Raw genomic sequence first — 56291 nt, 5'->3', positions numbered from 1 at the left:
CGGTGCTTGGCCGCCTCGATCTGCCGCCAGCGGGTCAGGTTCCAGCCCTGCGACAGGTCCGGCACCACGCGGTTGTGGCGGCAGGCGGTGCAGTAGATGTCGGGGCTGTCCTCCGGCACCAGCCAGTTGCAGGCCTCCGACAGGGCGTTGTTGCAGCGCCGGTAGCGCCGGCCGGGATCCGCGTAGGCGTGGAAGACCTGGGCGCCGCCCATGAGCGGATGGGCCGAGAAACCCTGCGGCTCCAGGGCCGAGACCTCGTGGACCGCGCAGGTATAGCCCAGTGGCCGCGCGCAGCTCTCGCAGGCGGTCGCCTCGAAGGTGACCGGCTGGTCGCAGGCCTGGCACTGGAAGATCTTCATCGTGCGGTCCCGGACCGGCCGGCGGTCCACCAGCCGGTCAAGCGGGGCCGGCCGGCAAAGTTCCTGCCAAAAGCTGCGGGGAGCCGCCGTCACCGCACGAAAATTGCTTGTGCCCCGATCTGTGTCGCATAACCGCGCGGTGGGGGCCGACGCTCGACCTGCCGCGATGTCCGGTACCGGCTACGAGGCCGTATTCATCCTTCAAACGGAGCCATCGTGTCGATCAAAGCCGCCCTGCACCACGTCACGCATTACCGCTACGACCGGCCGATCAGCCTCGGTCCCCAGGTGATCCGCCTGCGCCCGGCCCCGCACGCGCGCACCAAGGTCCCGGCCTACGCGCTGACGGTGACGCCCGCCAACCACTTCCTGAACTGGCAGCAGGACCCGAGCGGCAACTGGCTCGCCCGCCTCGTCTTCCCGGAGAAGACCGACGAGTTGAAGATCGAGGTCGACCTCACCGCCGACATGGCGGTGATCAACCCGTTCGACTTCTTCGTGGAGGACTACGCCCAGGCCCATCCCTTCCCGTACCACGCCGACCTCGCGGAGGAACTGGCGCCCTACCGCGCCGCCGTGGATGCCGAGTGCCCCGAGATGGAGGCGCTGCTGGCCTGCCTTCCTGAAGAGCCCAACACCGTCCAGTTCCTGGTGGCGCTGAACGGCCTGATCGCCCGGGAGACCGCCTACGGCGTCCGGATGGAGCCCGGCGTCCAGACCCCCGCCGAGACCCTGCGGCTCAGGAGCGGGTCGTGCCGGGATTCCGCGTGGCTCCTCGTGCAGGTGCTGCGCCGGATCGGCTTCGCCGCCCGGTTCGTCTCCGGCTACCTGATCCAGCTCGTCCCCGACACCACCGCGGTGGACGGCCCCACGGGCGCGTCGGCCGACTTCACCGACCTGCACGCCTGGGCCGAGGTCTACCTGCCGGGCGCCGGCTGGGTCGGCCTGGACGCGACCTCGGGCCTGCTCACCGGCGAGGGCCACATCCCGCTCGCCGCGACGCCGCACTACCACTCGGCCGCGCCGATCTCGGGGGCGATGGAACCCGCCGAGACGACCTTCGACTTCGGGATGAGCATCACCCGCGTCGCCGAGACGCCGCGGATCACCAAGCCGTTCTCGGACGCGGTCTGGGCGTCCATGGACGCGCTGGGCGAGAGGGTCGACGCCGACCTCGCCGCGCAGGACGTGCGGCTCACCATGGGCGGCGAGCCGACCTTCGTGTCGGTGGACGATTTCGAATCGCCCGAGTGGAACATCGCGGCCGTCGGACCCACGAAGCGGGGGCTCGCCGACCAGCTGATCCGGCGCCTGCGCGACCGGTTCGGGCCGGGCGGCCTGCTCCATTACGGCCAGGGCAAGTGGTATCCCGGCGAGAGCCTGCCCCGCTGGGCCTTCGCGCTCTACTGGCGCAAGGACGGCAAGCCGATCTGGCGGAACCCGGAGCTGATCGCGCCCGAGACGGTCGCGGGTGAGGGAGGCCGAGCCACCATCGCGCAGGCCAAGGCGCTCGCCGACGCGCTGGCCCGCCGCCTCGGCCTGTCGGATTACGTCATGCCGGCCTTCGAGGACGGCGAGGTCTGGGAGAAGAAGGCCGCGGAGCTGCCGGACAACGTCACGCCGGCCGCGGCCCGGTCCGGCTCGGCGGAGTTCGACGCGCGGATCAAGCGCGTCTACGATCGGGGGCTGGCCGAGGCGGCGGGCTACGTCCTGCCGCTCGCGAGCCTGCCCACGGGCAAGGACGGCGAGGCCGACCGCGTCTGGATCTCGGAAGCCTGGGCGTTCCGGCGCGGCGCCGCCTTCCTGGTGCCTGGAGATTCACCGGTGGGCTTCCGCCTGCCTCTGTCGTCCCTCCCCTACGTGCCGCCCGAGCACTACCCCTACTACCAGCCGCAGGACCCGCTGGAACCCCGCGCGGCGCTGCCCGACGGCCATCCCGGGGAGAAGACCGCCAACGGCTCCGGCATCACCGGCGTCGCGGTGCGCACGGCCCTGTCGATCGAGCCCCGGGACGGGGTGGTGCGGGTGTTCATGCCGCCGGTGCAGCGCGTCGACGAGTACCTCGAGCTCGCCGCCCACCTGGAGGCGGCGGCCGCGGAGCTGAACCTGCCGATCCAGATCGAGGGCTACGAGCCGCCCTACGACCCGCGGATCGGCGTCATCAAGGTCACCCCCGATCCCGGCGTGATCGAGGTGAACGTCCACCCGGCCGCCTCCTGGCGGGAGGCGGTTTCCATCACCACCGACCTCTACGGCGAGGCGCGCCAGACCCGGCTCGGCGCCGAGAAGTTCATGACCGACGGGCGCCACACCGGCACCGGCGGCGGCAACCACGTGGTCATGGGCGGCGTCACGCCGGACGATTCCCCGTTCCTGCGCCGGCCCGACCTGCTCAAGAGCCTCGTCCTCTACTGGCAGCGCCACCCGGCGCTCTCGTACCTGTTCTCGGGCCTCTATATCGGCCCGACCAGCCAGGCCCCGCGCATGGACGAGGCCCGCCACGACGGACTCTACGAGCTGGAGATCGCGCTCGCCCAGATCCCCGCCCCCGACGCGCCGAACATCCCGCGCTGGCTGGTCGACCGGGTGTTCCGCAACATCCTCGTGGACGTCACCGGCAACACCCACCGGGCCGAGATCTGCATCGACAAGCTCTACTCGCCGGACGGGCCGACCGGGCGCCTCGGCCTCCTGGAATTCCGCGCCTTCGAGATGCCGCCGGACGCCCGGATGAGCCTCGCCCAGCAACTGCTGCTCCGCGCCCTCGTGGCCTGGCTGTGGCGCGAGCCGCAGGCCGGAGGCTGTGTCCGCTGGGGCACGAACCTCCACGATCGGTTCATGCTGCCGCATTTCCTCTGGTCCGACTTCCTCGGGGTGCTGGAGGATCTCCGGGCGGCGGGGTACGATTTCGATCCGGTCGCCTTCGAGGCGCAGGCCCTGTTCCGCTTCCCGGTCTTCGGCACGGTCGAGCAGGGCGGGGTCCGGATGGAATTGCGCCAGGCGCTGGAGCCCTGGCACGTGATGGGCGAGGAAGGGACCAGCGGGGGTACCGTGCGCTTCGTCGACAGCTCGGTCGAGCGGCTGCAGGTCAAGGTCGAGGGCTTCGTGCCGGAGCGGCACGTCATCGCCTGCAACGGCCGCCGCCTGCCCATGACCTCCACCGGCCGCGGCGGCGAGGCCGTGGCGGGCCTGCGCTTCAAGGCGTGGCAGCCGGCCTCCTCGCTGCACCCGACCATTCCCGCCCACGCGCCGCTCACCTTCGACATCCTCGACGCCTGGAGCGGGCGCTCTCTGGGCGGCTGCCGCTACCACGTGGCCCATCCGGGCGGGCGCAACTACGAGACCCATCCGGTCAACGCCTACGAGGCGGAGGGGCGGCGCCTCGCCCGGTTCCAGCCGCACGGCCACACGCCGGGCCGGGTGGAGATGCCCCGAGCGGAAGCGAGCGCGGAGTTCCCGCTCACCCTCGACCTGCGGACACCGGCCCCGCAATGACCGGGAGACGGTGATGGAGGCGGCGCTCGCGGCGAGCCCCGCCCGGGCCGAGCCGGCGGAGGATCCGCGGGCGCGCGTCGCCCGCTGGGCCGCGGGGTACCGCCCCGCCCCCGGCCGGCCGGACGAGTTCCTGGGCCCGGACGGACAGCCCCGCGGAGCCTGGCCGCGCCTGCTCGACGCACTCGGCAGCCTCACCGAGCCGGAGATCATGGCCCGGTTCGTCGCGGCGGAGCGGCACATCCGGGACGCGGGCATCTCGTTCCGCATCGCCGGCGACCAGCGCGAGCATCCCTGGCCGCTCGGCTGCCTGCCCCTGGTGATCGAGGGGTCTGAGTGGGAGGCGCTCTCTGCCGGGATCGTCCAGCGCGCGGAGCTGATGGAGGCGATCCTCGCCGACGTCTACGGCCCGGGCCGGCTGGTCGCCGACGGGCTCCTGCCCGCCGCGATCGTGGCCGGCACGCCCGAATTCCTGCACCCGCTCCACGGCGTCACGCCCCCCGGCGGCCACTACCTGAAGCTCTACGCCGCCGATCTCGGCCGTGGCCCGGACGGCCGCTGGCAGGTGCTGGCCGACCGGACCCAGGCGCCTTCGGGCCTCGGCTGGGCGCTGGAGAACCGGATGGTCCTGGCCCGGACGTTTCCGGACTTCGTCCAGGATCTCCACGTCGAGCGCCTGCCGGCCTTCTTCCAGGCGTTCCGCGACGGCCTGGCCCTGGGCGCCGAGCGGTCGGACCCGCGGATCTGCCTGCTGACCTCGGGGCCCTACAGCAGCACCTATGTCGAGCAGGCGGCGCTCGCCCGCTATCTCGGGCTGATGCTGGTGGAGGGTGACGACCTCGTCATGCAGGACGGACGCCTGCAGGTGCGCACCGTCTCGGGCCTGAAGCGCGCCGACGCCCTGTGGCGGCGGATCGACGCCGACTTCCTCGACCCCCTGGAGCTGAACCCGGCCTCGCGGCTCGGCGTGCCGGGCATCCTGGAGGCCCTGCGCAACGGCTCCCTGGTGATGGCCAACATGCCGGGATCGGGGCTGGTCGAATCGGCCGCGCTCGCGCCCTACCTCGACGGCATCGCCCGCCGGGTGCTCGGCGAACCCCTGCGGCTCGGCCATCCGCGCGCGTGGTGGTGCGGCGATCTCGAAGGCTTAGGCCACGCCCAGGCGAACCTCGACAGCCTGACCCTGCGCCCGGCCGCCACGCCCCAGCGCGGGGCCGGGCGCGACGCGATCCTGGCGGGTCCGGTCCTGGCGGCCGAGCGGGAGCGGGTCGTGGCGGCCCTGCGCGACCGGCCCTTCGACTACGTCGCCCAGGAGGCCGCGCCGCTCTCGACCATGCCGGGGTGGGGGCGCGGCGCGGACGGCCTTTCCCTGGTGCCCCGCCCCTTCGTGGTCCGCGTCTTCGCCACCCGGACGCCGCTCGGCTGGCAGGTGATGCCCGGCGGCTTCTGCCGGGTCGCGGAGCGCGAGGATGTCGACCCGATCGAGCTGCGGCTCGGCATCCGTTCGGCGGATGTCTGGGTCCTGTCGGAGAAGCCGGTCGCCGCGCCCCTGATCGGCGCGCAGGCGGCCCCGCGGGTGCGGCGGGTCGGCGGCCACCTCCCCGCCCGGGCCGCCGACGGCCTGTTCTGGCTCGGGCGCTACCTGGAGCGCAGCGAGGCGGTGATCCGGCTGGTGCTCGCCCATCTGCGCAGCGTCGGCGACGCGGTCGGGACCGACATCTCGGGCGCCCTCGACACCCCGGCGGCCCTGGCACTCCGGGCGCTCCTGCACGACTGGGGTGCCACCGGCGCGGCCGACCTGCCCACCGCCCGCCTCGCTCAGGAGGCGCTCGCCGGGCGCGAGCGGCCGGGCTCGGCCCGGTCCCACATCGGCGCGGCCCGCCGCAACGCCGCCGCGCTCCGCGCCCGCCTGTCCGGCGAGGCGTGGCGGGTGCTGGCCGACCTCAACGAGTTCCTGTCCCTCAACGCCGAGCGGGCCTTCACCGAGTCGCAGCTCGCGGGCCGCGCCGAGCGGGCCCTGAGCCACCTCGCGGCGCTCGCCGGCCTCACCCACGAGAACATGAGCCGGGCCGAGGGCTGGCACTTCATCGAACTCGGCCGGCGGATCGAGCGGGCGATCAACACCTGCGCCTTCGCGCTGGCCTTCGCCAACGACGAAGCGACGCCGGGCTGCCTCGGGGTGATGCTGTCGCTCAGCGACTCGCAGATCAGCTACGGGCGCCGCTACCTGCAGGGGGCGGCCCTCGACCCGGTCCGCGACATGGTGCTGCTCGATCCCTACAACCCGCGCTCGATCGCCTTCCAGGCGGAGGCGATCACCCGGCACCTCGCCGACCTGCCGGCGCTGGCCGCGGACGGCATCCCCGAGCCCCATCGCCGCCTCGCCATCCGGATCCTGTCGGAGCTGCGCAGCGGCGAGGCCGCCGATTTCGACGCCGTGCGCCTCACCGCCCTCGGAACCGATCTGGAGCGCCTCGCCGACGGCATCGCGGCCCGCTACTTCCCCACGGGGCCGAACGCGCTGCGTCCCGAGAAGCTGACGGGGCTCGCGTGATCTACACGCTGCGCCACCGCACCACCTACCGCTACGGCAAGCCCGTGCACTTCGCCCGCTGCACCCTGCGGCTCAAGCCGCAGGACGGCGAGGGGCAGAGCGTGCTGGCGAGCGCCGTCACGATCGATCCGAGCCCCACCCGGGCGGTGATGCGGCGCGACTATTTCGGGATCGACGCGGTGGCGCTCACCCTCGAGGTGCCCCACACGACCTTCAGCGTCGAGGCGCTCTCCACCGTGCGGGTCGAGCGTCCGGCCCCACCGCCGCCGGAATCCGGGATCGCCTGGGAGCAGGTCCGCGCGGGCGTGGTGGCCGGGCGTGATCTCGGCGGCCGGGCGCCGGTCCATTTCCTGTTCCCGAGCGGCCGCGTCCCGCTGCTGCCCGCGGTCACCGACTACGCGCGCGCCAGCTTCGCGCCCGGCCGCAGCGCCTACGGGGCGGCCCATGACCTGATGCTGCGGATCGGCCAGGATTTCCGCTTCGATGCCAAGGCCACCACCGTCTACACGCCGCTCGCCGAATCCTTCGCGCTGCGGGCTGGGGTCTGCCAGGACTTCGCCCACGTGATGATCGCGGCCCTGCGCGGCATGGGCCTGCCGGCGGCCTATGTCAGCGGCTACCTGCGCACCGTGCCGCCGCCGGGCCGGCCGCGTCTGCGGGGCGCGGATGCGAGCCACGCCTGGGTGGCGGTCTGGTGCGGCGACGGCTGGCTCGGCCTCGACCCGACCAACGGCGTCGCGGTGCGGGACGACCACATCGTGGTGGCCCGCGGCCGCGATTACGGCGACGTGGCGCCGGTCGACGGCATCGTCAGCGGCTCGGGCAAGCAGCGCCTCAAGGTCGAGGTCGACGTCATTCCCGACACCGAGACGCAGGATCTCGCGCTGGTCGGGTGACGGCCTCCGGAGACGGGCGCGGGGGGCAGCGCCCGCCTGCCCTCAAGTCCCCTGCCCTCAAGTCCCCTGCCCTCAAGTCCCCTGCCCTCAAGTCCCCTGCCCTCACGCCGCCTTCTTCCCCCGCTCGGCGATCTTCACGAGGCTGCGCAGCACCTCGGTGGCGGTCTTGAGCCGGGCCGGGACGGTGTTGAGCTCGCGCACGAACACGACGCTCATGTCGGGCCGCACCTTCGCGAACGACGCCTGCTCGGCGACGAAGGCCACGAGCCCCTGCGGGTTGGCGTAGGAGCGGTCGCGGAAATGGACCACCACGCCCTTCGGGCCGGCCTCGACCTTCTCGACGTTGGCCTTGAGGCACAGGATCTTGATCGTGCCGATCTTGAGGAGCTGCTCCACCTCCGGCGGCAGCGGCCCGAACCGGTCGATCATCTCGGCGCCGAAACTCTCCATCTCGGCATCGTCCTGGAGGGTGGCCAGCCGCCGGTAGAGCGCGAGCCGCACCCCCAGATCCTCGACGTAATCCTCCGGGATCGTGACCGGGGCACCCAGCGCGATGGTCGGCGACCACGCCTCCTCGGGCACGTCCTCGATGCCGGCCTTGAGCGCGGTCACCGCGTCCTCCAGCATCTGCTGGTAGAGCTCGTAGCCGACCTCCTTGATGTGGCCCGACTGGGCGTCGCCGAGAAGGTTGCCGGCGCCGCGGATGTCGAGGTCGTGGGAGGCGAGCTGGAAGCCCGCGCCCAGCGTGTCGAGGCTCTGGAGCACCTTGAGGCGCTGCTCGGCCTGGGCGGTGAGCTGGCGGTTCGCCGGCGTCGTGAACAGCGCGTAGGCACGGGCCTTCGAGCGGCCGACGCGGCCGCGCAGCTGGTAGAGCTGGGCCAGACCGAACATGTCGGCCCGGTGCACGATCAGCGTGTTGGCGGTGGGGATGTCGAGGCCCGATTCCACGATCGTGGTCGAGAGCAGGACGTCGAACTTGCCCTCGTAGAAGGCGGTCATCACGTCCTCGAGCTGCCCCGCCGCCATCTGGCCGTGGGCCACCGCGACCTTGATCTCGGGCATCTCGGCGTCGAGGAATTTCTTGACCTCGGCGAGATCCTCGATCCTGGGCACGACGTAGAAGGCCTGGCCGCCGCGGTAGCGCTCGCGCAGCAGCGCCTCCCGGATGGTCAGCGGGTCGAACGGCGTCACGAAGGTGCGCACCACCAGCCGGTCGACCGGGGGCGTGGCGATGATCGAGAGTTCCCGCACCCCCGTCATGGCGAGCTGGAGGGTGCGCGGGATCGGGGTCGCCGAGAGGGTCAGCACGTGCACGTCCGCCTGGAGCGCCTTCAGCCGCTCCTTGTGGGCCACGCCGAAATGCTGCTCCTCGTCCACGATGATCAGGCCGAGATCCTTGAACGCGATGTTCTTGGCGAGCAGCGCGTGGGTGCCGACCACGATGTCGACGGTGCCGGCGATGAGTCCGGCCCGGGTCTGCTTCATCTCCCCGGCGGAGACGAAGCGGGAGAGCTGCGCCACCTGGACCGGCAGGCCCTTGAAGCGCTCGGCGAAGGTCCTGTAGTGCTGGCGGGCGAGCAGCGTGGTGGGCACGATCACCGCCACCTGCTTGCCGGCGATCGCCGCCGCGAAGGCCGCGCGCAGCGCCACCTCGGTCTTGCCGAAGCCGACATCGCCGCAGACCAGCCGGTCCATCGGGCGGCCGGCGTTGAGGTCGTCCAGCACCGCGTCGATGGCGTTGGCCTGATCCTCGGTCTCCTCGAAGGGGAAGCGGGCGGCGAATTCCTCGTACAGGCCCTCCGGCGCCTTGAGCGACGGGGCCTTCTTGACGAAGCGCTGGGCCGCGACCTTGATCAGCTCGCCCGCCATCTCGAGGATGCGGCGCTTCATCTTGGCCTTGCGGGCCTGCCACGCGCCGCCGCCGAGCCGGTCGAGGGCGACCTCGGAATCCTCCGAGCCGTAGCGGGTCAGGAGCTCGATGTTCTCCACCGGCAGGAGCAGCAGGCCGCCGGTATAGGCGAGTTCCAGGCAATCGTGCGGGGCGCCGGCCGCATGGATCGTCTTCAATCCGGAAAAACGGCCGATGCCGTGGTCGGCATGGACCACGATGTCGCCGGGCTGGAGCGCCTGCACCTCCAGGATCACGTCCTGAGGCCGCTTGGCCTTGCGCTTCTGGCGGACCAGCCGGTCGCCCAGGATGTCGCCCTCGGAGACGACGGCCAGCTCGCCCGCGGTGAAGCCCGCCTCCAGGCCCCAGACCGCCACCGCCGCGTCGGTGCCGCGCTTGAGCGCGTAGACGTCGGTCAGCCGGGTGATCGCCACGGGCTTCTTGAGGCCGTGGTCGGTGAGCACGCCGCAGAGCCGGTCGCGCGACCCGTCGGACCAGGCTCCCAGGATCACGTGATGACCGGATCCCTGGAGGTCGCGGATATGCGCCACCGCGGCGTCGAACACGCTGGCGTTCTCGTCGGCCCGCTCGGGGGCGAAGTTCCGTCCGGATTTCGCGCCGCAATCGATGACCGCACGCTCGGGAGATTCCGGCTGCGCGAAGGGCGTCAGCCGCGCCACGGTGGCGGTGGCGATCCGCTCCTTGAGCTCGTTCGGCGTCAGGTAGAGGGCGCGCGGCGGCAGGGGCTTGTAGGGGGCGACGCCGGCCTGCGGCGTCTTCATCGCGCCCTCGCGGGCTTGGTAGTAGTCCTGGACCAGGGCGATCCGCTCGGCGGCGGCGTCCTCCACCTGCGGGTCGAAGACCAGCGGCACGCCGCCGAGATAGTCGAACAGCGTGTCGAGGTGGTCGTAGAACAGCGGCATCCAGTGCTCGAGGCCGGCGTAGCGCCGCCCCTCGCTCACCGTCTCGTAGAGCCGGTCGTCCCGGGTCGCCGCGCCGAAGCTCTGGATGTAGTTCTGTCGGAAGCGCCGGATCGTCTCGGTGGTGAGCTGGACCTCGCTCATCGGCATCAGATCCAGCGAGCGGAGCTGGCCGGTGGTGCGCTGCGTCTCCGGGTCGAAGGCGCGGATCGATTCCAGCGTGTCGCCGAAGAAGTCGAGGCGGATCGGCGCGGCCAAGCCCGGCGGCGACAGGTCGAGGATGCCGCCGCGGACCGCGTACTCGCCGGTGTCGCGCACGGTGCCGGTGCGCAGGAAGCCGTTGGCCTCGACCCACGCCACCACGTCGTCCATCGCCACGACGTTGCCGATCGCCGCCGAGAACGCCTCCCGGGCGATGTGGGTGCGGGGCGGGACCCGCTGCACCAGGGCGTTGACGGTGGTGCAGAGGATGCGCGGCCGGTCCTCGGCCGAGCGGGTGCGGGCGAGGCGGGCCAGCGCCGTCATCCGGGCGGCGGCGACCGCGGTCGTCGGCGAGACCCGATCGTAGGGCTGGCAGTCCCAGGCCGGCAGGCTCATCACGTCCATCTCGGGCGCCACGAAGCCCAGAGCCGCCTGGAACGCGGCGGAGCGTCCGGAATCGCGGGCCACGTGGACCAGCACGGCGGGCGCATCGACGGTGGGCGCCAGGGCGCGGGCGAGATCGGCGAGGGCCAGGGCGTCGAAGCCCTCCGGGGCGTTCGCCAGGACCGGGCTGTCGCCGCGCTTCAGGGCGTCGATCGCCCGGGCGAGGGCCGAGGATTTCGGCAGCGCGAAGCGCGCGACCTGAGGCTTGGGGGCTGGGGCGGACGCGGGGGGCTTGGGTTGCGGCTTGGCCATCGGGTCTTTCGCGGGGAATCCCGCCGGGCGCATCAGGGGCAGATGTCGGGTGGCGTTAGCCCATCGGGCCAGCGCGATAAAGCGTTCCCGCGGTCACGGCTGAACGCACCCTATATGGCGGCTCCGCCGCGGCATGGAACGGCTGTTCGGCCGCGCTTCGGGGACACGCATGGCCCGGCCCGGAGCGCCTTGCGGATCGCCACTTCCAGGCGGAAGAGATCGGCCGCACCGTCTTTGCGCGCGCAGCGAAGCAATCCAGCAGCGCCGCACCTCCGGAAGTCGCGCTGCCCTGGGTCACTTCGCTGCGCGCGTGATGACGCGGCGCGCGGCCTCGGCCGAGAGCTTCAATGGCCGAGAGCTTCGATCGGATGCGACGGAAGCCTGCGGCCCGCGCCGCTCACGCGTCCGGCCCGACGATCTCCGCCAGCGCCGCCTCGACCCGGCCGCGGAAGAAATCCGCGTTGGGCATGTGCTCGGTCATCGCGGCGGCCCGGCCCGTCGCCTGCCGCAGGATCTCGGCGCGCAGGGCCGGGTCGGAGCGCTCCATCATCTCCAGCATGATCCGCACCACCAGCTCGGTGGCGATCGACCGGGCCGGGTGGTCGTAATTGGGCTTCGGTTCGTCCATCGCGGGCTCTCTCGAAGGGGCTCTCTCAGGAATGGATCGGCGCGTCGTGCCGGTGGAACGCCCGCACCCGCCGCCAGACCGACGTGTCGTAGTTCGAGGGCGTCTCCACCTCGCCGGTGAGCCACTTGAACAGGTCGCGGTCCGGGACCTCGATCAGCGCCTCGAACTGGTCGAGCTCGTCCTCCGACAGGTCGCCGATCTCGGCATCGGCGAAGCGGCCCATGATCAGGTCCATCTCGCGGATGCCCCGGTGCCAGGCGCGGTAGAGGAGTCGGCGGCGGCGCGGATCGAGGTCGGCGCTCGTGCGGGTGGTGCCGGACATGGATGTCGGACCTCGGCTCGGAGAATGGCAGGGCCTAGATAGGCGTCCGGGGCCGGCGGATCCAGAACGGGGCTTCGGCCGGACGGGTTACAACCGGAGCGTGGGCGGGCAAAAAGAAATTGCCTCCGCCGGACGCTCCGTTATCTCGGAGGCCAACGCCCCCGGACGGGGCGGCGAGCGGGAGTCCAACGATGCCGAAGGCGATCCGGGTCTACGAGTACGGCGGTCCCGAGGTGATGCGCTTCGAGGACGTGCCCCTGGCCGAGCCCGGCCCCGGGCAGATCCGCGTCAAGCAGGCCGCCATCGGCGTCAATTTCATCGACATCTACTTCCGCACCGGCGCCTACAAGTCCCCGCACATGCCCTACACCCCCGGCAAGGAGGGTGCCGGCACCGTCACGGCGGTCGGCGAGGGCGTGACCCAGTTCAAGCCCGGCGACCGGGTCGCCTACGGCTCGGTGGCGGACGGCTGCTACGCCGAGGAGCCGGTGATCCCGGCCTCCGCGGCCGTGCCGATCCCCGACGGGGTCGACGAGAAGACCGCCGCCGCGATGATGCTCAAGGGCCTCACCGTCGAGTACCTGCTGCACCGGACCTACGCGGTGAAGCCCGGCGATACGATCCTGTGGCAGGCGGCCGCCGGCGGCGTCGGCCTGATCGCCTGCCAGTGGGCCAAGCACCTCGGCGCCACGGTGATCGGCACCGCCGGCAGCCCCGAGAAGGCGGAACTGGCCAAGCAGAACGGCTGCGACCACGTCATCCTCTACCGCGAGGAGGACGTGGCCAAGCGCGTGCGCGAGATCACCGGCGGCAAGGGCGTGCCGGTGGTCTACGACGGCGTCGGGCAGGCGACCCTGATGGGCTCGCTGGACAGCCTCGCGCCGCTCGGCCTGCTGGCGAGCTTCGGCTCGGCCTCCGGGGCGATCACCGGGCTCGACCTCGGCCTGCTCGCCCCGCGCGGCTCGCTCTACGTGACGCGCCCGACGCTCGCGACCTTCTCGGCGAACCGCGCCACCCTGGAGGAGGCCGCCGCCCGCCTGTTCAAGGTGGTCCGCGACGGCGCGGTGAAGATCGCCGTCAACGCCACCTACCCGCTGGCCGAGGCGCAGCAGGTGCACCGCGACCTCGCGGGCCGGGAGACCACCGGCTCGATCGTGATGCTGCCGTAGGGACCGGCCGTGACGCCCGGCAGGGCCGACCTGCTCCTCGTCATCGACGTGCAGGTCGATTTCCTGCCGGGCGGCGCCCTCCCCGTCCCGGGGGGCGACGCGGTGATCGGGCCGATCAACGCGCTCCAGCACCGCTTCCGGCACGTGGTGCTGATGCAGGACTGGCACCCGGCCGACCACGTCTCCTTCGCCGACACCCATCCGGGGCGGGCGCCGTTCGAGACCGTGGCGCTGCCCTACGGGCCCCAGGTTCTGTGGCCCCGGCACTGCGTGCAGGGCAGCGCGGGCGCCCGGTTCGCGCCGGACCTCGCCACCGACCGGGCGAGCCTCGTGGTCCGCAAGGGGCTGGATCCCCGGGTCGACAGCTACTCGGCCTTCCTGGAGGCCGACCGGACGACTCGCACCGGGCTGGCCGGGGCGCTCCGGGAGCGCGGCATCACCCGCGTCGTCCTGTGCGGCCTCGCCACCGATTTCTGCGTCGCCTGGAGCGCGCTGGACGCAAGCGACGCGGGCTTCGAGGTCTGGGTGGCGGAGGATGCGGTGCGGGGGATCGACGTGGACGGGTCGCTCGCGCAGGCCTGGGCGCGGATGGACGCGGCGGGCGTGCGCCGGATCGCGGCGGCGGAGATCGGCTGAGCCTTGGCTGAGCTCCTCCAGGTACGGGAGGCGAACCGCCGCACGGGGGCCGGGAGACCGCCCCCGCCGCGATGCGTTGGCCTGTCACCAGAACCCGACAGGAGACTGCATGTCCTCCAAGCATCTGAAGACCGACACCCCGACCGATGCCGACCTCAAGGGCAACCCCGGCATCGGCACGTCGAAGGGCATGAGCGGCGCCGACCCGGCGGATCTGCAGGCGGACTCGACCTTCGAGGGCGACGTGGACAACGAGACGAAGGTGGACGGCGGTGTCGATCCCGATCACCGGCCGCGCAAGAACGCCTGACGGAAGGCCCGGGGCCCTATGCCCCGGGCTCTCGGTCGCTCAGCGGGCAGGCGCGCGCGCGGGAGCCTTGTGCCGCTGCGGGGCGGGGGCGGCCGGGCCGGTGACGGTCGCGTCGCCGGGCCCGGTCGTCGGGACGTAGAGGCGGCCGGGGCTCGCGGTGTAGCCCAGCAGCAGGGCCGTGTTGGCGGCGCTGAAGGCGGAGTTGCTGTCCGCACGCGCAGCCCCCGCGGACAGGCTCAGGGCCAGAGCGGTGGCGAACCGCACCGTGTTATCTGACATGTGACGGATCCTTCGATGCGGGCGGTGTTCGGTCGGTCCGAAACCACACCCGATGACTGCAATCTGGGTCCGCACTCCCGCGCTCAAAGTGCGGCAACGCACGATAGGCGCCGCATCATATCGTAAGACTATTTACCAAAAATTGATATTGAGCTCAAAGTTCTAACCCGAGTTGCAGCGGTCCGTCCGGCTCGTCCTGCGCGAAGCCCGACAGCGACACGCCGATCAGTCGCGCGCTGCGCCGCAGGGGGAACAGGCCGGCGAGCAGGTCGAGGCCGATCCGCTCCAGGCCGGCCCGGTCGGCCACGGGGGTGGGGAGCGACTTCGCCCGGGTGACCTGGGCGAAATCCGAGAACTTGAGCTTGAGGGTCACGGTCCGGGCGCGCATGCCCTTGGCGTCGGCCCCGGCCCAGACCTTGTCGAACAGCGGCGCCAGCCGGGCGGCCAGGATCTCGAAGGCGGCGGTGTCGTCCGAGAAGGTGGTCTCGGCGCCGATCGACTTGCGCACCCGGTGGGCGCGCACGGGCCGCTCGTCGATCCCGCGGGCGACCGCGTGGTAGTAGGCCCCCGCGGAGCCGAAGGTCTCGCGCAGGCGCTCGACCGTCCAGGCGCGCAGATCCGCCCCGGTCTCGATCCCGAGCCGCTTCATCTTCGCCTCGGTGACCGGGCCGACGCCGTGGAACCGGCCGATCGGCAGGGCGGCCACGAAGTCGGGCCCCATGGCGGGGGTGATGACGAACAGGGCGTCGGGCTTCCTGTGGTCGGACGCCACCTTGGCGAGGAACTTGTTGTACGAGACCCCGGCCGAGGCCACGAGCCCGGTGCGCTCCAGGATCTCGGCCCGGATCGCCTTGGCGACGGCCGTCGCGGTCGGGAGTCCCAAAAAATTCTCGGTGACGTCGAGATAGGCTTCGTCCAGGGCGACCGGCTCGATGATCGCCGTGTGGCGGGCGAAGACCGCGCGGATCTCGTCGGAGACCGCCCGGTAGACCTCGAAGCGCGGCTTCACGAACAGCAGGTCCGGGCAGAGCCGCCGCGCGGTGGCCGACGGCATGGCCGAGCGGACGCCGAACCGGCGCGCCTCGTAGCTCGCCGCCGCCACCACGCCCCGCTCCCGGGAGCCGCCCACCGCCAGCGGCAGGCCGCGCAGGGCGGGATCGTCGCGCTGCTCCACCGAGGCGTAGAACGCGTCCATGTCGATGTGGATGATTTTTCGGAGCGCGACCTCCGGATCCATCGCTGCCTCGGAGATCCGCCGTGAGTTCCTGCTCTGTTCCAGAGACGGCGGCGGGAGGGTGGGGTCAAGGTGTATTGGTCAGGGCTCAACAGGAGTCCTGTCCGCGCCCGTCATCGCGAGCGCAGCGAAGCGACCCAGGGCAGCGGGACCTCCCGGCAGCGTAGCGTCACCCTGGATTGCTTCGCGGCGCTCGCAAAGACGGGGGCCGCCGTCAGGCGACGCTGCCGTACAGGTCGTAGGCCTCGGCCCGGTCGATCTTCACGGTGACGATGTCGCCGACCCGCACCGGGCGCCGGAAGGCGGCGTGGACATTCCCGTCGATCTCCGGCGCGTCGGCCTTGGACCGGCCCTTCGCGACCCCGCCCTCGACGGCATCGACGATGATGGGCAGCCGCTTGCCGACCTTGGCCCGCTGCAGCCGGAGCGCGATGCCGTTCTGGGTCTCCATGAACCGGCGCTTGCGCTCGGCCTTCACCGCCGGCGGCACGAGGTCGCCGAGCGCGTTGGCGGTGGCGCCCGCCACCGGCTCGTACTCGAAGCAGCCGACCCGATCGAGCTTGGCCTCCTGCAGCCAGGCCAGCAGCTCCTCGAACTCGGCCTCGGTCTCGCCGGGGAAGCCGACGATGAAGGTCGAGCGGATCGCGAGGTCCGGGCAGGTCTGCCGCCAGCTCCGGATCCGGTCGAGCTGGCGCTCCTGGTTGCCGGGGCGGCGCATGCGCTTGAGCACCGACGGGCTCGCGTGCTGGAGCGGCATGTCGAGATAGGGGAGCACCTTGCCCTCGGCCATCAGCGGGATGACCTCGTCCACGTGCGGATAGGGGTAGACGTAATGCAGCCGGACCCAGGCCCCGAGCGCGCCGAGTTCCTTGGTGAGGTCGTAGAACTTCGCGCGGACCTGGCGGTCCTGCCACGGGCTCTCACTGTAGCGGATATCGACCCCGTAGGCGCTGGTGTCCTGGCTGACGACCAGCAGCTCCTTCACGCCGGCCTTCACGAGCTTCTCGGCCTCGCGCAGCACGTCGGCGGCCGGGCGGCTGACGAGGTTCCCGCGTAAAGACGGGATGATGCAGAAGCTGCAGCGGTTGCTGCACCCTTCCGAGATCTTCAGGTAGGCGTAGTGGCGCGGGGTGAGCTTGATCCCCTGGGGCGGCACGAGGTCAAGGAACGGGTCGTGGGCCGGCGGCACCGCCTCGTGGACGGCCGCCACCACCGACTCGTAGGCCTGCGGCCCGGTCACCGCCAGGAGGTCGGGGTACTTCTCGCGGATCTCCTCCGGCTGCGCGCCCATGCAGCCGGTGACGATCACCCGGCCGTTCTCCGCCATGGCCTCGCCGATGGCCGAGAGCGACTCCGCCTTGGCCGAATCGAGGAAGCCGCAAGTGTTGACAATCACCACGTCGGCCCCGTCGTGCCGGCGCGCCAGCTCGTAGCCCTCGGCCCGCAGGTGCGTGAGGATCCGCTCGGAATCGACGAGCGCCTTCGGACATCCGAGCGAGACGAACGAGATTTTGGGGGCGGCTCCGGGAGCGGGGCCGCGGGGGGCGGGCGTGGCGGTCATGGCCTTCGGATCGGGCGGTCCCGGCCGGCGACCGAAGGTCGGTCGCCCGGAGCTGAGGACGAAAAGGATCGGGGTCGCGCTTTCTATACAGGCTCCCGGCCCCCGGCGCGAGACCGGCCGCCGCAGGGGTGACCGGCCTCGTGCGCGAGTCTGACGTCGAGCCGGAAACTTGGCTGTTCGGAAGGCGTTTGCGCGCCGGTCCTGAGATCCCACATGAAGACGCGGAACGGCGGCCTGCGTCGGGCGCGCGCCCCGTCTGCGCCTCCGAGGCGGCCCCTGCGTGCAACTGCCGCTTCCCCCGCGGCATCGCCTGTGCGACGGCAGCGTGACACGATCCGCCCCACCCGCGCCCAGGACGATAGCCCGAACCCGGTCATGTGGACCCGAGAGATCCCCTTCATCGATCCCGTCGCGGCGGCCGCCCGGCTGCGCGCCCTGCCCGGGCTCGCCTTCCTCGACAGCGCCATGCGGCACGACTCCCTGGGGCGCCATTCGATCGTGGCGGCCGAGCCGTTCGCGCGCTTCCGCTACCGCGACGAGCGCGCGATCCTGGACGGGAACCCGGTCCCGGGCGGTCCGTTCGCGGCCTTGCGGGCGTGCCTCGCGCCGTACCGGATCGACCCCGACGCCGAACACCCCTTCCCCGGCGGGGCGATCGGCTACTTCGCCTACGATCTCGGCGCGGCACTGGAGCGGGTCGCGGCCCCGGCGCGGCGGGCGGGGCTCACCGACGACATCGCCCTGAACCTCTACGACACGGCCCTGGTGATCGACCACGCCGCCGGCACCTGCCGGCTCGTCGCCACCGGCTTTCCCGAACGCGACCCGGAGAGCCGGCAGGCCCGCGCGGCGGCGCGGCTCGCCCGCTTCGCGGATCGGCTCGGCGCCGCGGAACCCCCCCTCGGGACCTCCGAAGCGCCGTCGGAACCGCTCGCTTGGCACTCGAACTTCGACCGACAAGGTTATGAGGAAGCTGTCGAAAAGGTCCGTGCCTACATCCGCGCCGGCGACATCTACCAAGCCAACATCGCCCAGCGCTTCACCGCCGACCTGCCGGCCGGGTTCGACCCGTTCGCCCTCTACCGGCGCCTGCGCGCCACCAACCCGGCGACCTTCGGGGCCTACCTGGAACTGGAGGGCCTGACCGTCGCCTCGTCCTCGCCCGAGCGGTTCATCCGCCTCGACGGCCGGCACGTGGAGACGCGGCCGATCAAGGGCACCGCCCGCCGCGCGGACAACCCCTTGGACGATCCGGAGGCCGACCGGGCGGTGGCCGAGGCGCTCCAGGCCAGCGTCAAGGAGCGGGCCGAGAACGTCATGATCGTCGACCTGCTGCGCAACGACCTGTCCCGGGTCTGCAAGCCGGGCAGCGTCGCCGTCCCGACCCTGTGCGGACTGGAGACCTACGCCAACGTCCACCATCTGGTGTCGGTGGTGACCGGAGACCTCCGCGACGGGCTCGACGCCCTCGACCTCCTGGAAGGGACCTTTCCGGGCGGCTCGATCACGGGGGCCCCGAAGATCCGCGCCATGGACATCATCACGGAGATCGAGGGCGACGCCCGGGAACTCTACTGCGGCGCCATCGGCCGGATCGGCTTCGACGGGGCCCTCGACACCTCGATCGCGATCCGCACGGTGTTCATGGACGACCGCCAGGCGGTCCTGCAGGCCGGCGGCGGGGTGACCCTGCTGTCGGAGCCGGGCCCGGAATACGACGAGACCCTGGCCAAGGCCGCCCGCGTGTTCGAGGCCTTCGCATGATCCTCGTCCTCGACAATTACGACTCGTTCGTCTTCAACGTCGTCCGCTACCTGGAGGAGCTCGGCGAGACGGTCCGGGTCGTGCGCAACGACGCCCTCGACGTCCCCGGCATCCGGGCCCTGGCGCCCGAGGCCCTGGTGGTCTCGCCCGGCCCCTGCACCCCCGCGGAGGCGGGGATCTCCCTGCCGGCGATCCGGGAGCTGTCGGGCGCGGTGCCGATCCTGGGCGTCTGCCTCGGCCATCAGGCGATCGGCGCGGCCTTCGGCGGCACGGTCGCGCGGGCGCAGCGCCCCCTGCACGGGCAGGCGACGCCGATCGCCCACCGGGGCGAGCGGCTGTTCTCCGGGCTGCCGGCGCCGATGCCGGTGGGGCGCTACCACTCGCTCGTGGTGACCCCCGGCCCCGAGATGGAGACGCATCTCTCGGTCGACGCGGTCTCGCAGGAGGGCGAGGTCATGGCGCTCTCGCACCGGACCCACCCGACCTACGGCATCCAGTTCCACCCGGAATCGGTCCTGACCGAGGGCGGCCACGCCCTGTTCGCCAACTTCCTGGACCTCGCCCGGGCGTGGCGGGAGAGACCGGAGGGACGCCGCGATGCTGTGGCGTGACGGCGCGATCGCGCCCGGCACCACGGCCCCCCTCGACCACACCGACCGCGGCCTGACGCTGGGCGACGGCCTGTTCGACACGGCGCTGGCGCTGGGCGGCCGCGTGGCCTTCGAGGACGCCCACGTTGCCCGGCTCGTGGCCAGCGCGGGCACGCTCGGGATCCCCGTCGATCCGGAGCGGGTCCGCCAGGCCATGCGGGCGCTGGCCGGGCAGGGCGACCGGCTCGCGATCCGGACCACGCTGACCCGCGGCTCCGGTCCGCGCGGGCTGAAGCCGCCGGACGATCCGCATCCCACCCTGTTCGCCACCGTGGCCGCCAGCACCAAGGCGGTGGCCTTCGCGCCCCTGCGCCTGTGGCCGACGCCGATCGCCCGCAACGACACCTCCCCGGCCGCACGGCTGAAGACGCTCGGCTACGGCGACGCGGTGCTGGCCGCCGGGGAGGCCGCCGCCGCCGGCTTCGACGAGGCCCTGTTCCGCAACACGCGCGGGCGCGTCGCCTGCGCGGGCACCGGCAACCTGTTCGCGCTGTTCGGCGAGACCCTGGTGACGCCGCCGCTCAGCGACGGCGTGCTGGCCGGGATCGTGCGGGCCGAAATCCTCGCCCGCGCCGCCGCGTGCGGCCTGCGCGCGGAGGAGCGGTCGCTGAGCCTGCCCGATGTCGTGGGCGCCGAGGCGGTCGTCCTGACCAATTCCCTGCGGCTCCTCGCCCCCGTGACGGCGATCGGCGACGCCGCCCTCGGGAGCGCCGGGCATCCGGCGGTGGACCGGCTCAAGGCGGCGCTGCGGGCCGCTCTGGCCCGTTCCTGCCAAGTGGTGGAGGAGATGGTCGCGTGACCGGTGCGGCGGTCGAGGCGGGGCGGCGCCGGCTCCGCTACGGGCTCGCGGCGCTCTACGCCGTCATCGGGGTGGTGCACCTCGTGGCGACCGACGCGATGCTGCCGCTGATGCCCGACTGGGTGCCGGAGCCCCGTCTCGTCATCCTGGCGACCGGCCTGTGCGAGATCGCGGGCGCCGCCGGGCTGCTCACCGGCCGGTTCCGCCGCGCCGCCGCGATCGGCCTCGCCCTCTACGCGGTCTGCGTCTACCCGGCCAATCTCAAGCACGCCTTCGCGCATGTCCACGTGGCGGGCATCCCGGATTCCTGGTGGTACCACGGCCCGCGCCTGGCGTTTCAGCCGGTCTTCGTCTGGATGGCGCTGTGGGCCGGCGGGCTGCTCGACTGGCCGTTCCGCGGATGGACGAGATCTGTCCGCGGGGCGACCAAGATGTCCGCGGCCGCGCCGCCGCCAGGCGCAGCTCCGCGGCCCGACGGGCCAGCAACCGCCCGGGAACCGTGATCCCAGGATCCTGTGATCCCAGGATCACGGCAGGCTTTGATCCCTGGATCCCGGGCGATATGTTGCCGGCCAGCTGCCGCGCGCGACGGAATACCGTGCCGCCCGGCCACAATACGGGCGAGCGACATGACGAGGCGCCGAGACCCGGGCCGGACGCGCCCGCCCCTGCCGGATACGGTGCCGGATCGCGACGCCGTCGAGCGGGCCCTGGAGGCCGTCCTCGACCGCCTGCGCCCGAAGCCGGTCAGCGCCGCCACCGACCCGGCGCGGGCGGGCGCGCGGCGGAAGGGGCGCCCCGGCGACGAGACGCGCTGAGGGGGTGATCGGGTCCCGCGCCTAGAGCGCTCTCCGCCGAAGTGGACGCCGGTTCGGCGCAAGAGAGCGCGTTACAATAAAGGCCTAGAGCCGTGCCCGATCGCGTTGCGATCGGGCACGGCTCTAGGGGAAAAGGTTCCTCCACAGGGCGAAGATATCGTCCGGCCATCGTCCGGATACGTCCCGCTGGACCGGCGTTCCCCGTCCGGAAGCCGCGCGATCCCTGAGCGGCCCCACCGGAGACAGACCGCATGGCCAAGCAGAAGACGCTGCACGACGCCTTCTACGAGACCCTGAAGGACGTCTACTATGCCGAGAAGCAATCCGTGAAAGCCCTCAAGAAGTCCGCCAAGGCCGCGGAGCACGCGGACCTGCGCCAGGCCTTCGAGACCCATGCCGAGGAGAGCGCCCAGCAGGTCGAGCGCCTGACGCAGGTGTTCGAGATCATCGGCAAGCCCGCCCGGGCCAAGACCTGCGAGGCGATGCAGGGGATCGTCTCCGAGATGGAGGAGGACCTCGACGACTTCGCGGACAGCCCGGCCGCCGACGCGGTGCTGGCGGCCTGCGCCCAGGCGGTGGAGCATTACGAGATCGCCCGCTACGGCACCCTGAAGACCTGGGCCGGCCAGCTCGGCTACGCGGAGGCCGCCAAGCTCCTCGACGAGACCCTGCAGGAGGAGAAGAAGACCGACGCGCTCCTCTCCAAGATCGCCGAATCGATCAACGCCGCCGGCGCGGCGGAGGACGACGCGGAGCCGTCCAAAGGCAAGGGCAGGAAGGCCGCCTGAACGGCGACCACCGGAACGCCGCCGACGCTGCCGCACGCGGCGGCGTCGGACGTGTTGCGGGCCGGTGCGACGGGCCGGGGGTCGGGGCGCCGCGGAACGAGGTCGCAGGGCGGAGCTACTGGCCCGCGATCGTCCGATCCGCTCGCGGCAGCATGCGACCCGACCGAGATCGGTCTTTTACACTGTCACGACGCTTTTAAGTCATAGACATTTCGAAGCGATTGTAAATTAACGAGTCGATAGATCTTAAAATCTCGCCAGCGGAAGCTTTTTCAGTCGGCGTAAGCATTCAGCGATCGGCGTTCTTAAACTTGCTGCGGATGATTCCGCGCCATAAAAGATCTATCGATACCGACGATGCGATATTTCCGAACACACCGCGCGCATTCTTTCCGGACATGCCCGACATGAATATACTGAAAAATATAAAGACACTGACCAAGATCACAATACCGTTCGTCATGACGACGCTGGTGAGCGCAGTCATCGTCATCTACGCGCTGAATACCATGAACGGAATCAGGGCGCGGAGCGGCTACGTCGCGGAGTATCTCACCGTCCGGCTGGCCGGCCTGCAGAATGCCCGGATCCATCTCGGCGACGCCGCGCTCATGAACCGCACCCTCATCATCGGCGAACCCAAGGCCGAGCTCACCACGTTCGAGAACCGCTACAACGAGGCCGCGAAGGCGACGCTCGATGACCTCGATCGCCTCATCGCCGCGTCGCGGTCGGCCGACGACGCGGAGAAGGCCCAGCAGATCCGCCGGATCGCCGCACCGCTGTTCGAGATCGTGGCGAACAGCAACACGGCGGCCCTCGATGACGACCGCGAGGCCGCCATCCAGATCGCGCTGAAGGACGCGCTCGGGCTGCGCAAGGCCTTCCACGCGGCGATGCAGACCCAGGTCGCGGAGCTGGAACGCCGGATCGATGACGGCAAGCAGGCCACGCAGGCCGAGGTGGAGCGCGCCACCACCATCCTGATCGCCACGGCCGTGACGGGGCTGCTCGCCGCCCTGGGCGCCGCCGGCGGGATCGCGGTGTTCGGGATCACGCGCCCCCTCGACCGCTTGGTCGCGGCCCTGCAGCGCATGGCGGGCGGCGAGACCGACGCCGCGCTGGCGGAAGCGGCGCGGCGGGACGAGATCGGCGCGGTCGGCCGGGCCGTCGAGGGGATCAAGGCCATGGTCGCCCGCGGCGCGGCCGAGGCGGCGGAGCGGCGGCACGCGGACGAGGCCGCCGCCGCCGCGGCGCGCAAGCGCGCCACGCTGGACCTGGCCGACGCCTTCGAGCGGGCGGTGGCGGGTCTCGTCGGGCTGGTCTCGTCGGCGGCCGCGACCCTGCAGGACACCGCCCGCCGGATGTCGGACACCGCCCAGGAGACCGCCCGGCGGTCCACGGCCGTGGCGGCCGCCGCCGAGCAGGCGGGGTCCAACGTCGACACGGTGGCGGCCGCCACCGAGGAACTCGGGACGTCCGTCCAGGAGATCGGCCGGCAGGTGGCGGGCTCGACCGGCCTCGCCCGGACGGCGGTCGGCGAAGCCGATCAGACCGCCGCGCTGGTCGCCGCGCTGAGCGAGGCCGCCGCCCGGGTCGGCGGCGTGGTGCAGCTGATCTCGGGCATCGCGGCCCAGACCAATCTGCTGGCGCTCAACGCGACGATCGAGGCCGCCCGGGCCGGCGAGGCGGGCCGGGGCTTCGCGGTCGTGGCCGCCGAGGTGAAGGAGCTGGCCGGGCAGACCGCCAGGGCCACCCAGGAGATCGCCGGCCAGATGGCCCAGATCCAGGGCGCGACCGGCGAGGCGGTGGGCGCCATCGCCACGATCACGGGTCGCATCCGCGAGATCGACGCCGTCGCGGCGACGATCGCGGCGGCCGTGGAGGAGCAGGGGGCGGCCACCCAGGAGATCGTCCGCAATGTCGGCCAGGCCTCGGCCGGGACCCGGGAGGTCACGGGCAACATCGCCGGCGTGGCCCAGGCCTCCGAGCAGACCGGGCGGGCCGCCGACCACGTGCTCGCGGCGGCCGCGGACCTGTCACGCCACGCCGAACAGCTCTCGGCCGAGGTCGAACGTTTCCTCGGCACCGTGCGAGCCGCCTGAGCGGCGGCGGTTCAGTTCGCCTTCTCGATGGCGCTGAGCGGCGTCCAGTAGCAGCGGTCCTGCGAGTCCTTCAGGGCGATGCAGCCGTAGGTCATCGTCCGGTTCTCCAGCCGGACCTCCTCGCCGAGCTTCCAGGACCGGCACTCGCCGCTGGCGAGGCTGACCTTGAGGAGCTGGCCGAACGCCTCCTCCTCGCCGGCCATGACGAGCTTGAACAGGCGGTCCGTGACCTCCTGCGTGTGGCAGCCGAATCGCTCGTTCACGATCGTCTCGGCTCCGGCGGGGCGGGACAGGGCGGCCACCGTGAGGGCGGCGAGGAGGGGAAGGGCAAGACGCATGCGCGGAACATATCCACCGGCCGGCGCCTGTCGAGCCCTCGGAGGCAGCCGCCGCCGCGGATGATCGCCGCGCCCGCTCACGGGTCCCGCGCAGCCTCGGCGCGCTTCACCGCCTGCCACGCGGCCTCCATGGCGGGCAGGTCCGAGCGGCCGAGCGCGCCTCCGGCCGCCCGCAGCTGCTCCGCCATGGCGGCGAAGCGGCGCTCGAACTTGGCGGTGCCGTCGCGAAGCGCCGCCTCCGGGTCGATCCCGGCATGCCGGGCGAGGTTGGCCACCGAGAACAGCAGGTCGCCGATCTCCTCGGACAGGGCCCCGGTATCGCCCGCCGCCAGGGCCTCGGCGACCTCGTCGGTCTCCTCGCGGACCTTGCCGACGACCTGGACGGCGTCGTCCCAGTCGAACCCGTAGGCGGCCGCCCGCCGCGAGACCTTCTCGGCCCGGGCGAGGGCCGGCAGCGCGCGGGCGACGCCGCCGAGCGGGTCGGGGGGCGCCTCGCCCCGGTCGGCGTGCCGGAGCGCCCGCTCCTGCGCCTTGATCGCGGCCCACTGCGCCTCGACCTGCGCCGGGTCGCGCAGCGGCGAGCCCTCGGGCAGAAGCCCGCCGTCGGGGGTGAACACGTGCGGATGGCGGCGGATCAGCTTGTCGCCGATCGCGCGCGCCACGTCGTCGAACGCGAAGGCGCCCGCCTCCTCGGCCATGCGGGCGTGGAACACCACCTGGAGGAGCAGGTCGCCGAGTTCGTCGCGCAGGTCGGCGCGGTCGCCCCGCGCCACGGCGTCGGCGACCTCGTAGGCCTCCTCGATCGTGTAGGGCACGATGGTTTCGAAGGTCTGCGCCACGTCCCAGGCGCATCCGCGGTCCGGATCGCGCAGGGCCGCCATCAGGCGCAGGAGCCTGTGCAGGGGCGATTCCCCCGGAATCTGCTCCGGCGCCGGTCCCGGCTCGCGTGCGTCGCTCATGCGGAAGGCGTTAGAGCATGGGGCACGAAACGGAAATCCACCCCTCGCGCGAACTCACGCGCGCCTTACCCGGGCGTCGCGTTCGCGCACCTGCTCGTCCTGCAGGGCGTTGAGGTAGCCGGTCAGGCGTCCGCTGACCGCCGGATCGGCGCACTGGACCCAGAGCGGGGCGGGAAGCGTGCGGACGGGCAGGCGCAGCAGGAAGGTCTCCGCCGACAGGGCGGCCTCCCGCTCGGATGCGGCGGCGAGAAGGCGGGCGCCCGCCTGCGTGCCGATCAGGATCGCGATCGTTGCCATGGGACACCCACACCCTGCGCCGACAACGGCCGCCGGCCCCAAGCGTTGCGCAAGTCGTCGCGCAAGGCGTCGCGCAAGGCGTCGCGCAAGACGTCGGGCCTGTCGTTGCGCCTGTCTCAGCTGGTCGGCCGGATGCAGAGCGGTTCCCGGGCGAGCGCGAGGCTGAACGACCAGAGGATCTGCCCGACCTCGTCCATCAGCACTGCCCCGGTCAGGAGCATGCCGGCGGCCTTGCGGCAGAGGTCCCGGGCTCCGCGGATCGCGGCTTCCGCGTCCTCCGCCTCCAGGCGGTCGCTGGCGAAGGCGAGGCCGCAGCGGCCATCCGCGTGCTCTAGGGTGCGTCGGAGATGATAGGCCGGCATCGCTCTGCCCACCCCGCGGTGATCGACCGGCCGCCCGCGATGCGGGCCTCTACGGCAAGCCGAGGCTACGGGCTGCGGCGGATGTCGGAATTGACCCATGTTAAAGGGAATCGCATTCGTCCGCCCGCGGGGGCCCGGTGTCCGGTCCACGGTGTCGCAGGGCGTCCGGGGCGCCGCAGCCGGCCGCTGCGCGAGGTCCGCGCCAGGCCGTGCCGGGTCTTGTTCCAGCGGTCCGGGGCGCGGATCAGCTCGACCAGCGCGAGCCACGCGGCCAGGCTGACCATCAGGTAGTAGGCGGGCATCCAGAGGACCGATTGGGCGAGGTCGCCCCAGCCGCGACGGGCGCAGCCGAGCAGCGCCGGCAGCACCAGGGCCGCGAGCCCCGTCCCGAACAGCGTGATGGACAGCCCCGTGACGAGGTTGTCCAGGAAGGCGGACGCGGCCGGGACGTCCTGGATCAGCAGGGACCAGACCGCCAGGGCGAGGCACACCGGATAGGCCAGCGCCGAGGCCACGGTGCCCGGGACCAGCGCGACGGCGCAGAGCGCCTCCAGGCCGCCGAGGCTGTGCGCGTTGGCCAGCGGGCGGCGCCCGTGGGTGAGGCTCGTCTGGATCAGGCCCTTCAGCCAGCGGGTGCGCTGGGCGAGCCAGGGCGCGAACCGGGCCGGCGCCTCCTCGAGCGTGGTGCTGGGCAGGTCGCCGACGGTGTAGCCCGCCAGGGCGAGGCGCAGGCCGAGATCGGCATCCTCGGTGACGTTGAAGGCATCCCAGCCGCCCAGCGCCCGCAGCACCCCGGTGCGCAGGTGCATCGAGGTGCCGCCCAGCGGCACCGGCAGCCCGCAGCGGGCCAGCGCCGGGTTCAGGACATCGAACAGGCCCGCATATTCGAGGGCGAAGGCGCGGGCGAGCCGCGAATCGCCGGCATTGTCGATCACGAGGCGCCCCTGGAGGCAGGCGGTGCTGTCGGGAAGGCGCGCGAACAGGGCGGCCGCCAGCCGCAGCTGCCCGGGATCGGGGGCGTCCTCGGCGTCGTAGACGGTGAGCAGCGCGCCGCGGGCGAGCGGCAGGGCGACGTTGAGCGCCCGGGGCTTGGTGCGCGGGGCGCCCGGCGGCACCGTGATCACCGCGAACCGGGCCGGCAGGGGGATGCGGGCGAGGGCCGCCGCGGTCTCGGCATCGTCCCGCTCGATGAGGAGCGTGATGTCGAGCTTGGCCGGCGGATAGTCCAGGGCGGCCAGCGCCCGGATCAGCTGGGGCACCACCGCGGCCTCGCGATGGAGGGGAACCAGCACCGTGTAGACCGGCAGGTCCGCATCGGCGAGCGGCGCCACGGCCCCGTCCGCCATCGCCACCGGCGCCGGGATGGCCAGGGCCGCGAGCCGCAGCGTCGTCATGCCCAGGAACAGGCACTGCGCGGCGAGGGCCGCGGCGCGGACGAGCGGCGCCGGGAGGGCCGCGCACAGGCAGAGCCCCGCGGCGAGCGCGAGGACGAGGAGCATCAGCCACCAGACGGCCGGCTCTCGCGCCGTGGCCCGCTCGGGCATCCGCCGCCGCAGGTCGTTGGCGGCATGATCGGCCACCTGCCCGGGGATCGCGGCGAACACCGCTTCGCGCAGATGGGTCGGGCTGGTGATCGCCGGCCGGGCGATGCGGTGGGCGCCATCGAGGAGGTCCGCGATCGCCCGGCCGCGGGGCGCCAGCACGCAGGGTGCCACCGAACCGAGGGCCAGCGGGGCGAGGCCGGTGACGAGGCTCCCCGGGAAGGTGAGGCCCAGGCCGAACGCGATCGGCCCGTCGAGGTAGGGGGCGTCGAGCGCCCGGGCGAGGGCCCGGTAATACGTCGCCTCGGCCATCAGGCCCCCGTTGAGCAGGGCGGTCGCCGCGTCCGTCCCGGCGGCGGCGGCCTCCGCGGCGGCGCGGGCGAGCAGGCGGCCGTCGACGCCCTGCGCGAGAAGGAAGGCGACCTCCGGCGGCAGGGCAGCCTGCGCCGCAGGCGGGCGCTGGAACGACACGCCGCGCGCTCCCCCGGTGGCCTCGGGACGTGGTAGAGGGGGCGGGTGAGCCAGTCCCCCTCCCCCCGCTCCGAGAGGAGCACCGCCCCCGCCCCGTCGTCAAGAGCGCGTGGGATCCTTGTCCCATCCTGGCTCGCGGCTGCCGCACTCGTCGTCGGCTTGGGCTGCGGGTCGCAGTGCGTCGGTGCCGCCGCCCAGACCGCCCCGCCGTCTGCCCAGCCGTCCGCACCGCAGACCGCGGCTCCGGCGGCCACGCCCGCCGTCGCGGTGCCGGATTTCTGGAACCCGCGCAGCCGCGGCGAGCGGGTGGACGCCCCCCAGACCGGCCGCGCCGTCCGCTTCCTCACCGACGACGAGTTCCCGCCGCTGCACTTCGCCGGGCCGGACGGCAACCCCACCGGCTTCGTGGTCGAGCTCGCCCGGGCCGTGTGCGAGAAGCTGACGATCTCCTGCACGGTGCAGGCGCGCCGGTTCGACACCCTCCTGGACGCCCTCGACGGCAAGCAGGGCGACGTGGTCGCGGCGGCGATTCCCCTGACCGCGACGCTGCGGGAAAAATTCCTGTCGACGCGCCCGTATTTCCGCTGGCCGGCGCGCTTCGCCGCCCGGACCGACAGGGGCCTCCCCGTCCCCTCGGCGGCGGCGCTCGCCGGCCGCAGCGTCGGGGTCATCGCCGGCAGCGCCCATGCCGCCTACCTTAAGGCGTTCTTCCCGAAGGCCGTACCGAGGGACTTCGCCGACCTCGCGGCCGCCGAGAGCGCGCTCAAGCGCGGCGAGATCGACTACCTCTTCGCCGACGGCCTGAACCTCGCGCTCTATGTCGGCGGCCAGGACGCGGAGTCGTGCTGCGCGCTGATCGGCGGCGACTACCTGGAGAACCGATACTTCGGGGAGGGCATCGGCCTGATCACCCGCCAGGAGGACGCCGCCCTCTCCCGGGCGCTGGACGACGCGCTCCAGCGGGTGTGGGACGACGGCAAGTACACCGAATTGTACCTGCGGTTCTTCCCCGTCAGCCCGTTCTGAGGGCTTTCATCGCGGGCGGGAATCGGGGATCCTGCCCGCCGGGCTTCGGCTGTCGGATTGCACCATGACGGATCTGCTCGAACTGGCCATGGCGAAGGCGCGCGACCTGCCTCCGGACCGACAGGACGAGATCGCTCGCCTGCTTCTGGCCTTCGTGGGTGACGAGGGCCCCGTCTACCAGTTCACCCCGGAGGAAGAGGCGGAGCTCGACGAAGCTGATGCCGCCGAGGCGCGGGGCGACTACGCGACCGACGCGGAGGTGCGCGCCATCTGGGCCAAGCATGGCCTGTGAAGCTGCTGCTGACCCGCCCCGCGGCAGCTCAGCTCGACAGGGTGCTTACCTATATCGATGTGCTGAACCCGCAGGGCGCGCGTCACGTCCTGCAACGCGTTCAGGCTGCGATGGATCTTCTTCTGCAACATCCCTTCGCGGGCTCAACGACCGCGCGACCCGGAGTTCGGCGGCTCCTCGTACGCCCTTACCCCTACGCGATCACGTATCGCGTCCGCGCAGGCGAAGTCGTCATACTGGGCATCCGGCACAGCGCGCGCCGGTCGCAAGTCTGACCGCGCTCTGCTGATCGTGCCATCGTCGCTGCGGGTGATCGTGGCCCCGCATTGCACCGCCAGACGTTCCGCTCCAATGCGAACCGCTCTAGGGTGGGCGCTTCCCATTCGCGCTCATCCAGACCACATGCCAGCCGCTCCCCCAGCCCTGACCCTCGACCCCGACATCGTCGAGGCCGCCGCCAACGCCGCCGCCTGGCCCTTCGAGGAGGCGCGCAAGCTCGTGGCGCGGCTGGAGAAATCCGGCAAGACCGAGATCCTGTTCGAGACCGGCTACGGCCCCTCGGGCCTGCCGCATATCGGCACGTTCGGCGAGGTCGCCCGCACCTCCATGGTGCGCCACGCCTTCCGGGTGCTCACCCGCGACGCGGTGCCGACCCGGCTGATCGCCTTCTCGGACGACATGGACGGGCTGCGCAAGGTCCCGGACAACGTGCCGAACCGCGAGATGCTGGCCGCCCATCTCAACCAGCCGCTCACCCGCGTGCCGGACCCGTTCGGCACCCATGACAGCTTCGGGGCGCACAACAACGCCGAATTGCGCCGCTTCCTCGACGCGTTCGGGTTCCGTTACGAGTTCCGCTCGGCGACCGAATGCTACCGCGCGGGCGTGTTCGACGCGACGCTCCTGCGGGTTCTGGAGCGCTACGACGCCGTGATGGAGATCATGCTGCCGTCGCTGCGGGCCGAGCGCTCGGCGAGCTACTCGCCGTTCCTGCCGCTCCACCCGGTCACCGGCCACGTGATGCAGGTGCCGATCGACGAGGTGAAGGCCGGCACCGGCACCATCGTGTGGCGCGATCCCGCCACGGGCGAGCGCTACGAGACCCCGGTGACCGGCGGCCACGCCAAGCTGCAGTGGAAGCCCGACTGGGCGATGCGCTGGGTGGCGCTGGGCGTCGATTACGAGATGGCCGGCAAGGACCTGATCGATTCGGTCAAGCTCTCGGCCAAGATCGCCCGGGCGCTCGGCGGCGAGCCGCCGGAGGGCTTCAATTACGAGCTGTTCCTCGACGAGAAGGGCCAGAAGATCTCGAAGTCGAAGGGCAACGGCCTGACGATCGACGAATGGCTCAAGTACGGCACGCCGGATTCGCTCGCCCTGTTCATGTACAACAAGCCGCGCGAGGCCAAGCGCCTGTTCTTCGACGTGATCCCCCGGCACGTGGACGAGTATATCGGCTTCCTCGACCGCTATGCCGGGCAGGACGCGAAGCTGCGGCTCGGCAACCCGGTCTGGCACCTCCACGCCGGCAACCCGCCGGAGCCCGAGCGGGTCGAGGGCGCGAGCCTGACCTTCGCGATGCTGCTCAACCTCGCCGCGGTGGCCAACACCGAGGATCCGGCGGTGCTGTGGGGCTTCATCCGCCGCTACGCGCCGCAGACCGGGCCGGAGACCCATCCGGGCCTCGACCGGCTGGTGGTGCACGCCCTGAAGTACTTCTCGGATTTCGTGCGCCCGGCCAAGACCTACCGGGCGCCGACGCCCGAGGAGCGGGCGGCGCTGGAGGATCTGTCGGAGACGCTCAAGGACCATGCCGGCTCCACCGATCCGGAGGCCCTGCAGGCGGCGGTCTACGAGGTCGGGCGGCGCCACTTCCCCGACACGTCCGGCAAGGCCAAGAGCCCGGACGGGCGGCCCGGCGTGTCGCAGGCGTGGTTCACCAGCCTCTACAACGTGCTGTTCGGCGAGGCGCGCGGACCCCGGTTCGGCTCCTTCGTGGCGCTCTACGGCGTCGCGGAGACGCGGGCCCTGATCGCCTCCGCGCTGTCGGGGGCGCTGGTGGCCGAGCACGCGGCCTTCGCGGCCGGCAAAGCCCCGTCGCTCGAGGACGTGTGACCGCGCGATGATCGTCGACAGCCTCGCCGCGCTGGAGGCGATCTACGACGCGCCCCTGGCGCCCGCCTCCACCGCCAAGGTGGCGGCTTCGATCACGCCCGCCTACGCGGCGCTGATCGCGGCCTCGCCCTTCGCGGTGCTGGCCACCAGCGGCCCCGAGGGGCTCGATTGCAGCCCCCGCGGGGACCGGCCGGGCTTCGTGCAGGTCGCCGACCCGCGCACGCTGATCCTGCCGGACCGGCGGGGCAACAACCGGATCGACTCGCTGCGCAACATCGTGCGCGACCCCCGGGTGGGGCTGCTGTTCCTGATCCCGGGCTCGGGCACGACCCTCCGGGTGAACGGGACGGCCCTGATCTCGGCCGATCCGGATCTCCTTGCCTCCTTCCGCGTCGACGGGCACGCGCCGCGCACCGCGGTCGTGATCACCGTGGCGGAGGTCTATTTCCAGTGCGCCCGGGCGATCATCCGCGCGGGGCTGTGGGACGCGGAGGCCCGCGTCGATCCGGCGACCCTGCCGACGCCCGGGGCGATCCTGGCGGCGCTCACCGCGGGCGCGGTCGGCGGTGCGCGCTACGATGCCGAATGGCCCGAGCGGGCGGCGAAGACGATGTGGTGAGGACCGGGCCGGTCCGGGCCCCGACCGTGTCGTCGCGGTCCACGGCAGGGTGGGCGTGCCGGTTGCACGCCCCGCCCATCTCTGCTCTCTCCTCCCCCGAGGCTCAGGAGACGCGTGCATGGCGAACCCGGCGCAGGTCACCGGCGCGCCCGAGCCGGTGAAGGCCGGGACGGGCGCCTTCCTCACCCCCCTGTTCACCGACCGGCGGGTCGCCGCGGTGCTGGGCCTCGGCTTCGCGCAGGGGATCCCGTTCCTGCTCGTCTACGCGACCCAGTCGGCGTGGCTCGTCCAGGCGAAGGTGCCGCTGGCCACCATCGGGCTGATGAGCGAGCTGACCATCGCCTACAAGCTCAAGTTCCTGTGGGCGCCGTTCCTCGACCGGTACGACGCGCCGCTCGTCGGCCGCTGGCTCGGGCGGCGCCGCGGCTGGATCGTCGCCACGCAGATCTTGGTGGCGCTCGCGCTCGCCGGCGTCGCCTTCGGCGATCCGGCGAACTGGCTCGCCTGGACGGTGGCGTTCTCGCTGGCGCTCGGCGTCGCCGGCGCCACGCAGGACGTGGTGATCGACGGCTGGCGCATCACCGCCGCGCCCCCCGAGCAGCAGGCGCTGATGTCGTCCTGGTCGGAGATCGGCTTCCGGATCGGCAACCTCGCGGCAGGGGCGGGCGCCCTCTACCTGTCCGACGCCTATGGCTGGCGCGCCGCCTACCTGTGCATGGCCGCCCTCATGGCCCCCGGCACGGTCGCGGCCCTGCTGGCGCCCGAGCCCCCTGCCCCCGAGGCGCCCGCCACCGGCGGGTTCGTCGAGACCGTCTGGGCGCCGATCCGCGACCTCCTGGCCCGGCTCGGGCCGCTCGCCGTCCCGGTGCTGGCGCTGGTCGCGGGCTTCCGGATGCCCGGCTACGTCTCGAACGCCATGGCGATCCCGCTGTTCAAGACGCTCGGCTATTCCAACACCGACATCGCCACCGTGACGAAGCTGTTCGGCTTCTGGATCGCGCTCGGCGGGACCTTTCTCGCCAGCGCCATCATCCCGCGGATCGGCATGATGGCGAGCCTGCTGATCGGCACCGTCACCGCCTCGGCCTCGCACCTCGCGCTGGCCTATCTCGCTTGGCACGGCGGCCATGGCGGCGCCGCCTTCTGGACCTTCGCGGTCACCGTGGGGATCGACGGCTTCGCCTACGCCTTCGCGTCGATCGTGCTGATCACCTACATGTCCCGGCTCTCGGCCACCGCGCACGCGGCGAGCCAGTACGCCCTGCTCACCTCGCTCTGCGCCCTGCCCGGCAGCCTGCTCGCCGGGTTCTCGGGCTTCGTGATCGAGCAGACCGGGTTCGCGTGGTTCTTCGTCGGCACGTCCCTGATCGGTATCCCGGTGGCGCTGCTGTGCGTCCTGGTGGCGCGCCGGCACGGGCCGATGGAGGCGCCGGGGCAGGCCGCGTGAAACCAGCGCGAGGCGGCGTCCCGCCCGGGATCGCAGCCGGCGGTTGTCTCTTTAGCGGAGATTAACCATGGGGCGGCTTAATGGCGGGGACGGTTGATGTCCTCCCCAGACGGGCAACCCTGACCACGCGCGCGGAAAAAGCCTCCGCGGGCGAACGGTGGCGGCTGCCTGCGGGGAAGCGCGGACGCGAGTTCCCCGAATGGCCCAGGCTGCGATCTCCCGAACCGCGTACCGCGCCGCCGCGCCCGCGCGGACGGCACCCCCGCGCATCACCTACGTGGAGACCCCCTACGACCCCGTCGTCCGGACTCGGGCCCCCTACCCGAGCGCCATGCGGCGCGCCCGCCGCCGGGCCCGGCTGACCGGCCTCATCGCGCTGACGGCCGTGACCCTGGCCGGCTGGGCCGTGCTCACCCCTCCGCCGGGTCCGCCCGTCGGCGAGCCGCCGGCCGTCGCGGCCACCGCTGAGCCGGCCCCCGCGCTCCGGTCCACCCTGGCCACGGCCCGGGACCCGGCGCCCCGGCCGAGCGTCGCCTGGATGCTCGATCCGAGGGCCGCCCTGGGCTCCGGCGCGGCGCGCGCCTTCGGGGACGAGGCGCCGCCCGCCCCCGGATTCCTGGTCGCCGTCGCCGAACCGCCGGCGGCGATCCGGGAGATCGCCCGGCAGGTCGCACAGGCGGAGCAGGTCCGGAGTACCCGGGCCCGGGTTGCCCAGGCCAGGATCGTCGAGGCCGCGAAGACGCCGGAGCCGCAGTTGCGCACCGCCGAGGCCGCGCCGACGCCGGCGGCCCTCGCGCCCGTCGCCACCTCTTCCCTCGTGCCGCTGCCGGTGGCGCGGCCGCCGGAGTTCCGGCGCGCCGCCCCGGCGCCCATCCGCGTGGCCGCCCGCGCCATGCCCCGCACCCGCGACGTGTTCCGCGCCGCGATGGCCGAGGAGCCCTCGTTCTTCGAGAAGCTGTTCGGCGGCGGGTCTCGGGAGGAGTCCCGCCAGGAGGCGCGCCAGGCGCTGGCCTATGCCAGCCCGGATGCCCTGCCCCAGGAAGCCCCGCGCACCCGGATCAGCCCGGCGCCCGAGTCGGTGGCCGGCACGGCGGTCTACGACATCACCGCCCGCACGGTGACGCTGCCCTCCGGCGAGGTGCTGGAGGCCCATTCCGGCCTCGGCGAGGCCATGGACAACCCGCGCTACGTCCACCTGCGGATGCGCGGCTCGACGCCCCCCGGTACCTACGACCTGACGGAGCGCGAGCGCCTGTTCCACGGGGTGCGGGCGATCCGCCTCAACCCGGTGGGCGGCAGCGCCGCGATCCACGGGCGCGACGGCCTGCTCGCCCACACCTACATGCTGCGTCAGCCCGGCGCGTCGAACGGCTGTGTCTCGTTCCGCGACTACAACCGCTTCCTGCAGGCCTTCCTGCGCGGCGAGGTCCGGCGGCTCGTTGTGGTGGCCGGCAGCGGCGGCGATTTCTTCGGCAGCCGGATCGGCATGGCCGATCGTCCGGGCCGGCGCGGATAAGGGCTGCGCCGAAAGTCGGAGATCACTTCCGCGCGGCGCGGCTTTACGCGCCCGCCCAAGCCTGCCTTAACGGGGCTCAGACGCCAGCCCTGACAAGAGGCACCCGATGAAACTGCCCCGCCGCTTCTTCCAGCCCCTCGCCACCGGCGCGCCGGCCCCGTTCCGCGAGCTGCCGGTGCGGCTGGAGCGGATGATCCACTTCGTGCCGCCCCACAACGACAAGGTCCGCGCCCGGGTGCCGGAGCTCGCCGGCACGGTCGACGTGGTGCTGGGCAACCTGGAGGACGCGGTCCCCGCCGACCAGAAGGAGGCGGCGCGCAAGGGCTTCGTGGCCATGGCCCAGGCCACCGACTTCGCCGCCACCGGCACCGGCCTCTGGACCCGGATCAACGCCCTCAACTCGCCGTGGATTCTCGACGACCTGTTCACGATCGTCGCCGAGGTCGGGGACAAGCTCGACGTCGTGATGGTGCCCAAGGTCGAGGGGCCGTGGGACATCCACTACATCGACCAGCTCCTCGCCCAGCTCGAGGCGCGCCACGGGGTGACGAAGCCGATCCTGGTCCACGCGATCCTGGAGACCGCCGAGGGCGTGGCCAACGTCGACGCCATCGCGTCGGCCTCGCCGCGGATGCACGGCATGAGCCTGGGGCCGGCGGACCTCGCGGCGTCGCGCGGCATGAAGACCACCCGGGTCGGCGGCGGCCATCCGGATTACCGGGTGCTCAGCGATCCCTCGGGCGACGCCCCCCGGGCCACGGCGCAGCAGGATCTCTGGCACTACACGATCGCCAAGATGGTCGATGCCTGCATGGCCAACGGCATCAAGGCCTTCTACGGCCCGTTCGGCGATTTCTCAGACGGCGATGCCTGCGAGGCGCAGTTCCGCAACGCCTTCCTGATGGGCTGCGCCGGGGCCTGGACGCTGCATCCGAGCCAGGTGGCGATCGCCAAGCGGGTCTTCGCGCCGGATCCGGCCGAGGTCGCCTTCGCGGCCCGGATCGTCGAGGCCATGCCGGACGGAACCGGCGCGGTGATGCTCGACGGCAAGATGCAGGACGACGCCACCTGGAAGCAGGCGAAGGTCATCGTGGATCTGGCCAAGCTCGTGGCCGCGAAGGATCCGGAGCTGGCGGCGGTGTACAAGCTGGGGTGACTCTTTCACGCCCCGAACCGCGCCCGGTACTCCTGCGGCGTCGCCGCGACATGCCTTGAAAAGCTGCGCCGCAGCGTCTCCTCGGAGCCGAAGCCGCAGCTCCGGGCGATGCGCTTCACCGGCTGCGCCGTCTCGGCGAGCGCCCGCCGGGCGGCCTCCACCCGCAGGCGCTCCACCGCCTTGGCCGGGGTCAGGCCGGTCGCCTCCAGATAGTGCCGGCTGAGGCTGCGCTCGCTCATCCCGGCGGCTGCGGCCAGCGCCGGCAGCGACAGGTCGCCCGAGAGGTTCTCGGCGATGAAGGCGTGGAGCCGCCCGAACCGCTCCTCCCCCGCCTGCAGGGCCAGCGCCGCGCTGAACTGCGCCTGCCCGCCGGGGCGCTTGAGGAACATCACGAGGTGGCGCGCCACCGCCAGGGCGAGGGGGCGGCCGAGATCCTCCTCCACCAGGGCCAGCGCCAGGTCGATGCCGGCCGTGACGCCCGCCGAGGACCAGACCGGTCCGTCGCGCACGAAGATCGGGTCCGGCTCCACCCGGACCCGCGGATGGCGCGCGGCGAGCGCGCCGCAATGCTTCCAGTGGGTGACGGCCCGCCGCCCGTCGAGGAGGCCGGCCGCGCCCAGCAGGAACGCGCCGGTGCAGACCGAGGCGACCCGGCGGGCGCGAGCGGCCCGGTCCCGCACCCAGGCCACCAGGGCCACGTCGCCGCAGGCCGCGACGACGCCGGGTCCGCCGGCGATCACCAGGGTGTCGACCGGCGCGTCGCGGTCCGGGAGCGGGTCGACCATCAGCCGCAGGCCCGCCGAGGCGGTGAGGGCCAGATCGCCGGCCGACACCACGCGCGGCGCGTAGGGCGTGCCGGCGCCGCCATGCTCGTTGGCGGTGGCGAAGACCTGGAGCGGTCCGGCCACGTCGAGGAGCTGCACCTCCGGGAAGGCCAGCACTTCCACGGGCCGCGGCGTGTTTGGCGAGATGCGAGGGGTCTTTGGCATGTCCGCCAGATCCTGCCGCGGTAGGGTCCCGCTGTCCACCACGGAGGCATCGGCATGATCCCGACCGACACGCACCTTCAGATCGGCTCGCTCCTGTTCGAGGGGCTCGACCAGATCGACCTCACCGGGCCGTTCGAGGTCCTGTCGCGGGTGCCCAACAGCACCTACCGGATCTACGGGGCGAGCCCCGAGCCCGTCCGCGACGTGCGCGGCCTCCGGATGCTGCCGGACGCGACCTTGCGCGACGCCCCGCGTCTCGACGTGCTCCACGTGCCGGGCGGCCATGGCCAGGAGGCGCTGATGCGCGACGCCGCGATCCTCGGCTGGATCCGCGATCAGGCGGCGGGCGCGAGCCACGTCCTCTCGGTCTGCACCGGCGCCCTCCTCCTCGGGGCCGCGGGCCTCCTCGTGGGGCGGCGGGCGACGACCTACTGGAACGCGGTCCACCTGCTGCCGTTCTTCGGCGCCGAGCCGGTGGACGCCCGCGTCGTCATCGACCGCGACGGAGAGGACCGCACCTGGGTCTTCGCCGCCGGCGTCACCGCGGGGATCGACGGGGCGCTGCGGCTCGCCGCGGAGCTGCGCGGCGACGAGGCCGCGCAAGGCATCCAGCTCGGCATCCAGTACGCGCCCGAGCCCCCCTTCGACAGCGGCACGCCCGGCACGGCCCCGCCGGCCATCCTGGCGCGGGCCCGGGCGGCGGCGGCCGACATCACCGCCCGGCGCGAGGCCACGGCCCGCGCCATCGCGGCCGAACTCGGCATCCGGGTCCCTGGAGGAGACCCCCGATGAACCTCACCCACGTGCGCGCCTTCGCGGCTGCCCTGCAGGCCAAGGATCGGGACGCCATGCTGGCGCAGATGGCCGACGGCGTCGTGCTCAACACGTCGCTCGCCGCCGAGCCCGTGCGGGGCAAGGCCGCGATCCGACCGGTGGTCGACGCGCTGCTGGCGACGATCGACGCCTTCGAGATCCGCGAGATCCTGCAGGGGCCCGTCTACGCGGCGGCGTTCTTCGGGGCCTCGGCCGGCCCCCACCGGATCGACGGCACCGATGTCTGGCGCCTCGACGAGGCCGGGCTGATCCGCGAGATGACGGTGCTCTGGCGGCCCCTGCCCGAGGCGATCGCCGTCCGGGATCTGCTTCTTCGCGCCGCCAATACAGGAGGATCGGTGCGCGGCGGGTGACACGATCCGTCATCGGACCTATCTGTCCGTCCTGGACGGATCGAACCATGACGGACGTGACACTGAGAACCGCGAAGTTCGCGATCGGCGCCGTGGTGCGCCACCGGATCTACCCGTTCCGGGGCGTCGTCTTCGACGTCGATCCGGTGTTCGACAACACCGAGGAATGGTGGCTGTCGATCCCCGAGGAGGTGCGGCCGCGCAAGGACCAGCCCTTCTATCACCTCCTGGCGGAGAACGCCGAGACCGAGTACGTCGCCTACGTGTCGGAGCAGAACCTGCTGCCCGACACCTCGGGCGAGGCCCTGCGCCACGCAGCCATCGCCGAGATGTTCGTGCGCGACGATGCGGGCGCCTACCGGATGCGCGACCGCGCCACGAACTGACCGGTCGCGCCGGGGTCCGGGAAAAGGGTTCGGCAAGCCCGCGACGGTCGCCTCGTGCGACGGCGGGCGCCGTCGGACGGGCTCCGCGCCATGGTCACCAGATCCCGATTCGCTGCCGCGACGCCCCTGGCCGCCGGCTTCCTCTGCGCCCCCGTCCGCGCCACGACAGCGCCGCCGAACTCGATGCCGGCGGGCTGGTGCTCCGGCGCGAGCCCGGCAGCGCGCTGGCGAGCGCGGACCTGTCGATCGCCCGCGACCGGATCACCGTGTCGTACCTGTTCCGCAGCCGGGTCGGCCCCCACCCTGGTCCGCCGGGAAGCCCGGGACCACCGGCCGGATCAGGACCTGCAGTGCTGATCGTAATGCCGGAGTCGCACCCGATGGGGAGCCGGTAGGCGCCGCAAACGCGCGGGGCCGAACCTCGCGGTCCGGCCCCTGGAACGGGCCCGCCTCGCGGCGGGCCGATGCGAAACGGTCTTACTTGGCGGCCGGAGCCGCCGCGCCCGCCGCCGGAGCCGCGCCGGCCGCGCCGCCCTGCTGCTCGAGCTTCTTGCGCATGTCCTCGGAGCGCTTCTCCAGCTCCGCCTGGAGCTTCTTCTGCTGCTCCTCGAGCACCTTCGGATCGACGGCCGGACCGTCGAAGGCCTTGCCGAAGCCGGCCAGCGGCACCGCGAACGTGACCTCGCGCTGGGTCTGGTTCTGCACCGAGACGTTGAGGGTCGTGCCCTTCTTCATCGCGGCGACCACGCCGGCATCGACGCCGCCGGCCTCGGCGAAGCAGCCGTTCGGGAAGCAGACCGCGAAGCGGCCGGCCGTCGGGGTCTGACCGTCGACGTTGAACCGGATGCCCGGCTGCAGCAGCAGGCCGAGGGGCAGCAGGTAGCGGATCACCCGCACCTCCTGCTTCTGGGCGGGGTTCTTCATCTCGTAGACCGCCACCGCCAGCACGGGCTGGCCCTGGTCGGACACGAAGTCGCGGGTCGTGTAGCAGATGTCGGTGCCCGAGTTCTGGTCCTTGCCGCAGACCTTGGTCCAGTCGGCCTGGCTCGGCTCGGACTTCACGGTGACGATCTGCGGGCCGGTCTGGGCGGCCGGGGTGTTGGCCGCCGGGGTGCCCGGCGCGGTCGGCGCGGGGGCGGTCGGGGCCGGGGCGGCGGGCTTCTTCGGCTGCGCCAGGGCCGGCGCGGCCGCGAGGCCGAGGCCCGCGAGACCGAGGAGGGCAGCGCGCGCGCGCGTCGCGGAGCGGGTGAAGGACATCGGCTCTGACCCCTTGGAAGAGACGTGGTGTGACTGGCAGGATGCGGAGCCCGCCTGACGGCAGGTCCGCCGGAGCGACCGGGTGCGCGCCGCCATGACGGGCTGCCATGACGGACCGCCCGGAGGTCCGGATGAATCGGTCCGGTCGTCGGACGGGACTGGCGCCCGGAGGCCCGCATGTCCCGCCCCGACCGGGCGGCCTGCCTTTCCCCTGGAATGAGGCGAAGGCATGACACCGCGGCTTGACACCGCGACGAGCGGGCACGTCGGCGCCCGCTCGTCCGCGGCCGGCCCCCGATAGGCCCGCCTCTGCCCAGCCGCAAGCGCGACGTTGCACGAGCGCGTGATCGGCCCGGTCGCACAGCCCGGGGCCGGCCTTGCGGCATCGGCGGGCGCGGCCGGGCTTAGCGGTCGGTTAACCGTACTCGGCCGACCATGCTGCGGGATCTGCAGTATCGATGGGGCGGCAAGTTTGAGCGCGTTCGCGGTGGCGGAGAGGACGGCCGACGCCGCACCGGACGCGTCCGCGCGGGCCGACGGACTGCGCGGCAACCTGCGCGGCAGTCTGTCCGCCCGCCTGTTCGCGGCGGCGCATACCGGCCCGCAGCGCACGGCCCTGCGTGATTCGGGCGACCGGACCGGCTGGTGCGGGCGTCCGCCGATCGTCTGGACCTACGCGGCCGCCGCCGAGATCGTCGGGCGCCTCGCCCGCGGGATCGGTGCGTGGCGCCTCCCGGCCGGCAGCCGGATCGGCCTGTGGTTCTCCGGGGGGGCCGAATCGGCCCTGGCGCACCTCGCCGTCGAGGCGGCCGGTCACCTGCCCTGCCCGATGCCCGCCACCTGGGATCCCGAGCAGCTCTCCGCCGGGATCGCGGCTGCGGGCCTCGTCGCGGTGCTGACGGAGGGGCGGCGCGGCGAGCGCCGGCCCGCGGACGATCTCACCCATGCGGCCGCGCGGCATTTCAACCTGAGCTACCTCGCCGCCTTCGGACCCGGCGTGCCGGACGGCGTGATCAGCCTCGACGCCATGGCCCTCGAGCGCGGGGTGGCCGAGCCGGTCCCGAGCCTCGGCCTCGTGACCTTCGCGGGCGGCGACCCGGGCCGGCCGGTCTACCGCTCCGCGGAGGCGCTCGCGGCCGCCATCGCGGTGCATCTCGACGCCCTTCCGGTGAGCCCGGACGAGCGGATCCTGACGCTCCTGCCGGCCCATGACCTGCGCGGCCTGGTGACCGGCCTCGGCGCCGCGCTGATGGCCGGGGCCGGCCTCGAGACGGTGATCCCCTTCGACGGTGCGGGCTTCCGCGCCGCCCTGCTGCGGCCCGTGCCGACCCGGCTCGTCGCGCCCGTGCTGATCGAGCCGGCGCTCGCGGCCCTGCCCCTGCCCTGGACCGTGCGCACCCTCAACGTCGTTCACCGGGCGCCGGCCTCCCTGAAACTTTCCGCGCCCGGCCCCGCGGTCCCGCAGCGCCTCGACTCCCTGGTCTTCGACGAGGAGGCCGTGCTGACCCGTCCCGGTCTGCAAGACCTCGCCGCGACCCTGGACGATCCGGACCGGGCACCCCTGCCCCGAGCCCTCCTGGCGCTCGCCCGCCGCGCCGATGGCGGCCTGGCCTATCGCGGCCCGGCCTGCGCGACGGCGCCGCTCCCCCGCGGCGAGATCCCGGACACGGACGCGGCGACCTGGCGGGGCGCGGCCCGCGCGGCGAAAGCCTGAACGCCGGCCCATGGGCGGTTCATCCCGCGCTCAGGCGCGGCGGATAATCTCGCATCTGCACACAGTCCGACGGATCCGAACCGTACCTTCGCGGGTTCTGCAACGGATTGTGGTCACGGCTACCTTTCCAAGCTGTGCCGGATGGAGTACCGCTCAAGCTCATGGGTGCGCTGCAACAAGTGCTCGTGGTCGATGACGGCGTTCGCGCCGTCGACCGGTCCCTTTCGGGCGAGCTGGCCAACCTGGGCTACGCGAGCGTCACCGCCTCCATGGAGGCGGCGGACGACGTGCTGGCCGTGATCGCCCGTCCCTCCGCCGTCCTGCTCCAGACCCCGACCCGCCGGAATCCCGCCTATGCCCGCCGGGCCGCGCGCCTGCGCTCCCAGCTTCGGGATCGCGGGATCCCCGTCATCCTGATCGGCGATTCGGGCGAGGTCCGCTCCGGCGGACCCGTCGACCTCGCGACCCGCCTCGGCGCCTACGTGGCGGCCCAGCCGGACCTCTAAGTCTTCGTCCTCCCCAGGACGGGGCGAGGTCGAGCCGTTGCTCTACCGCGTCCCGCGCATCAGCTCCGGCGCGCCGATCCGCGGCAGCACACCCTCCCGCATCACCAGCCGCCGCAGCGGCCCGAGCTGCGCCATCGCCAGGAGACCGAGGCCGCGGAGCGCATCCACCGGCAGCAGGTCGGTCAGCAGGCTGCGGTTGAGGAGATCGACCGCGGCCGTGCGCGCCGCCGTATCGATTCGGCGGGCGCGGGCATAGGCGTCGAGCGCCGGACGGCTCCCGGGATCGCGCCCGTCCCGGGCGGCGTCGCGGATCACGTCCCGCAGGGTCGCGGCATCGCGCAGGCCGAGATTCAGGCCCTGCGCGCCGATCGGCGGGAAGACGTGCGCCGCCTCGCCGATCAGCGCCAGCCGCTGGGCCACCGGACGCGCCACCGCGAGCCCGCGCATCGGCACGAGGCCGCGCGGGCCGTCGACCCGCATCGCGCCGAGCATCCCCCGGGCCTGCCGCTCCACCGCCCGACCGAGGGCCGCGTCGTCGAGGGCGGCGAGCCGCCGGGCCGCCCCCTCCCCGGTCACCCAGACGAGGCTGGAGCGGTGCCCGCCCGGCAGCGGCACCAGGGTGAAGGGGCCGGAGCGGGTGTGGAATTCGGTGGAGACGTCCCGGTGCGGCCGGTCATGGGCCAGGATCGTGGTGATGGCGCTCTGCGGGTAGGTCCAGTCGCGCACGCGCAGGCCGCTCGCGGCCCGGAGCGGGGAGCGTCCCCCGTCCGCGGCGACCACCAGCCGGGCCTCGATCGCGCCGCCCCCTGCCAGGGCGATCCGCGCGGCCGCTTCGCCGGGTGCGGCACCGGCGGAATCCGCCTCGACCAGGGTGAGGTTCTCCTGGGCCCGGGCGCGGGCGCGCAGGCTCTCGACCAGGCGGGCGCTCTCGACGTTCCAGCCGAAGGCGTCCAGGCCGATCTCGGCGGCCTCGAAGCGCACCGGCGGCGGCCGGAACAGGCTGCCGGTGTCGTCGACGATCTGCAGGGTGCAGAGCGGGCTCGCCTGCGGCGCCACGGCCGCCCAGGCCCCCAGCGCCCCCAGGAAGCGCACCGAGCCGTCGAGCAGCGCCACGGTGCGCCCGTCCGCCACGGGCGCGTGGCGGCCGACCAGGGCCGTCGGGACTCCCTCCCGGGCGATCGCCAGCGCGGCGGCGAGACCGGCGGCTCCCGCCCCGACCACGGCGACGTCGAAGGCCATGTTGGCTATCTCGGACATGCTGTCTTGTGCGAACCTCTGCCCGTTCCCCTGCCGATCGGCCCTCTTCCGCTGTCGGGAAGTGCGGGACCCGCGGCTTGCCATCCGCGCGGCACCTGCCCGTATCTGCGCTTTCGGCTCTCTCTGCCAACCCCGCCCCGCGAAGGCCACAGCGCCGCAGCCCGGAGGTCCGCATGCCGGTGCGATTCGGCCCCTCATCCAGCTTCGCCGCCGTGGCGCCGCGCTACGACGCGACCCGCCGAATCCCGGAGGTGCACCTGCTGGCCTGCTACGACCGCCTGATCGCGGCCGGATTGTTCCCCCAGCGCGGCCGGATCTGTGACGCGGGCTGCGGCACCGGCCAGATCTCCCTGCCGCTCGCCGGGTGCGGCTACAGGGTCGTGGGCTACGATCTCGCGGCGGAGATGGTGCTCCGCGCGCGGGCCAAGGTCCGGCCGGGCTGGGATGCCCTCTACGCGGTGGCCGACGTCCGTGCCCTGCCCGAACGGGATGCCGCCTGCGATGCCGTGGTCGTCTCGAAGCTGTTCATGCACATCGCCGACTGGCAGGCGGCCGCGCTGGAGCTGATACGCGTCGCGCGGCCCGGCGCGCCCATCGTGCATCTGCGCGACCGGGGGGCCTACGGCACCGAGATCCGCCGGCACTTCACGGGGCGCCTCCGCGCGGCTGGCTTCGACAGGCTGTTCCTCGGACCCGACCCCGGTTCGAGTGCCGACCTCGTCGCCTTCATGACCGCTCAGGGCTGGCCGCTGGTACCGGTGGCGACAGACGATATCGGCTGGCGCTTCGAGACGACGGCCGCCGAAACGCTCCGGGGTTTGCGCGAGCGCATCTTCGCCGAGTTCTGGTACGTGCCGGACGCCGCGTATGCGACGGCCCTAGCCGAGACCGAAGCCTGGGCGGCGGCCGAGCCCGGCGGCCTCGCCCGGACCGAGACCATGACGCCGTACCTCGCGGTTGACCTGTTCCGGGCCGCAGGCTGAACACCGTCAGCCCAGGAACGCCGTCAGCCCAGGAACGCCGCCAGCTCCGAGAAAACCTCCTCCGGCCGCTCCTCCTGGAGGGTGTGGCCGCAGTCGAGGGCCCGGCCCGAGACGGTGGTGGCCTTCTCGCGCCAGGTCTCCAGCACGTCGTAGGTCTGGCCCACCGTGCCCTTCGCGCCCCAGAGCGCCAGCAGCGGCGCCGTGACGCGCGCCTGCGAATCGGCCGCGTCGTGCTCCAGGTCGATCCCGGCGGCGGCCCGGTAATCCTCGCAGATCGCGTGCCGGCAGGCCGGGTCGGAATAGCAGCGCAGGTACTCGGCGAAGAGGTCCGGCGGCGTCGAGCCGGGGGTCTTGGACTGGCCCTCGACGTGGTGGCGCAGGAAGTATTCCGGATCCGCCCCGATCAGCGTCTCCGGCAGGGGATGGGGCTGGATGAAGAAGAACCACCAGAAATAGCGGGTGGCGAAATCCTTGTCGGTGCGCGCGTACATGGTCGCGGTCGGCGCGATGTCGAGGACCGCGACCCGCTCGACGGCTTGGGCGTGGTCCAGGGCGAGGCGGTGGGCGACGCGTCCGCCCCGGTCGTGGCCGACCACGGCGAAGCTTTCGTGGCCGAGGGTCCGCATCACCGCGACCGCGTCGGCCGCCATGGCGCGCTTGGCGTAGGTGGCGTGCCGCTCGCCGCCCGGGGGCTTGGCCGAATCGCCGTAGCCGCGCAGGTCCATGGCCACGACGCTGCGGCGCTCCGCGAGGCGCGGGGCGACGTGCAGCCACGTGGACAGGGTCTGCGGATGACCGTGCAGCAGCAGGACCGGCGGCCCGGAGCCGCCCGAGCGGGCCTGGATCGTCACGCCCGGTTCGGTCTCGATCCGGTGCCGCTCGAACCCGGGCAGGAAGTCGCTGGCCATGGGGGAGGATCTCCATCGCGCCGCACGGGCGCCGCACTGGCGCGGCGCGATGCACCGGATGATAAGGCGCCTCCGGCACCATGTCCGCCGAACCGCCATGACAGATGCACGCGCGCCTCACGACCCGGTCCTGAACGCCCCCGAAGCCGTCGAGGCCCCGGAGGGCGCCCCCGCGGCCGCCCCGGCCCTGCGCCCGAGCATCCTCGACGCGCTCTTCGCGCCGGCCCGCGCACTGCCGGGCATCGGCCCGAAGATGGCGCCGCTGATCGAGAAGCTGCTCGGCACCCCCGAGCGCGAGGCCCGGGTCGTGGACCTGCTGTTCCACCTGCCCCAGGGCGGCGTGGCGCGGAAGCTCATGGGCTCGATCAGCGAGGCGCCCACGGGCGAACCGGTGACGATCGGCGTCACCGTGGTGGCGCACCGTCCGGCGCAGATCGGGGCCGGCAAGCGCCCGCATCGGGTGCTGGTGGAGGATGCCTCCGGCGACATCTCGCTGGTGTTCTTCGGCATGCCCCGCGCCCGGGTCGAGAAGATGCTGCCCCTCGGCGCGCACCGCTACATCACCGGCCGGATCGACCTCTGGGACGGCACCCGCCAGATGGTCCACCCGTCCCGGATCGTCGACGAGGCGGGCTTGGCCGAACTGCCCGCCGTCGAGCCGGTCTACGGCGCCACCGAGGGGCTGACCTCCCGGGCGATCAACAAGCTCGCGGTCGCGGCCCTCGACCGCCTGCCGGTCCTGCCGGAATGGCAGGATGCGGCCTGGCTGGAGCGGAACCGCCTGCCCGCCTTCGCGGACGCGCTCCGTCTGGAGCACCGCCCCGAGGAGGCGCCGCCGAAGGCCGAGGACCCGCTCCAGCCGCCGCCGGGGACGCCGGCCCGGCGGCGCTTGGCCTATGACGAGCTCCTCGCCTCGCAGCTGGCGCTCGCCCTGCTGCGCGCCCGCCAGCGGCGCAAGGCCGGCCGGGTCAACGCCGGCGACGGGGCCCTGAGCGGGCGCATCGCGGCTGCCCTCCCCTTCGCGCTGACCGGAGCCCAGGCCCGGGCGGTGGCGGAGATCCGCGCGGATCTCGCCGCGCCGCGCCGGATGCTGCGCCTGCTCCAGGGCGATGTCGGCTCGGGCAAGACCGCGGTGGCGCTGCTCGCCATGGCGTCGGCCGCGGAGGCCGGGCGTCAGGCCGCGCTGATGGCCCCCACCGAGATCCTGGCCCGGCAGCATTTCGAGCGGCTGAAGCCCCTCGCCGGTCCCCTGCGGCTGCGGCTGATGACCGGCCGCGACAAGGCCGCGGAGCGGAAGAGCACGCTGGCCGATCTCGCGGCGGGCGAGATCGACATCCTCGTCGGCACCCACGCCCTGTTCCAGGAGGCCGTGACCTTCCGCGACCTCGGCCTCGCCGTGGTAGACGAGCAGCACCGGTTCGGCGTCCACCAGCGCCTCGCGCTCGGCGCCAAGGGCGAGGCGGTCGACTTCCTGGTGATGACCGCGACGCCGATCCCCCGCACCCTGGCGCTGACCTTCTTCGGCGACATGGACGTCTCGATCCTCGACGAGAAGCCCGCCGGCCGGCAGCCGATCCGCACGATCACGCTGCCCACCGAGCGGATCGACGAGGTCGTGGCCGGCCTCGCCCGGGCGATCGCCGGGGGCGAGCGGGTCTACTGGATCTGCCCGCTGGTGGAGGAATCCGAGTTCATCGACCTCGCCGCCGCCGCCGAGCGCTTCGACGACCTGCAAAAGCATTTCGGGGACGCGGTCGGTCTGATCCACGGCAAGATGCCGGGCCCCGAGAAGGACGCCGCCATGGCGCGCTTCGCCGCCGGGGAGACCAAGCTCTTGGTCTCGACCACCGTGGTGGAGGTCGGGGTCGACGTGCCCGAGGCCACCATCATGGTCATCGAGCACGCGGAGCGGTTCGGGCTGGCGCAGCTGCACCAGCTCCGCGGCCGGGTCGGGCGCGGCTCCAAGGCGTCGTCCTGCCTGCTGCTCTACCGGGGGCCCCTCGGCCAGGTGTCGCGGGCGCGGCTGGAGATGATGCGCGAGAGCGAGGACGGCTTCCGCATCGCCGAGGCCGACCTGAAGCTGCGCGGCGAGGGCGAGGTGCTGGGCACCCGCCAGTCGGGACTGGCCGCCTTCCGGCTGGCGCGTCTGGAGAGCGACGGCGGCCTGCTGGAGGCGGCCCGCGACGACGCCCGGATGATCGTGGAGCGCGATCCCGGCCTGAAGAGCCCGCGGGGCCAAGCGCTGCGGGTGCTGCTCTACCTGTTCGAGCGCGAGGCCGCGATCCGGCTGATCGGGGCTGGATGAACGGCAAGATGAACGGCGTCGTTCAGGAAAGCCCGGCGTTCATGAACGGTTGGGCCGGGAATCGTTTCCGATCGGCGGGATCGGTAGTCCGATGCGGCAATGTCACAGGCGCTCGGGAAAGAGCCGTATTTTCAAGGTGTTGGCGGAGCGGCGCCGAAGCTTGGCCGCGCTCCGGCGGCGGCTTGGCGGCCTGCGGACAGGTCTCGTGACCTTGCATCAGCCATATTCTTCCCTTAACTGGAGATGAACGAATGGCCCGGTAAGCCGGGACATCACGGACGAATCTGGAGGACGGACATGTCGAACGGACTGTTCCAAAACCTGCCGGGCTCCCACGAGATGGCCGGTATCCAAGCCCTGCCGAACGAGCCCTGGCTGCTGCCGATCTCGGATCGCGCCGCCGAGGCGGCGAGCAAGACCGCGGACGAGTTGCAGGCCGCCGTGCGGCGGGCCGCCCGCCCCTTCTGGCTGGCCGCCAACGGGCTCTGCATCGCCCTCGGGCTCGCCCTCACGCTTCAGTGCGCCACCGGCTGGATCCCGACGGCGCCGCGCAGCGCCGTGACGGTGGCCCAGGCGACCCCGCCGACCATCGCGCCGCAGACGGCGTCGCTGCAGCGCTGAGCCGACTCGGCAGGCTGAAGAGGAAGGGCCGTCCCGCCGCGCGGGACGGCTTTTTTCGTGGACGATTGCCGCCCCTCCGGTTGCCTCCCCAGGCCTCGGGGGTGGTGAAATCGGGGTGACGGGAGCCTCGGTTGCGCTCCGGTGCCTCGGGATGGAATCCTAAGCGGACCAGACGGTGTCCCCGCTTCGACGGTCCCGGCCGACGCTATCGTCATCGCGCGCGGAGCGAAGCGACCCGGGGAAACGCGACCTCGGCAGGCGTGGCGCTTCTGGATCGCTTCGCTCCGCGCGCGAAGACGGCGACCGGAAGCGGTATCACGCGTCCTGCGGCTCGCGCCGTGGGGTGCCCCCCACCGGCTGGGCCGCCCGCAGGGAGGCCGCCATGGCGTTGAGCCGGCCCTGCGGGTCCTCCGGCTGGATCACGCCCGCCGACATCACCAGCTTGGCCGCGTCGTCGACGCTGATGGCGAGTTCCACCACCTCGGCCCGCGGCAGGTAGAAGAAGAAGCCCGTGGTGGGATTGGGCGCGCAGGGCAGGAACACGCCCACGAGCTCGTCCGCGGCGGCGCCCCGGTCCCGCAGGGCGCCCTCGATCTCGGCCGCCGCCGGGGCGGACAGGAACACCACCGACCACGTGCCCTTCACGGGAAACTCCACCAGCCCCACCGTGCGGAACGAGGTGCCGTTGGCCGAGAACAGGGTCTCGAAGATCTGCCGCAGGCCCTTGTAGAGGCCGGAGATCACCGGCGTCCGGGCGAGCAGCACCTCGCCGAACTCGATCACCGAGCGGCCGACGAGGTTCGCCGTGAGGAAGCCCAGCAGGGTCACCGCCAGGAACGCGATGACGAGGCCGAGGCCGGGGATGGAGAACGGCAGGTAATGGTCCGGGAGGTAGCTCGCCGGCACCAGCGGCTTCACGAAGGAGTCGATCAGCGCGATGAACCACCACGTGATGTAGGCGGTGATCGCCAGCGGGCCGGCCACGATGATGCCGGTGAGGAAGTAGGTGCGCAGCCGCCCGCGCGCGCTGACCCGCGTCTTCGGGGCGCCGCCGGGCGCGGAGACCTCGGGCTCGGGGCCCTGAACCGGCGGGGGACTCGGCGCCACGGTTGCCCTCTCGGCCGCTCGACGCGCGGCGATCCTGCTGCGGGGGCCATTCCCCGGGAGGGAGAGGTAGCGGTTGCGCTTGCCCGTCTCAAGGGCGGGGGCGCCACGGTCCCCCGCCGCCGTCAGGACGCGGGATCGGGCGGCCGGAACGCCATGGCCGGCATCGCGTCCCGCGGGATCACCGCGCCGCGATGGCCGATCACCGCCCCGGCGAGGCGGTGGGCCTCGCCGGCGGCGGCCTCGGGCGCCAGCCCGGCGAGGCGCGCGGCGAGGTAGCCCGCCGCGAAGCTGTCCCCCGCGGCCGTCGTGTCGACGACGCGCTCCACCGGCCCGGCCGGCACGGCGGTGTCGGACGCCCCGTGCAGCACCCGGGCGACGGGCCCGGATCGACCCGAAGCCTTGAGCACGATCTCGGCCCGGCCGCGATGGCGCAGGACCTCGTCCTCGCCCGTCTCGCCGAAGAGCCAGTCCAGATCCTCCACCGAGGCGAAGATCAGGTCGGCCTGCGCCAGGGCCGCGCGGAAGGTGGTCCGGGCCTCCTCCCGGTCGGGCCAGCCGCGGGGGCGGTAATTGGTGTCGAAGGCGACCCGTCCGCCCCGGGCGCGCAGGGCCGACAGGGTCTCCGCCAGGGCGGCGCGCCCGCCCGCGCCGTAGAGCGAGAGGCTGATGCCCGAGACGTAGACGAGGTCGTAGGTCGCGAGGGCGGCGCGGGTCCCGGCAGCGTCCGGGCCGGTGAAGAGATCGCGGGCCGCGGCGCGGTCGCGCCAGTAGTGGAAGCTGCGCTCGCCGGCCGGGTCGGTGCGGATGATGTAGAGGCCCGGCATCCGGCCCGGCATCCGGCGCACTGCGCCGAGGCCGATGCCTTCCCGGGCCCAGGACGCCGCCATCTCGTCGCTCCAGACGTCGTCGCCGAGTGCCGTGACGTAGTCGACCGCGACTCCGAGACGGGCGAGGTAAAGGGCGGTGTTGAGCGTGTCGCCGCCGAATCCGCGGGCGAGGCTCCCGTCGGGGCGCTCCGACAATTCCACCATGCACTCGCCGATGCAGGCGACTCTCATGCGGTTCCTCCCGGTGCGTCGGCTGTTCCCCGCACCGTTTGTCCCGGCCTGTCAATCTCCGCCCGGGGGACGGATCGGCCGCGCGTCCAGGGCTCCCCACCGAGGAGACCCGGACGCGTCATGACGATCCCACGTCGAGATTTATAGATTTGCATATTGATTGGTAAATCAATCGGTTTTTCCATGTAATATCTGTCGTAGATTTCCAATAATATTGTTCTACAATGAGCAAAACACGATTTAAGATCTGAACTGATCGATCGCGTATCCCGACGTTCACATCTTTATGAACAGGAAAATCGTACTTTTAAACGCGCGTTAGGCGGAACACGTCACGCAGAGCGGGTGCCCATGTCGACTTCGCACCGGAGCTCGCGTGACCGACGGACCATCGCGGCGTGCGATCCCCGCCCGAGCAGGGTGGCGATCATCGCAGCCGGCGGCGCGGATGCGGACCTCAAAACCGATTGTCACGAAGACGTTTTTGCCATGAATCACGTTTCGTACGAGATCTTGTCGCGGGCCGCATCGTTGTGTCGGGCGAGGCTCGAAATACATCCGTTGACGGTCCGGTGAAAAATCGGCGACACCGTCCGAGGAGTCGAACTGGGTAGTTCGGTCATGTTCCATTCTGCTTTGAGCGCCCTGACATTCTCGTCCGGAGAATTTCTGACCATCACCGAGAGCCGGGGGGTGAGCGGTGCCTGGAGCTGGATCTTCGCGGGCGGGGACCAGGTCTGGTCACCGGGCTTCTATCGCCTGCTCGGCCTGGTGCCGAACGCCGCGAAGGCGAACTACGATCTGCTGCTCTCGTTGATCCACCCGGAGGATCGGCACCGGCTGCCCTCCCTCGCCGAGGTCCGCCAGGGTCACGTTCCCCGGGAGGTGACCGTCCGGGTGATTCGCCCGAACGGCACGATCCGGACCCTCTCGCTGACGATGGAGGTGCGCTTCTCGGCCGAGGGGCGGCCCGTGGCCATCAGCGGCATGGCCCTCGACGTGAGCGACCGCGAGCAGCTGGTCCAGCTGCGGCATGAGGAGCGCCGCCGCCGGGGCGCGCTCTATCTCACCGAGCACATCGCCACCTTCTCGGTGGGGCTCGACCTGATCCGCGAGCTGCCCTTCGAGGTGGCGCAGGTCCACGGCCTCCCCTTCGAGGAGATCAGTGTCGACCCCTACATCATGATCGTCCCGGAGGAGCGCGGAGCCTTCCAGGCGGTCGCGGCGGAGCAGATCGAGCGGCGGACGTTCTTCCAGGGGACGGCCCACGAGCGACTCGCCAACGGCGAGCTCTGGCACTTCCGGATCCTGACGATGCCGGTCTGGGATCCGGACGGCACGTATCTCGGCCGGAGCGGCCTCAAGTTCCCGGTGCGGACGGGCGCGCGGCTGCCGGCCACCCTGCACACGGGCCTCGAGCAATCCGTGACCGGCCACCACCTGCGTGCCGCCAGGGCCCTGCTCGACTGGTCGATGATGGATCTGGCCCGGGCGAGCGGCCTGTCGCATTCCACGGTGCGGCGGCTCGAGGAGGACAGCGAGCATCGGGGCAGCCGGTCGCGCCTTCACGCCGCCGAGGCGCTGCGCCGGGCCGGGGTCCGCTTCGTGGTCATGGAAGACGGAACCCTGGCGGTCGCCCGGGCCTGAAGCGCCCGCGAACGCACCACCTACCCCTCCGGCGGCCCGGAGCCGGACCGGAAGTCCCGCCGAACGCGCGCCCCCGCGCGTGGGCGGATCTCCCGGTCAGGGCGACGGCCGGGCCGGCCCACGCCGCTCATCGGCGGCTCGGGCCGTCGACGGGCGGCGAAGCGGCACCCGTGCCGGTCAGGCGGCCTTGTGGCCGAGCTGGATCGCCTTGGCGATCTGCGAGCGCTTGGCGGCGTAGCCGGGGGCGACCATCGGGTAGTCGGCCGGCAGGCCATACTTGGCCCGGTAGCGCTCGGGGGTGAGCCCGTGCGCCGTGAGGTGGCGCTTCAGGGTCTTGTAGGGCCGGCCGTCGATGAAGCTGATCAGGCCGTCCTGCTGGATCGATTCCTCGATCTGCGCCGCCGTCGGGCCGGTCCAGCCCGGGCCCGAGCCCGACGTCCCGCCCTGCAGGACCGAGATCGCCGTGTGAACCTGATCGATCAGAACCGGAAGGTCACCCACGCCCACCGCATTCCGCGACACATAAGCGGCAACCAGAGATGCCGTGCACTTGATCAGATCCGTGTTCAGATCTGCGGACTTTTCATGCAAATCAATCGTGTTCATGAACCCCCCGGTACAGAAAAGCGAAGTCATCTCGACAGTTTCCGAGAGGCGGCCAATTCAACGCGACTCGCCGGCCTCTTCGTCAGCCGTAATGCTTCGGCTCTGCCAACATTGGCGCCTAAAAATACAAAATTGGAAACAAAAGTCTAGTGTTTATCTAAAGATTACTTTGAACACATTTGGTCCGCGGCGTTTAACATGAGGTTGCGCAGCCATCTGATCGACGACAATTATTGCGCAGCGGCCGAGATCATGCGGAATCGTCGCGGCGATGACTTTGAATGGCCTTTCAAAGACCGCGTGTGAGCGCGCGAATCAGCCGTCGTGACGCGGACTGACCGGTTGCGAACGCCGTTTAATGTCACCGGGGCAGCATCGGGACGGATCGCGCCGGACCACCTGCCGGTGGTCCTGCGTTTATGTTTACTGATGTCAAATGAAGTATTCGGCTATATAAAGCCAATGAAGTTCAGCCTATAATAAATTATAACTGCATATCTAACGCAGCTATCAGTCATGCCGGAAGCGGGGGTGCCAAGGCCGGGCCGGCGGGCGGCTGACTCATGAGAGGACAGTTTCCATAGGACGCTCAAGCTTTCATAAAGCATTCATTATCCTCAGCGGGCGAGGTCGCGCGGATCTCCGCCGGCGCGCCGCGGCGGTTGCGGTGGCCGCCTGCGTACCCCGCAATCCGGCCGCGTGCGGGCCGTCACGTCCCGACGCTTGGCACCGGACGGGACAGTTGCGCCTCAGATTTCGTTAAGCTTATCGCGGTCCGGACGACATCTGCTGGCCTGCGGTCGGCGATCCGATTAACAGAGTCATCAGGCAAGTCGGCGATCTTGCGGCCGGAGCATCTTGCATGCCGTCCGAACAACCGCGCTTTCTCTTCGGCGCGGATGGATCCCGGACCGTGCGGGACGGGTCCTTCGATGCGCTGACCAGGGCGACCTCTCCATGTCCGGACCGGATTCGATGTCACTTCCGCGCTCCCTCTCGACGCTGGCATCGCCGGGGCCCGAGGACGTGGTCGGCGGCCGGATGGCCCCCCTCTGGCTGCTGCTCGTGGGGTGCGCCGCCGTCCGCCGCCACTGGCATCTGATCCTGGCGACCGGCCTCGTCTGGTCGCTCCTCGGCCTCGCCGTCGTCGTCGATTCCCTCGACGGGGCGCTCCACGTCCCGGACCGGTGGTTCGGCCTGATCCTGCTCGCCGAGGGCGTGAGTTCGCTGGCGGTGGGCGCGGCCGCCATGGGCGCGGCGCGGCGGCTGCGATTCCTCAAGGGCGGCCTGCTCACGATCATGGCCGTGCTGATCATGATGGCCACGCGGCACAGCACCTTCCTGCTCGCCATGATCTTCGGCATCGCCTTCACGGTCGACGGCGTGGTCCGGATCACGATCGCGGGCCTGCTGAAATTCACGGGCTGGCGGATCTCGGCGGCCCTGGGCGGCCTCAGCGTCGCCTTCGGCCTGTTCCACCTCCAGCCCTGGCCGACCTGGTACGCCGGGACGGTGGGCTACTGCATCGGCATGTTCCTGATCCTGAACGGCGCCAACCTGGCGCTGGTCGGCCTGCGCATCCGGCGTCTGCGGGCGGCGGCCGGGTCCGAGGCGCCGACGGCGACCGACAGCCTGACGGTCCATGTCTGGACCCCGACGGGACAGGCCACCACCCCCGCCAGCCAGCGGCTGATCCGACGCTACGTGGCCTCCGTCGACAAGGCGGGGCGCTACTCCACCGGCCACGCGGCCCTCGAGCAGGGCGGCGACCTCTACATCAGCCACTACCCGGCCGTGGAGATCGACCGCTCGCCCGCCAACCTGCGGTCGAGCCTGCGCGCCGGCCACGAGAACGACGTGCCCGGGCGTTTCCTGCCCTCGCACGCCGACGAGGTCGCGGATTGGTGCGCGGCGACGGTCGCGGTGCCGCTGACCGGCATCGACGCCGCGCGCCTGCGGGCCTTCTGGGCGGCCTACAGCCAGGACACCACCTACAACTTCATCAGCCGCAACTGCTCGACCACGGTCGCGCGGGCGCTCGACGTCGCCGTCGAGGGTGCGTTCAGCCGCGGCGGCCATCCCTGGCGGACGCTCGCCCGGGCGCTCACCACCCCGGAATTCTGGGCCGCTTCCTTCCTGCGCAACGGCGCCCGGTCCATGACCTGGACCCCGGGCCTCGTCCTCGACTACACGCGGGCGCTCAGCGCCCTGGTCGATCCGGCCTCGCCGGTGCCGTCCATCCCGTGGAAGCGGGTCGGCTGGCGGCTCGCGCGCAACTGGCGGGCGCGCGCCCTGGCCCGGCTGAACCCGCTCGCGCGGCGCCCGTCCCTGACGGATGCCGGCCCGACGGGGGCCTGATCGCGCCCCGCGGGGCCGGTCGCGGAGATCGCGGTCAGCGGGGGGGCCGGGCCGCGTCCGGACGGCTGGCGGCGAGATCGGCCGCGATGGCCTGCATCACCGCGAGCGTGTCGATCTCGTCCTGCTCGGCCCCGTGGTCGCTGAGCTTGACGATCACCGTGCCGGTGTCCCGGTTGACGTAGATGTACTGGCCGTAGACGCCGATCGCCGAGATGTCGCCGTCGTCGCCCCCCGGCGCGTGCCACCACTGGGCCGAGTACTGCCAGCCGTCGACGTCGCGCCGGGCGGGCGTCAGGATCCGCTCGATCCAGCGCGCCGGGACGATGCGGTTCGCGCCCGTCCGGCCCTGGTCGGCCACCAGCAGGCCGAGGCGGGCGAAGTCCCGGGCCGTCGCGTTGATGCAGCAGAACGCCTTCTCGACGCCGCCCGCCCGATCGAGGTTCCAGGTGGCGTCGGCCTGCGCGCCCATGGGCTTCCAGATCCGGTCCGAGAGGATGTCGGCCAGCGGACGCCCCTCGACGCGGGCGAGGATCAGCCCGAGCAGCTCGGTGTCGATGCTGCGGTAGCGGCCCCGGCTGCCGGGTTTGAAGGACAGGTGCGCGTTGTCGCGCACGAAGCCCTCGATGTCCCGGGTCAGGTACATCCCGGCGGTGCCGGTCAGGGGATGCCGGGGGTCGTAGTTCTCCGGCACGGCGATCCCGCTCGCCATGTCGAGGAGGTTGCGCACGGTGATCTGGCCGAAGACCGCGCCGTTCTTCAACGCGGGCAGCAGGGTGGCGACGCGGTCGGTCTCGGCGAGCTGGCCGCGGGCGATCGCGGCGCCGACCAGGAGCGACACGATGGACTTCGCCACGGACCACGAGGGGAACAGGGTCGCCGGCCCGGTGCCGGGGCGCTGCCATTCGTGGATCAGGACGCCGTCCTGCAGGACCAGGAAGGCGTTGGTGTGGGTCGCCTCCAGGACCGTCATGAGCGGGACCGTCCGCCCCTTCCAGGCGACGCGGTCGAGGATCGGGCGCGGCCGCTCCGGCAGGGCGCTCGCCTGCGCGGGCGCCCGGACGATCCGGCTCGGGAACCACGGGCCCACCGCCGACGGCTCGATCACCGCGAGCGCCGTGAGGGTGACGGGATCGGGCACGTTGACCAGCGCGGTGGCGGCCCAGGCGCAGCCCGCCGCCGCGGCGGCGCCGGCCG

51 protein-coding genes (1 of these 51 running past the window's edge) are annotated in these 56291 nt (G+C 72.3%); 31 read left to right on the top strand and 20 right to left on the bottom strand.

Translation table 11 applies throughout. The features are described from left to right. Positions 1 to 359, bottom strand: partial view of a zinc-binding metallopeptidase family protein gene (locus ACLBX9_RS02075; RefSeq protein WP_447717721.1) — the beginning only. The gene continues 838 nt to the left of window position 1, outside the view; only the first 359 of its 1197 coding nucleotides appear in the window; the start codon lies at positions 357 to 359; its stop codon lies off the left edge, out of view. A 216-nt stretch (positions 360 to 575) separates the two neighbouring features. On the opposite strand from ACLBX9_RS02075, the gene ACLBX9_RS02070 reads away from it, so the two are divergent. Genes ACLBX9_RS02070 through ACLBX9_RS02060 form a run of 3 tightly spaced genes read left to right on the top strand, consistent with a single transcriptional unit; the run spans position 576 to position 7301 of the window. Further along, positions 576 to 3854, top strand: coding sequence for a transglutaminase family protein (locus tag ACLBX9_RS02070; protein ID WP_447717720.1), 3279 nt, complete (start codon positions 576 to 578; stop codon positions 3852 to 3854). 13 nt (positions 3855 to 3867) lie between these two features. Then, the gene (locus ACLBX9_RS02065; RefSeq protein WP_447717719.1) at positions 3868 to 6405 is read left to right on the top strand and encodes a circularly permuted type 2 ATP-grasp protein; all 2538 of its coding nucleotides are present in this window, start codon (positions 3868 to 3870) and stop codon (positions 6403 to 6405) included. Beyond that, the gene (locus tag ACLBX9_RS02060) at positions 6402 to 7301 is read left to right on the top strand and encodes a transglutaminase family protein (RefSeq protein ID WP_447717718.1); all 900 of its coding nucleotides are present in this window, start codon (positions 6402 to 6404) and stop codon (positions 7299 to 7301) included. Before ACLBX9_RS02065 ends, ACLBX9_RS02060 begins: the two co-directional genes overlap by 4 nt. Positions 7302 to 7403: 102 nt before the next feature. On the opposite strand, the gene mfd is transcribed toward ACLBX9_RS02060, so the two are convergent. The 3 genes from mfd to ACLBX9_RS02045 form a co-directional block, all read right to left on the bottom strand. After that, positions 7404 to 11006 carry a transcription-repair coupling factor gene (gene mfd, locus ACLBX9_RS02055; protein ID WP_447717717.1) on the bottom strand — a complete coding sequence of 1201 codons (3603 nt, stop codon included), beginning with the start codon at positions 11004 to 11006 and terminating at the stop codon, positions 7404 to 7406. 397 nt (positions 11007 to 11403) lie between these two features. Next, positions 11404 to 11634, bottom strand: coding sequence for a hypothetical protein (locus ACLBX9_RS02050; protein ID WP_010686822.1), 231 nt, complete (start codon positions 11632 to 11634; stop codon positions 11404 to 11406). Between the two features lie 25 nt (positions 11635 to 11659). Further along, positions 11660 to 11956, bottom strand: coding sequence for an FAD assembly factor SdhE (locus ACLBX9_RS02045; protein ID WP_010686821.1), 297 nt, complete (start codon positions 11954 to 11956; stop codon positions 11660 to 11662). 191 nt (positions 11957 to 12147) lie between these two features. On the opposite strand from ACLBX9_RS02045, the gene ACLBX9_RS02040 reads away from it, so the two are divergent. From ACLBX9_RS02040 to ACLBX9_RS02030, 3 genes are all read left to right on the top strand, one after another. Further along, on the top strand, positions 12148 to 13125 hold the full coding sequence (locus ACLBX9_RS02040) for a quinone oxidoreductase family protein (RefSeq protein WP_010686820.1): 978 nt from the start codon (positions 12148 to 12150) through the stop codon (positions 13123 to 13125). Positions 13126 to 13134: 9 nt separating this feature from the next. Further along, positions 13135 to 13761 (top strand): bifunctional nicotinamidase/pyrazinamidase, encoded by a 627-nt coding sequence (pncA, locus tag ACLBX9_RS02035; RefSeq protein WP_447717716.1) that lies wholly within the window; start codon positions 13135 to 13137, stop codon positions 13759 to 13761. A gap of 109 nt (positions 13762 to 13870) precedes the next feature. Further along, the gene (locus tag ACLBX9_RS02030) at positions 13871 to 14071 is read left to right on the top strand and encodes a hypothetical protein (RefSeq protein ID WP_447717715.1); all 201 of its coding nucleotides are present in this window, start codon (positions 13871 to 13873) and stop codon (positions 14069 to 14071) included. Between the two features lie 39 nt (positions 14072 to 14110). Here the strand turns inward: ACLBX9_RS02030 and ACLBX9_RS02025 are convergent, their stop codons facing one another. The 3 genes from ACLBX9_RS02025 to rimO all read right to left on the bottom strand — a co-directional run bounded on the left by ACLBX9_RS02025 (position 14111) and on the right by rimO (position 17145). Next, entirely contained in the window at positions 14111 to 14350 is a 240-nt protein-coding gene (locus ACLBX9_RS02025) for a hypothetical protein (protein WP_447717714.1), read from the bottom strand. Positions 14351 to 14504: 154 nt separating this feature from the next. After that, positions 14505 to 15587 carry a DNA polymerase IV gene (gene dinB, locus ACLBX9_RS02020; protein WP_447717713.1) on the bottom strand — a complete coding sequence of 361 codons (1083 nt, stop codon included), beginning with the start codon at positions 15585 to 15587 and terminating at the stop codon, positions 14505 to 14507. A 211-nt stretch (positions 15588 to 15798) separates the two neighbouring features. Next, a complete protein-coding gene (gene rimO / locus ACLBX9_RS02015) occupies positions 15799 to 17145 on the bottom strand; it encodes a 30S ribosomal protein S12 methylthiotransferase RimO (protein WP_010686815.1) in 1347 nt (448 codons plus the stop codon). A gap of 375 nt (positions 17146 to 17520) precedes the next feature. Here rimO and pabB point away from each other — a divergent pair, with 375 nt between their 5' ends. The 7 genes from pabB to ACLBX9_RS01980 all read left to right on the top strand — a co-directional run bounded on the left by pabB (position 17521) and on the right by ACLBX9_RS01980 (position 24069). Then, entirely contained in the window at positions 17521 to 18909 is a 1389-nt protein-coding gene (pabB, locus tag ACLBX9_RS02010; RefSeq protein WP_447717712.1) for an aminodeoxychorismate synthase component I, read from the top strand. Then, the gene (locus tag ACLBX9_RS02005) at positions 18906 to 19520 is read left to right on the top strand and encodes an anthranilate synthase component II (protein ID WP_447717711.1); all 615 of its coding nucleotides are present in this window, start codon (positions 18906 to 18908) and stop codon (positions 19518 to 19520) included. Before pabB ends, ACLBX9_RS02005 begins: the two co-directional genes overlap by 4 nt. Further along, positions 19507 to 20358 (top strand): aminotransferase class IV, encoded by an 852-nt coding sequence (locus ACLBX9_RS02000; protein WP_447717710.1) that lies wholly within the window; start codon positions 19507 to 19509, stop codon positions 20356 to 20358. The genes ACLBX9_RS02005 and ACLBX9_RS02000 overlap by 14 nt, the downstream gene beginning before the upstream one ends. Beyond that, on the top strand, positions 20355 to 20861 hold the full coding sequence (locus tag ACLBX9_RS01995; protein ID WP_010686811.1) for a DoxX family protein: 507 nt from the start codon (positions 20355 to 20357) through the stop codon (positions 20859 to 20861). Before ACLBX9_RS02000 ends, ACLBX9_RS01995 begins: the two co-directional genes overlap by 4 nt. Before the next feature lie 126 nt (positions 20862 to 20987). Next, the gene (locus ACLBX9_RS01990; RefSeq protein WP_447717709.1) at positions 20988 to 21176 is read left to right on the top strand and encodes a hypothetical protein; all 189 of its coding nucleotides are present in this window, start codon (positions 20988 to 20990) and stop codon (positions 21174 to 21176) included. Between the two features lie 251 nt (positions 21177 to 21427). Beyond that, positions 21428 to 21964 carry a YciE/YciF ferroxidase family protein gene (locus ACLBX9_RS01985; RefSeq protein ID WP_447717708.1) on the top strand — a complete coding sequence of 179 codons (537 nt, stop codon included), beginning with the start codon at positions 21428 to 21430 and terminating at the stop codon, positions 21962 to 21964. Positions 21965 to 22371: 407 nt separating this feature from the next. Next, positions 22372 to 24069, top strand: a complete 1698-nt coding sequence (locus tag ACLBX9_RS01980) for a methyl-accepting chemotaxis protein (protein WP_447717707.1) — start codon at positions 22372 to 22374, stop codon at positions 24067 to 24069. A gap of 11 nt (positions 24070 to 24080) precedes the next feature. Here the strand turns inward: ACLBX9_RS01980 and ACLBX9_RS01975 are convergent, their stop codons facing one another. The 5 genes from ACLBX9_RS01975 to ACLBX9_RS01955 form a co-directional block, all read right to left on the bottom strand. Continuing rightward, positions 24081 to 24407, bottom strand: a complete 327-nt coding sequence (locus ACLBX9_RS01975; protein ID WP_010686808.1) for a hypothetical protein — start codon at positions 24405 to 24407, stop codon at positions 24081 to 24083. A gap of 77 nt (positions 24408 to 24484) precedes the next feature. Next, complete coding sequence (gene mazG, locus ACLBX9_RS01970; protein ID WP_447717706.1) at positions 24485 to 25366, bottom strand: nucleoside triphosphate pyrophosphohydrolase; 882 nt, start codon at positions 25364 to 25366, stop codon at positions 24485 to 24487. Between the two features lie 54 nt (positions 25367 to 25420). Then, complete coding sequence (locus tag ACLBX9_RS01965) at positions 25421 to 25663, bottom strand: hypothetical protein (protein WP_010686806.1); 243 nt, start codon at positions 25661 to 25663, stop codon at positions 25421 to 25423. A 116-nt stretch (positions 25664 to 25779) separates the two neighbouring features. Next, entirely contained in the window at positions 25780 to 26025 is a 246-nt protein-coding gene (locus ACLBX9_RS01960) for a hypothetical protein (RefSeq protein WP_010686805.1), read from the bottom strand. Positions 26026 to 26090: 65 nt separating this feature from the next. Next, positions 26091 to 28037 (bottom strand): glycosyltransferase family 2 protein, encoded by a 1947-nt coding sequence (locus tag ACLBX9_RS01955; RefSeq protein ID WP_447717705.1) that lies wholly within the window; start codon positions 28035 to 28037, stop codon positions 26091 to 26093. 45 nt (positions 28038 to 28082) lie between these two features. Between ACLBX9_RS01955 and ACLBX9_RS01950 the strand changes: the two genes are divergently transcribed. From ACLBX9_RS01950 to ACLBX9_RS01915, 8 genes are all read left to right on the top strand, one after another. Then, entirely contained in the window at positions 28083 to 29063 is a 981-nt protein-coding gene (locus ACLBX9_RS01950; protein WP_010686803.1) for a transporter substrate-binding domain-containing protein, read from the top strand. Positions 29064 to 29127: 64 nt separating this feature from the next. Next, entirely contained in the window at positions 29128 to 29355 is a 228-nt protein-coding gene (locus tag ACLBX9_RS01945) for a hypothetical protein (protein WP_010686802.1), read from the top strand. Then, positions 29352 to 29630: a type II toxin-antitoxin system RelE/ParE family toxin gene (locus ACLBX9_RS01940; RefSeq protein WP_039894603.1), complete on the top strand. Its 279-nt coding sequence runs from the start codon at positions 29352 to 29354 to the stop codon at positions 29628 to 29630. Before ACLBX9_RS01945 ends, ACLBX9_RS01940 begins: the two co-directional genes overlap by 4 nt. Positions 29631 to 29757: 127 nt before the next feature. Beyond that, positions 29758 to 31470 (top strand): lysine--tRNA ligase, encoded by a 1713-nt coding sequence (locus tag ACLBX9_RS01935; protein ID WP_447717704.1) that lies wholly within the window; start codon positions 29758 to 29760, stop codon positions 31468 to 31470. 7 nt (positions 31471 to 31477) lie between these two features. Further along, entirely contained in the window at positions 31478 to 32089 is a 612-nt protein-coding gene (locus ACLBX9_RS01930; protein WP_010686800.1) for a pyridoxamine 5'-phosphate oxidase family protein, read from the top strand. 118 nt (positions 32090 to 32207) lie between these two features. Beyond that, a complete protein-coding gene (locus ACLBX9_RS01925) occupies positions 32208 to 33536 on the top strand; it encodes an AmpG family muropeptide MFS transporter (protein WP_010686799.1) in 1329 nt (442 codons plus the stop codon). A gap of 199 nt (positions 33537 to 33735) precedes the next feature. Beyond that, entirely contained in the window at positions 33736 to 35052 is a 1317-nt protein-coding gene (locus tag ACLBX9_RS01920; protein ID WP_010686798.1) for a DUF2778 domain-containing protein, read from the top strand. 106 nt (positions 35053 to 35158) lie between these two features. Continuing rightward, entirely contained in the window at positions 35159 to 36208 is a 1050-nt protein-coding gene (locus ACLBX9_RS01915) for an HpcH/HpaI aldolase/citrate lyase family protein (protein WP_010686797.1), read from the top strand. Positions 36209 to 36213: 5 nt separating this feature from the next. Here the strand turns inward: ACLBX9_RS01915 and ACLBX9_RS01910 are convergent, their stop codons facing one another. Then, a complete protein-coding gene (locus tag ACLBX9_RS01910; protein ID WP_039894641.1) occupies positions 36214 to 37197 on the bottom strand; it encodes a GlxA family transcriptional regulator in 984 nt (327 codons plus the stop codon). A gap of 54 nt (positions 37198 to 37251) precedes the next feature. Between ACLBX9_RS01910 and ACLBX9_RS01905 the strand changes: the two genes are divergently transcribed. From ACLBX9_RS01905 to hspQ, 3 genes are read left to right on the top strand one after another with little or no spacing between them, the layout of a single operon-like run. Continuing rightward, a complete protein-coding gene (locus ACLBX9_RS01905) occupies positions 37252 to 37989 on the top strand; it encodes a DJ-1/PfpI family protein (protein WP_039894600.1) in 738 nt (245 codons plus the stop codon). Continuing rightward, a complete protein-coding gene (locus ACLBX9_RS01900; protein ID WP_447717703.1) occupies positions 37986 to 38384 on the top strand; it encodes a nuclear transport factor 2 family protein in 399 nt (132 codons plus the stop codon). Before ACLBX9_RS01905 ends, ACLBX9_RS01900 begins: the two co-directional genes overlap by 4 nt. Before the next feature lie 47 nt (positions 38385 to 38431). Further along, a complete protein-coding gene (gene hspQ / locus ACLBX9_RS01895; protein ID WP_010686794.1) occupies positions 38432 to 38770 on the top strand; it encodes a heat shock protein HspQ in 339 nt (112 codons plus the stop codon). Between the two features lie 477 nt (positions 38771 to 39247). On the opposite strand, the gene ACLBX9_RS01890 is transcribed toward hspQ, so the two are convergent. Next, entirely contained in the window at positions 39248 to 40027 is a 780-nt protein-coding gene (locus ACLBX9_RS01890) for an invasion associated locus B family protein (RefSeq protein ID WP_010686792.1), read from the bottom strand. Between the two features lie 487 nt (positions 40028 to 40514). Here ACLBX9_RS01890 and ACLBX9_RS01885 point away from each other — a divergent pair, with 487 nt between their 5' ends. Further along, entirely contained in the window at positions 40515 to 41741 is a 1227-nt protein-coding gene (locus tag ACLBX9_RS01885) for an AMP-binding protein (protein WP_447717702.1), read from the top strand. 161 nt (positions 41742 to 41902) lie between these two features. Continuing rightward, positions 41903 to 42247 (top strand): hypothetical protein, encoded by a 345-nt coding sequence (locus ACLBX9_RS01880; protein WP_010686790.1) that lies wholly within the window; start codon positions 41903 to 41905, stop codon positions 42245 to 42247. A gap of 42 nt (positions 42248 to 42289) precedes the next feature. Here ACLBX9_RS01880 and ACLBX9_RS01875 read toward each other — a convergent pair whose 3' ends face one another. Further along, positions 42290 to 43504: a UbiH/UbiF family hydroxylase gene (locus ACLBX9_RS01875; RefSeq protein WP_447717701.1), complete on the bottom strand. Its 1215-nt coding sequence runs from the start codon at positions 43502 to 43504 to the stop codon at positions 42290 to 42292. 173 nt (positions 43505 to 43677) lie between these two features. On the opposite strand from ACLBX9_RS01875, the gene ACLBX9_RS01870 reads away from it, so the two are divergent. Then, entirely contained in the window at positions 43678 to 44487 is an 810-nt protein-coding gene (locus ACLBX9_RS01870) for a class I SAM-dependent methyltransferase (RefSeq protein ID WP_447717700.1), read from the top strand. Between the two features lie 23 nt (positions 44488 to 44510). On the opposite strand, the gene ACLBX9_RS01865 is transcribed toward ACLBX9_RS01870, so the two are convergent. Next, entirely contained in the window at positions 44511 to 45395 is an 885-nt protein-coding gene (locus tag ACLBX9_RS01865; RefSeq protein WP_447717699.1) for an alpha/beta fold hydrolase, read from the bottom strand. A 97-nt stretch (positions 45396 to 45492) separates the two neighbouring features. Between ACLBX9_RS01865 and recG the strand changes: the two genes are divergently transcribed. Both recG and ACLBX9_RS01855 read left to right on the top strand, forming a co-directional pair. Next, complete coding sequence (gene recG, locus ACLBX9_RS01860; RefSeq protein ID WP_447717698.1) at positions 45493 to 47700, top strand: ATP-dependent DNA helicase RecG; 2208 nt, start codon at positions 45493 to 45495, stop codon at positions 47698 to 47700. Positions 47701 to 47997: 297 nt separating this feature from the next. Next, positions 47998 to 48321, top strand: coding sequence for a hypothetical protein (locus ACLBX9_RS01855; RefSeq protein WP_447717697.1), 324 nt, complete (start codon positions 47998 to 48000; stop codon positions 48319 to 48321). Between the two features lie 315 nt (positions 48322 to 48636). Here the strand turns inward: ACLBX9_RS01855 and ACLBX9_RS01850 are convergent, their stop codons facing one another. Next, positions 48637 to 49428, bottom strand: a complete 792-nt coding sequence (locus ACLBX9_RS01850; RefSeq protein WP_010686783.1) for a DUF502 domain-containing protein — start codon at positions 49426 to 49428, stop codon at positions 48637 to 48639. 122 nt (positions 49429 to 49550) lie between these two features. Next, entirely contained in the window at positions 49551 to 50486 is a 936-nt protein-coding gene (locus tag ACLBX9_RS01845) for a sugar kinase (RefSeq protein WP_447717696.1), read from the bottom strand. Positions 50487 to 51107: 621 nt separating this feature from the next. Between ACLBX9_RS01845 and ACLBX9_RS01840 the strand changes: the two genes are divergently transcribed. Further along, positions 51108 to 52133, top strand: a complete 1026-nt coding sequence (locus ACLBX9_RS01840) for a PAS domain-containing protein (protein ID WP_447717695.1) — start codon at positions 51108 to 51110, stop codon at positions 52131 to 52133. Between the two features lie 177 nt (positions 52134 to 52310). Here ACLBX9_RS01840 and ACLBX9_RS01835 read toward each other — a convergent pair whose 3' ends face one another. After that, complete coding sequence (locus ACLBX9_RS01835; RefSeq protein WP_447717694.1) at positions 52311 to 52739, bottom strand: MucR family transcriptional regulator; 429 nt, start codon at positions 52737 to 52739, stop codon at positions 52311 to 52313. 975 nt (positions 52740 to 53714) lie between these two features. Here ACLBX9_RS01835 and ACLBX9_RS01830 point away from each other — a divergent pair. Next, positions 53715 to 55097 carry a DUF4105 domain-containing protein gene (locus tag ACLBX9_RS01830; protein ID WP_447717693.1) on the top strand — a complete coding sequence of 461 codons (1383 nt, stop codon included), beginning with the start codon at positions 53715 to 53717 and terminating at the stop codon, positions 55095 to 55097. 34 nt (positions 55098 to 55131) lie between these two features. On the opposite strand, the gene ACLBX9_RS01825 is transcribed toward ACLBX9_RS01830, so the two are convergent. Beyond that, on the bottom strand, positions 55132 to 56291 hold a 1160-nt coding region (locus ACLBX9_RS01825), incomplete at its 5' end, for a serine hydrolase domain-containing protein (RefSeq protein ID WP_447717692.1).

Source organism: Methylobacterium sp. A49B, assembly GCF_053346215.1.
This window is presented reverse-complemented; position numbering and strand designations above follow the sequence as displayed.

Coding starts and splice junctions, on each gene's coding strand:
- ACLBX9_RS02065 (WP_447717719.1), top strand. CDS start 3,868: ATGGAGGCGGCGCTCGCGGCGAGCCCCGCCCGGGCCGAGCCGGCGGAG.
- mfd (WP_447717717.1), bottom strand. CDS start 11,006: ATGGCCAAGCCGCAACCCAAGCCCCCCGCGTCCGCCCCAGCCCCCAAG.
- ACLBX9_RS02050 (WP_010686822.1), bottom strand. CDS start 11,634: ATGGACGAACCGAAGCCCAATTACGACCACCCGGCCCGGTCGATCGCC.
- ACLBX9_RS02045 (WP_010686821.1), bottom strand. CDS start 11,956: ATGTCCGGCACCACCCGCACGAGCGCCGACCTCGATCCGCGCCGCCGC.
- ACLBX9_RS02040 (WP_010686820.1), top strand. CDS start 12,148: ATGCCGAAGGCGATCCGGGTCTACGAGTACGGCGGTCCCGAGGTGATG.
- ACLBX9_RS02030 (WP_447717715.1), top strand. CDS start 13,871: ATGTCCTCCAAGCATCTGAAGACCGACACCCCGACCGATGCCGACCTC.
- ACLBX9_RS02025 (WP_447717714.1), bottom strand. CDS start 14,350: ATGTCAGATAACACGGTGCGGTTCGCCACCGCTCTGGCCCTGAGCCTG.
- dinB (WP_447717713.1), bottom strand. CDS start 15,587: ATGGATCCGGAGGTCGCGCTCCGAAAAATCATCCACATCGACATGGAC.
- rimO (WP_010686815.1), bottom strand. CDS start 17,145: ATGACCGCCACGCCCGCCCCCCGCGGCCCCGCTCCCGGAGCCGCCCCC.
- pabB (WP_447717712.1), top strand. CDS start 17,521: ATGTGGACCCGAGAGATCCCCTTCATCGATCCCGTCGCGGCGGCCGCC.
- ACLBX9_RS02005 (WP_447717711.1), top strand. CDS start 18,906: ATGATCCTCGTCCTCGACAATTACGACTCGTTCGTCTTCAACGTCGTC.
- ACLBX9_RS02000 (WP_447717710.1), top strand. CDS start 19,507: ATGCTGTGGCGTGACGGCGCGATCGCGCCCGGCACCACGGCCCCCCTC.
- ACLBX9_RS01990 (WP_447717709.1), top strand. CDS start 20,988: ATGACGAGGCGCCGAGACCCGGGCCGGACGCGCCCGCCCCTGCCGGAT.
- ACLBX9_RS01985 (WP_447717708.1), top strand. CDS start 21,428: ATGGCCAAGCAGAAGACGCTGCACGACGCCTTCTACGAGACCCTGAAG.
- ACLBX9_RS01980 (WP_447717707.1), top strand. CDS start 22,372: ATGAATATACTGAAAAATATAAAGACACTGACCAAGATCACAATACCG.
- ACLBX9_RS01975 (WP_010686808.1), bottom strand. CDS start 24,407: ATGCGTCTTGCCCTTCCCCTCCTCGCCGCCCTCACGGTGGCCGCCCTG.
- mazG (WP_447717706.1), bottom strand. CDS start 25,366: ATGAGCGACGCACGCGAGCCGGGACCGGCGCCGGAGCAGATTCCGGGG.
- ACLBX9_RS01965 (WP_010686806.1), bottom strand. CDS start 25,663: ATGGCAACGATCGCGATCCTGATCGGCACGCAGGCGGGCGCCCGCCTT.
- ACLBX9_RS01960 (WP_010686805.1), bottom strand. CDS start 26,025: ATGCCGGCCTATCATCTCCGACGCACCCTAGAGCACGCGGATGGCCGC.
- ACLBX9_RS01945 (WP_010686802.1), top strand. CDS start 29,128: ATGACGGATCTGCTCGAACTGGCCATGGCGAAGGCGCGCGACCTGCCT.
- ACLBX9_RS01935 (WP_447717704.1), top strand. CDS start 29,758: ATGCCAGCCGCTCCCCCAGCCCTGACCCTCGACCCCGACATCGTCGAG.
- ACLBX9_RS01930 (WP_010686800.1), top strand. CDS start 31,478: ATGATCGTCGACAGCCTCGCCGCGCTGGAGGCGATCTACGACGCGCCC.
- ACLBX9_RS01925 (WP_010686799.1), top strand. CDS start 32,208: ATGGCGAACCCGGCGCAGGTCACCGGCGCGCCCGAGCCGGTGAAGGCC.
- ACLBX9_RS01920 (WP_010686798.1), top strand. CDS start 33,736: ATGGCCCAGGCTGCGATCTCCCGAACCGCGTACCGCGCCGCCGCGCCC.
- ACLBX9_RS01915 (WP_010686797.1), top strand. CDS start 35,159: ATGAAACTGCCCCGCCGCTTCTTCCAGCCCCTCGCCACCGGCGCGCCG.
- ACLBX9_RS01910 (WP_039894641.1), bottom strand. CDS start 37,197: ATGCCAAAGACCCCTCGCATCTCGCCAAACACGCCGCGGCCCGTGGAA.
- ACLBX9_RS01905 (WP_039894600.1), top strand. CDS start 37,252: ATGATCCCGACCGACACGCACCTTCAGATCGGCTCGCTCCTGTTCGAG.
- ACLBX9_RS01900 (WP_447717703.1), top strand. CDS start 37,986: ATGAACCTCACCCACGTGCGCGCCTTCGCGGCTGCCCTGCAGGCCAAG.
- hspQ (WP_010686794.1), top strand. CDS start 38,432: ATGACGGACGTGACACTGAGAACCGCGAAGTTCGCGATCGGCGCCGTG.
- ACLBX9_RS01890 (WP_010686792.1), bottom strand. CDS start 40,027: ATGTCCTTCACCCGCTCCGCGACGCGCGCGCGCGCTGCCCTCCTCGGT.
- ACLBX9_RS01880 (WP_010686790.1), top strand. CDS start 41,903: ATGGGTGCGCTGCAACAAGTGCTCGTGGTCGATGACGGCGTTCGCGCC.
- ACLBX9_RS01875 (WP_447717701.1), bottom strand. CDS start 43,504: ATGTCCGAGATAGCCAACATGGCCTTCGACGTCGCCGTGGTCGGGGCG.
- ACLBX9_RS01870 (WP_447717700.1), top strand. CDS start 43,678: ATGCCGGTGCGATTCGGCCCCTCATCCAGCTTCGCCGCCGTGGCGCCG.
- ACLBX9_RS01865 (WP_447717699.1), bottom strand. CDS start 45,395: ATGGCCAGCGACTTCCTGCCCGGGTTCGAGCGGCACCGGATCGAGACC.
- recG (WP_447717698.1), top strand. CDS start 45,493: ATGACAGATGCACGCGCGCCTCACGACCCGGTCCTGAACGCCCCCGAA.
- ACLBX9_RS01855 (WP_447717697.1), top strand. CDS start 47,998: ATGTCGAACGGACTGTTCCAAAACCTGCCGGGCTCCCACGAGATGGCC.
- ACLBX9_RS01845 (WP_447717696.1), bottom strand. CDS start 50,486: ATGAGAGTCGCCTGCATCGGCGAGTGCATGGTGGAATTGTCGGAGCGC.
- ACLBX9_RS01840 (WP_447717695.1), top strand. CDS start 51,108: ATGTTCCATTCTGCTTTGAGCGCCCTGACATTCTCGTCCGGAGAATTT.
- ACLBX9_RS01835 (WP_447717694.1), bottom strand. CDS start 52,739: ATGAACACGATTGATTTGCATGAAAAGTCCGCAGATCTGAACACGGAT.
- ACLBX9_RS01830 (WP_447717693.1), top strand. CDS start 53,715: ATGTCACTTCCGCGCTCCCTCTCGACGCTGGCATCGCCGGGGCCCGAG.